Raw genomic sequence first — 55,691 nt, 5'->3', positions numbered from 1 at the left:
CTCCATCAGAAACGATGAAGGTTTACCACTCGAAATGAGAGGACCTAACTATCCTAACTACGCAATGAACGTAGGTCACCAAGGTGAATACGCTGGTATTGCACAAGCACCTCACTCCGCTCGTGGAGACGCTTGGGCTTTCAACCCATTAGTAAAAATCGCATTTGCTGACAAAAACTTAGTCTTTGACTTCAGTAAAGTACGTGAAGAATTTGCTAAAGGTGCATTAAGAGAATTCGAACCTGCTGGTGAAAGAACTGCTATTACCCCAGCAAAATAGATAGAAAAACACATGATAGGTGATTAATTTCACCTATCTACCACTTTATAAAAATCAAGTTTACTTGAAAAATTCCAAAACATTTATATTTGAAGCATATAAAATATAATAATTAGTAATATTGGAAGGTATTTTTTGAGGTTTTTGATTTTGTATGGAACAAAAATCAAGTTTACTTGAAAAATTCTGAAACATCGTATTATTATAATATGGTGGATATTACGATTTCAATGATTTTTGTATGGAACAAAAATCAATTTCACGTTTATTAAATGATCAATTTAATAAAAAATATGGAGGAAAAAAATTATGGACCCTGTAACATTAGGTGTAGTTGCATTAATGGGTGCAGTTGCTACTATCGGAGGGGCTGCAGAGGACTTAGAATCTGATATTGGTTCTCAAAGTAACCCTAACTCCCAAGTTCAACTTGCTCCACAAATGGGACATTTACACCGTATGATAAACAAGGCGGCTTCTGGTGAACCAGTCGCTTATGGTGTTTGGTGTGGTGTCGCTGGTGCTATTGCAGGATTAGTTATGTCTTTAGGTATGATGCCTCTCGTAGCTATTGCAATGGGTGCTTGTGTCGCTGCTTTTGTTCACGCTATTTATACTGTTACATCCCACATGGGAAGGATTGTTGGACAATCCCAATTTGAACAACCATTATTTATGGATGTATTAACTCAATCTTTAGGACCTATTGTAGGTCACGGATTTATAACTAGTTTTTGTATTGTTGGAATTTCTTACTTGATGACCATTCCTATTAATGGTACCCCATTACACGTATTCCCATTACCACTTTTAGCAATGCTTTGGGGTATTGCTCTCGGTGCTATTGGATCTTCAACTGGGGACGTTCATTATGGTGCTGAAAGTGAGTATCAAAAATTCGAATTTGGTGGAGGAACCCCTGTAGCTATTCAAGGGGATATTGTTACTAAAGCTCCATTAGGTGCTAAAAACTCAATGGATGTAGTAAACTTCTGTGCTAAATTTGGTGGACCATTAACTGGTTTCTGTTTCGGTCTCGTTGTATTCTTTAGTTTCTGGAATACAGTAGTATTTGGAGTATATGGTGGTATTATTGTTGGTATTATAATCATTATCTTATTAATTATAATAGATGATAGATTAGAAGTATTTGCAAGAAACCAATATGGACCATATGAGGAAGAATAAGGAGGTTTCGATTATGGATCCAATTACATTAATTTTATTCATCGCTATAGGCGGTATTATGATTGGTGCAGGTGTGCACTTTATTCCTGTAGGAGGAGCTCCTGCGGCTATGGCAACAGCTACTGGTGTAGGTACTGGTACTGCTATGTTAGCTGCTGGTGCTGGTTTAACAGGACTTATTACTGCTGCAACTATGACAGGTGAACCATTCTATATAGTGGGTATAGGTGGTGCAATAGGTGCTATGATTATGATGGGTATTACTATGCTCATTGCAAACTTAATCTACATCTTCGGTGTAGGTATTGTTCCTGCTGCATCTAAAGTACCTGTAGACTGGATTACTAAACGTAATCAAGAAGCTTACAAAACCCCTGGTACTGAAGGTCACGGTGTACCTTTAACCTCATTCATAAGTGGTCTCATTGGAGGTCTCTTCGGTGGTTTTGGTGGTGGATTAGTCTACTACGGAATTTATCAAGCTGTTCAAGACAGTACTTTTGTAACTGACCCTGCTGTAAGTATTGGTTTAGCTGCTATTTTAGGTGTAGGTGTGTTCTTTATTAACTCAGTAATTGCTTCTTATAACATTGGTGGTACCATTGAAGGTATGCACGATCCAAAATTCAAAAGAATTGGAACTGGAGCAATTGCATGTGCTATCGCATCTATTGTTGTCGGAATCTTTTGTATTATTTTAACTGGAGGTATCTAAATGTCTGCTGGTGGAAGTGCTGATGGTGCAGCTGCAGGTGCAGTTAGCTCAACTCATTTATTAATTTTAGGTATTGTCGGTGGATTAATCGGTATTTACTTATCCGGTATGTTAAATGAAACTATTGGTTCATTATTCGGTGCTCTTGGTGCTGTATGCGCTATTGTTTGGGGTGCTGACGCTATTCGTAGAGTAGCAAGTTACGGTTTAGGTACTGGTGTTCCATCTATCGGTTACATGTCTTTATCTGTAGGTGTAATCTCATCTTTAGCAGGTATTAGTTTAGCAACTCTTATCAAAATGCCTTTAATAGGACCTGTTGCAGGTTTAGTTATTGCTATTATCATTGGTGCAATCATTGCTCTTGTCGCAACTAAAATTGTAGGTATGAAAATCCCTATTATGCTCCAATGTACTATTGAAATTGCAGGTGCTGCTTGTTTATCTATTTTAGGATTCTCCGCAGCTATTGCTGGTACTTTTGATATGACTGCAATTTATGAAAATGTTGTTGCAACTGGTTTTATTGCTGTATTATTTATTATGTGTACTATGGCAATCCAACACCCATTCAACGCATGTTTAGGACCTAACGAAGATCAAGTAAGAACCCTCAAATGTGCAGCATCTACTGCATTTTTATCCATGGCTATTACTGGTCTCATGTCTGTCACTACTGGTGGACTCGGTTGGTTCATTGTATTCATCGTTGGTTTAATCGGTTGGATTATCTCATTCAGAGCATTCGTACAAGCTTCATGTAATGATGCAGCTTCAACCAAATGGGCTGGATTATGGCCTAAAGTGGAAAATTAGATTAGGAGGAATTAAATATGGCTCAAATGTTACCTATGGTACAAATTGTACCTGAAATGAATTATGCATATGACCCAGTATCCGGGCTCATAAGTTCATCTTTAGGTTCAGGAATCGTACTCCTATCTATGGATGATGTAAATGAACAAGTAGCAAAAGTGGAATTAGCTGCTGATGAATTGATGGCTTCATTAGATCCATACACAAGTCCTGTTGGTTCTTTCCCTGGAAGGGAAGGTTCTTATGTTACCGCAGGATTATTAACTAACATGGTATATGGATTCTTATTAGCTTCATTTATCATATTTGCTGCATTACCTATATTACAAATATTGGGGGTTTTATAGATGGCTGATAAAAAAGCTCCTGCAGACGGCTGGCCGGTTATCAGTGGAGACTACATTGTCGGTGATCCAGAAAGCCCAGTTGCAGTAACAACTTTAGCTTCTCACATTGAAGCTGAACTTTCTGGTGCAGCTATTGCAGGTCCATGTAAAACAGAAAACTTAGGAATAGAAAAAGTAGTTGCAAACATTATTTCAAACCCTAATATTCGTTTCTTAATATTAGCTGGTGCTGAAGTACAAGGTCACATCACAGGTCAAAGTTTTAAAGCTTTACATGAAAACGGTGCAGATGCTGACAAAAAGAAAATCATCGGTGCAACTGGTGCTATTCCTTTCGTAGAAAATGTTCCTCTCGATGGTGTTGAAAGATTCCAACAACAATTAGAAATTGTTGATTTAATCGACACAGAAGATGTCGGAGCAATTCAATCAAAAATCAATGAATGTGTAGAAAAAGATCCAGGTGCTTTTGAAGAAGAAGCTATGGTTATTTCCGTTGACGATGATGGCGATGACGAAGAAGAAGGAGAAGCAATCAAAGTTGTTTCTGCTGAAACTGCTCTTGTTGAAGCAAGAATTAGGGATATAAACACTAAAATCGACATGGTCGGTGCAGTTCAAAGGAATATGGCTGGTAATTATGCAGGTAAAGTCCAAGGTATAATGATCGGATTAGCTTTTACTTTAATAATTGGAATTTTATTCTTGATTTAAGGAGGAGATGAATATGGTACAAATTTCAAATAAACCAAATATACACGGGATGAAAAACGCAGCAGATGATGCTGAATATAGTTCTAAACTCCTTGCAAGAGAAGGTAAACTATTCGCAGGTTTACTTGCAACTAGATTTAAAGGATTTGCTATTGGTGCTTGCATAGCATTACTTTTTATCGTAATTATTCCTGCACTTGCAAAAGCAATGGGATTATAAGGGGTGTTATTTATGAGTGAAGAAGATAATTCAATACCTCAAGTCATGGTTTCCTCAGATGATTTCAACCAAATTGTTGCAAAATTAGATGACGCAGAAGAAAAAGTTGATTTCACTGTAGGTGAATACTATCAACGTTTAGGCCAACAAAATGGTAGGGATGTTGGTATATTATATGGTATTATAATTGGCTTAATTATTTTAATTGTAGCCATAAAATTTGGTATAACTTCAATGTTATCTGCCTTATTATAGGAGGTTTATATTTATGTTAAGATTTGATAAAGAACAACTCGTCATTGATGTTGCTGGTATGAAAATGGGAGGGCAACCTGGTGAATACCCTACTGTTTTAGCAGGAACAATCTTTTACGGTGGACACAATATTATTAGTGATGAAAAAGAAGGTATCTTTGATAAAGATGCTGCTGAAGAAAGAATTAAAACTATGGAAGAAATGTCCGATGTAACCGGAAACCCTTGTGTTGTACAAACTTTCGGTGCTACTGCAGAAGCTATGGTAAAATACTTAGAATTTGTAGGAGACGTCTGTGACAAACCTTTCCTTATAGATTCAACTGCAGCTGCTGCTAAAATTGCAGGTGTAGAATACGTTCAAGAAGTAGGATTATGCGAAAGAGCTGTTTACAACTCTTTAAGTATGGCTGCTGAACCTGGTGAAATCGAAGCTGTTAAAAACTCAGACATCGACGCATCCATTCTCTTAGGTTTCAACCCAATGAAAGCTGGTGTAGAAGGAAAAATCGAAATCTGGGAAACTGGTGGAGATGTAATTGATCAAGGTATCCTTGAAATGGCTGATGAATGTGGAATTACTAAACCATTCATGGATGTAGCAGTTACTCCATTAGGTCAAGGTGCAGGACCTGCTGTAAGAACTTCCTACGCTGTAAAAGCTAAATGGGGATACCCAGTAGGATCTGGTATTCACAACGTACCATCCGCATGGGATTGGTTAAGAGGATACAAAAAAGAACACAAAGAAGCATGGCCTGTTTGTGATATTGGTTCTAACATTGTTCAACAAATGGCTGGAGGAGACTTCGTTCTCTTTGGACCAATCGAAAACGCAAGACTTGCATTCCCTGCTTGTGGTATGGCAGATATCATGATTGCTGAAGCAGCAAAAGATATCGGTACCGAACCTGTAGAAGAACACCCAATTAACAAATTATTATAAACAATAAGGGTCCCGATTAGATGATTCATTTCATCTAATCCTTTTTTTAATTTTTTTTAACTATTTTTCGTGATTTTTTTAAAGATTTTTTTAATAAAATTTATATTATCTTAAAAAGAGATTATTAATTAACTTTATATTTTGGTGAGGTTGAATAATGTCTTTTTTAAGTAAAATTTTTAATAAAGGTCCTAAACCTATAATTGCCCATTCCAAAGATGGCAATTTGGCTACATTAAAGGCTCAGAGGGCAGGTCCTGCAAGTCCTGGTGCTGTTAAAAAGCCTGATACTTTTTATGTAACTGCTTCTGTTGAATTAGGTAACACCACTACAAAATCTATTGTAATGGCTACTAATTTAAATACTAGTGAATCTTATCTTTTGAATAAAACAGTTAAAATGACTCGTGATATTAGGCCACCTAAACCTTCAGAAGAGGTTTTTGGTAAAACTGTGTGGGGAATTGAACTTTCCAAGGAAGCTGTAACTGACTTAATTAGAGATACTGTTTTGGAATCTCTTAAAAAATGTCAAGTAGATAAGGATGAAGATTTGGATTTTGTTGTTAGATCTACTGGGGTAACTGCAGGTTTTGCAACTGCAGAAGAAGCGGGTCAACTCATTATTGCACTTGCAGATGGTTGTCTTGCAGCAGATATACCTCCTCGTAAGATGTCTCCAGCAATGAGTATTTCTCAACTTCCGGAAAGATTACAGAAACATTCTCTTTTGGAAAATATCATGTTTGATGGGGCTGTTGTAAGTGTTGTTCCTCCTAAAGGTAAAGAAACAGTTGCTAATGAAATGGAAGGTGAACTTGTTACTGCTGGAATTAAATTAGGTGCTAAATGGACTGAAGTTGATTATAGAAACCCTTGTGTTTCTTTAGATTTCGGATCAACATTGGCAGGACGTATTGTTAATGATAATGAACCTTATGCAAATACTGTTGGTAACTTTTTAGGGCTTGCGGGTGTTGTAAGCGATTCTCTTGCTAGAGGATCTGGTCAAATTGATAAGAAAAATGGAGCGGCTTTAGATTTATATGATGAAAAAGCAATGAAAAAAGCTAATCATAAAAAGGCTGAAGCTAATGCGCTTGAGGCTCATAAATTAATTGATATTCGTAAAGTTCCAATGGATGTTCAAAGGTTTGGTACTGTTCCAGTTAATCCGGTTGCTGCAGATAATGCGGGCACTACTTTAATTGGTTGTGATGTTGGTGTTAATGGGGATAAATTACCTGAATTGATGGAATTGGGTGCTCAATTCTATGATGCTGATGGTCTTCCAACCTTACTTTCAACTTTGGATTATGTTAGTACAAACATAGTTAAAAGGGTTTTGGATGTTGCATTTGAAGAAAATGTCATCGTTCCGGGCTCTGCTTTAGGTATTACAGGAAGGGCAGGAATTACTGGTAGAAAACCTGAACTTATTTTACAGGCAGTGCAAGATAAGTTTGAAAATGTAGTGTTTGTTGAAGATGGTCTTGCTCTTGGTTCAGCAATCATGGCTCGTTGTATGAATTCAATGGGTACTCCTAAATTCCCTATTGGAGGAAAACAAGGGGGAAGATGCATTCTTAAAGATCGTATGAAAATGGCTGGCGGTAAATTCGCTTAAATTAATGTGGTTTATCATGATTTATGCAATTTTGATGGCCGGAGGTAGGGGAACTAGACTGAAAGTTCCTTGTGAAAAACCTCTTTTCAAATTACATGATAAACCTTTAATTAAATATGTAATTGATAATGTTAATCAATCTAAATTAATTGATAAATTAATTATTGCAGTCAGTCCCAATACTCTTGAAACAATCGATTACTTGAATTCCCTTGATGATGATTTTCAAATTTTGGATACGTCAGGGGATGATTATTTGACTGACTTGTCATTTATCTTGGATTATTTTGAAAATCAATCCAGTGAAGATATTTTACTTTTTATTAATGCAGATTTGCCATTTATTTCAACAGAAACTATAGACTATGTTTTAAAATATTATTTGAAGTCTGATAAAGATGCTTTGTCAGTTCTTGTTCCTGTTGAGATTTTTGAAGATTTGGGACTTGAATTTACTTATGAATTTAATGGCAATGTGCCTTCAGGCTTAAATGTTTTAAGAAGTATTAATATAGTTCAGGATGAAGACCAGTTAATTATTCCAAAAGCCGAACTGGCTTTAAATATCAATACTATTCCCGATAGCAAAGTTGCTGAAAAATTATACAATCAATATTATGTTTAAATATAATGAAGTTAAATATTTATATAACTAAATTTAATTTTTACTAGGTGAGTTCATGGAAAATAAACAAATTCCAAAAAGAGAAGAAAAATTATGGAGTGAAATTAAAAATTATCAGGTTGCTACCAATAATGCTCGCATCCTTGGTGTTTTGGATGAATTAATTATCAACGAAAAAACCGGTAAAATTGTTGATATTGCTATTAGAGTTGAAAGCGACCGTAATATTCATGTGAAAGGTGCTAAAAGAAATGGTGACTTATTGTTAGTTCCTTTTGCTAAAGTCGAAAAAGTTGGCGAATTTATTATTGTAACTGAATAATTCAGTTATCTCTTTTTTTATTTATTATTATCTTATTTTTAATCTCTTTTTATATATTGTGTTAACTATTTATATTTAGTAGATTAAATTTATATTAGTATAACAAATTCATATTTATTTTTAAGGTGATTATATGTTGCTTGAAATAGAAAATTTAGGCGTTGAGGTGGCTGGTAAAAGAGTTTTAAAAGATATCAACCTTTCAATTGAAGAAGGTGAAACTCATGTTCTTTTAGGACCGAATGGTGCTGGTAAAAGTACTTTATTTTTAACTATTTTAGGTTTTCCACAATATAATGTGGTTCAAGGATCTATTAAATTTAAAGGTCAGGATATTACTAGTTTGACAACTGCTGAAAGAGTAGAATTAGGTATTGGTGTAAGTTTTCAAACTCCTCCATCCATTAGGGGAGTATCAGTAAGAGATTTATTAAAAATAGTTTCTAATCAGGATATGGATGAAGAATTGAATCCTAGGATGCAAGAATTAGCTAAACAACTTAAATTCAGCGATGAATTTTTGGATAGGGATGTTAATTTAGGATTTTCCGGTGGTGAAGTAAAACGTTCTGAAATTTTACAGTTATTGGCTCAAATGCCTGATTTCACTATGTTTGATGAACCGGATTCCGGTGTGGATATAGAAAATGTAGAATTGTTGGCTTCTGAAATAGGAACTTTATTGGATAAAGATAAACCACAACGTTCAAGAAAAAGAAGTGGTCTTTTAATTACTCATTTAGGTTATATTTTAAATTTTGTCAGTGCAGATAAAGCACATGTTTTAATAGATGGGGTAATTTCTTGTTCTGGAAATCCTTCTGAAATTTTAGAAGATATTAGAAAAAATGGTTTTAATGGATGTGTTGAGTGTGCGCAATGTTTATAGTGATGCAGAAAGAGCAAAAGATAAAAAGGCAGCTTTAGGTGCTGATATTACCATTGAAAATTTCACTGATGAAACTGTCAATGCTTTGGATATGATTGATGATTTGGATGATTTGAATAAACAAACCAAAAAAGACCTTTTAAAAGTCGGTGTTGACACTGAAGAAAACAACAGGTCTGGATCATTTTTACAAGTTGACCAAAGTAATATTTTTACCAATAACTCCATGTCTGACTCAATTGAGGTAATGAATATTGGTGTTGCATTGGATAAATACAGTTGGGTTGAAGATTATCTTTGGAATGTTGTCAAACCGGATGCAGATAAGTATACTGCAAAAACTGCACTTCGTGAAGAAAAAGATGGCGTAAAAAGCGGATACTTTGTAAGGTCCCTTCCTGGAACTAAGGAAGTAATGCCGGTTCAGGCTTGCATGTTCATTAGCGATACTGACATTATGCAAACTGCACACAATGTTATTATTGCCGAAGAAAACTCTGAACTACATTTGATTACAGGATGTGCGACAGGCAGTGACATTTCATCTGCAATGCATGTCGGTGTTTCTGAAATGTACTTAAAACCAGGTTCTAAAATAACATTTACTATGGTTCATAATTGGGCTGAAGAAGTGGAAGTACGTCCAAGAACAGGTGTTAAATTAATGGATGATTCAACTTATATTAACAATTATATCTTAACCAGTCCTGTAAGCACTATCCAGTCATTTCCTACTGCATATTGTGATGGTAAAAACTCTAGAGCTATTTTCCAAAGTATACAAGGCGGTAAAAAAGATTCCATTATTGATGTAGGTTCAAGAGTCTTATTGAATGCTGAAGGTGCTAGAGGAGAAGTTATATCAAGAGCTGTTGCTCAGGATGAATCCAAAATATATGCTAGAGGTCATTTGGCTGGAACTGTACCTGATGTTAAAGGTCATTTGGAATGTCACGGATTGGTTTTATCTGATGATAGTTTCATTTATGCGGTTCCTGAATTGGAAGCAAGCTCTGCAAATCTTGAAATGTCTCACGAAGCTGCTGTAGGTAAGATTTCTGAAGATGAAATCAATTATTTAACTTCCAGAGGTATTAAGGAAGAAGATGCTGAATCCATGATTGTTAGAGGATTTTTGAACATGGATATTACAGGGCTTCCTGATGAATTGGCTGAGCAAACTCAGAATATGATTGATATGAGTCTCGATGGAATGTAATTCCATCTAATTTTTCTTTTTTTGTCTTTATTTTTCTTATTTTCGAAAATTTGTTTTATAGTATATAAACTTTTTGGCTTATTTTTCTAAGTAACCTTTATATTAATTATTAATGAAATATATTAATCAGTACATAATGTTATGCTGAGCTAGCTCATTACGTACATAAAATTGTGATTTTAAGGCGTACCTAAACATGTATTCCTTAAAAAAAGATTTTAAAATTTTTTAAAAAACTTTAAAATTGGTTTTGAGAAACAAAAGTTTTTCAAAATTGTAAAAAATATTTTATAGAGGAGGAGAAACTCTATGGCTGATGATGTAAAAATTGTAATGTTTTGTTGCAACTGGTGTTCCTATGGAGGAGCAGACACAGCAGGTACTGCAAGGATGCAATACCCACCGAATATTAGAGTTATTCGTGTAATGTGTTCTGGAAGAATTGACCCACAATTTGTTTTAAAAGCATTCCAAGAAGGTGCTGATGGGGTATTTGTAGCTGGATGTCACATGGGTGACTGCCACTATGATGCTGGTAACTACAAATTAGATCGTAGAATGAGATTAATTTATAGATTAGTCGAAGATATGGGAATTGGAAAAGAAAGAGTTCACCACGATTGGATTTCTGCATCCGAAGGTGAAAAATTCTCTGAATCTGTTAAAATGATGGTTAACAGAATCAAAGAATTAGGTCCAGCTCCATTAAAAGAACAATTAGATGCTGAAAGATAAATTGGAGGAGTTTAATATGGCAGATAAAGTTAAAATAGGAACTATGTGGTTAGGCGGATGTTCCGGTTGCCACTTATCCATTGCGGATTTCCACGAATCCTTAATTGATGTAATGGAATTTGCAGATTTTGAATTTTCCCCTGTGCTCATGGATACTAAATATGATGAAGTACCAGATTTAGATATCATTATTGTCGAAGGTGGAATCAGAAACGATGAAAACAGAGAATTAGCTGAAATGTTAAATGAAAAAGCTAACATGGTAATTTGTTACGGAACTTGTTCATGTTACGGTGGTATTCCAGGTCTTGGAAACTTATGGACTGTTGAAGAATTAGAACAAGAAGCATACATTAACTCAGTATCTACTGTAAACCCTGATGGAATTATTCCTAACGAAGATGTACCTCATCTCGAAAGCAGAGTAAGACCATTAAGTGAATGTATGGACATTGATTTAATGATTCCAGGTTGCCCACCTCGTTCAGATGTTGTAGCAGAAGCTATTTTAACATTATTAAGAGGAGAAACTATCGAATTACCTTCAACTAACCTTTGTGAAGTATGTCCTAGAGAAAAACCACCTGCTGGTTTAGCTATGGACTTCATTAAAAGACAATTTGAATTAGGAGCTCCTGAACCAGATTTATGTTTAATTACCCAAGGTTTAGTATGTATGGGTCCTGCAACTGTATCCTTATGTGGTGCAGAATGTCCTTCCATTGGTATCCAATGTAGAGGATGTTACGGTCCTACTGCTAAAGTATTAGATCAAGGAGCAAAAATGATCAGTGCGATTGCATCTGACTACGGTGTAAACGAAGATAAAACTGTAGATCCTGAAACTGTCGCAGATCAATTAGATGATATTGTAGGTACATTCTATACTTACACATTAGCTGCAGCTTTAGTACCTATGAAAATGCAGAAAGGAGGAGAATAAAATGGTTAAACTTACTATGGAGCCTGTTACTCGTATTGAAGGACACGCTAAAATTACCGTACATCTTGACGATGCAGGAAATGTAGAAGAAACAAGATTACACGTTATGGAATTCAGAGGATTCGAAAAATTCTTAACTGGTCGTCCTGTTGAAGAATTAGCAAGAATCGTACCAAGAATCTGTGGTATTTGTGATGTACAACACCACTTAGCAGCTGCTAAAGCAGTTGACCAAATCTTTGGTTTTGATGATTACGAAATCTTACCTGCTGCTTACAGAATGAGAGAAATTATGAACTGGGGTTCATACATGCACTCCCACGCACTTCATTTCTACTTCTTAGCTGCACCAGATTTAATCATTCCTAACGGAACCAGAAAAACTAGAAATGTTTTCCAAGTAATTAAAGACATGCCTGAAGTTGCACTTCAAGCTATTAACATCAGAAGAAACGGATTAGAAATGGTTAGAAAAATAGGTGGTCGTCCTATTCACCCTACTTCATCCACTCCTGGTGGTATCTCTACTGAATTAGATGCTGATACTCAAAAAGATTTACTCGAAAGAGCTAAACAAAATGTAGAATTAGCACAAGCTACTTTAGACTTAGCTATTCCAGTATTTGAAGAAAACATTGACTTAATCTCTTCATTAGGTAACTTCGGTGACACTAGACACTGTGGTACTGTAAAACCTGACGGAACTTGGGATGTATATAATGGTAACATTAGATTCAAAGACAAAGATGGAAGCGACATGTTCGAATACAGAAACGAAGAGTACACTGACTATGTTGCAGAACACGTAAAACCTTACTCCTGGTTAAAATTCCCTTACATTAAAGAAATGGGATACCCAGAAGGTATTTACAGAGTTGCACCATTATCCAGGATTAATGTTTGTGACCAAATGCCTAAAGAAGCACCTCTCGCACAAGAAGCTCTTAAAGCTTTCCGTGATGCTTTCGGATATGCTCAAGCACCATTATTATTCAACTATGCAAGACTCATTGAGTTATTAGCATCTGCTGAATGTGCTGCTGCAGCATTAGAAGAAGATTTATCTGGTCAAAAATTCCCAGATGAATTAGAAAGAACTGAAGGTAAAGGTGTAGGTATTGTAGAAGCACCTCGTGGTACTTTAATCCACCATTACGAATCTGATGATAATGGATTATGTAATTACGCTAACATTGTTGTAGCTACAATCCAAAACAACCCAGCTATGGAAATGGGTATTCACCAAGTTGCTAAAGATTACATCAAACCTGGTGTAGAAGTAGATGACAGTATTTTCAACTTAATGGAAATGGTTATCAGAGCTTACGATCCATGTTTATCTTGTGCTACCCACTCAATGGATAGTCAAATGAGATTAGCTGAAGTAGATATTGTAGACAGTGAAGGAAACCTCATTAAAAAATTCTAAATTTAAGGGGGTTTTTATAAATGATAGTATTTAATGAAGATGGCTGTATAAAATGTGGTGCTTGTGAAGGTACTTGCCCTACATCAGCTATTGAGGTAACACCTAGCTCTATTATTCACTGTGATACTTGTGGTGAAGAACCAAAATGTGCTGACGTTTGTCCACAAGGTGCATTAAAAGTTGAAGATTATGAAGTTACTGAAGGAGTAACTCAAAAAAGATTAGTATTCAACTCTGTATTATGTGACTCCTGTGGTAAATGTGAAGAAGTTTGCCCACAAGAAACAATTAAAGTTACTGGTGAAAAATTAAAAGAAGTTGAAGGATTCTGTGTAATGTGTCAAAAATGTGTTGACATTTGTCCTGTTGATGTAATTGGAATTCCTGGTGTAAAAGAACCTGTAGAATGTGATTTAGATCTCAATGGAAAAGGTCCTGTTTACATCAAAGATTGTGTTGGATGTGGAACTTGTGTAGAACCTTGTCCTGTAAGTGCAATCACTCTTGAAGAAGTTGGAAGTCCTGTTACTGTAAACGATGACTGTATTAGATGTGGTTTATGTTCACAAACCTGTCCTTGGAATGCAATATTCATTGCTGAAAAAATACCAGTCAAACGTTCCAAAGAAATCAAATCTTTCACTTTCGATTCCGCTAAATGTATCGGTTGTAACACCTGTGTAGAAGCATGTCCTGGTGATTTCATTGCTGCTAACAGTGCTAGCTTAACAGTAGCAATTCCTAGCGTATGTGCTGCATGTGGTTTATGTGTAAAACTTTGTCCTGTTGATGCATTAGAAATTGATGTAGAATGGGGTGAAGGTGCACCTGTTGATGCAGAAGGTATCGGAAGAGATGTAGAAAAATGTGATTTCATTGGTGCATGTGCTAACAAATGTCCTACTGAAGCTATCCGTGTAGTTACCAAAACTGGTATGTCCTGCCCAGCTTTAGTAGAAACTGATGCTGAACCATCTTTCACTAGTTGTATTAGATGTGGAGCTTGTGCTTCAGTTTGTTCTAACGATGCATTAAAAGTTGAACAATACGAAGTAACTATTGATGGTGAACCTGTAACCAGAGATAGGATTTCATTCAACCCATCTAAATGTGACCAATGTGGTGACTGTATCGACGCATGTCCATACGATATGCTTCATAAAACAGATAATCCTAAATTACCAATTGCAGGATTCTGTACTTTATGTGGTCAATGTATGGAAGCATGTCCAGAAGACGCATTATGTTATAAATAGGTGTGAAAACACACCTTTTTTATTTTCTTTTTTTTAAAAATTAGTTAAATTTTATTCATTACTGTTTTTCCTTTGACAATTGTCATTATTGGCATTCCAATGTAATCTAAACCGTCAAATGGGGAGTATTCTGCTTTTGTTTCAAATTCTTCAATATTGAATGTGCCTTCTCTTTTCAAATCAATTACTGTAAAATCGGCATCTTTTCCAATATCTATTTTGCCTTTATTTTCAAGGCCGTATATTTTTGATGCATTCTCGGAAAAGATTTTTGGTATTATTTTTAAATCTATATTTCCTTTATTCACTTCGGTTAAAAGCAGTGGCACTACGGTTTCTAAGTTTGGTATTCCTGGTGATGAATTCCAAACACCTTTTTGCTTGTCTTCCATTGTGTGAGGTGCGTGGTCTGTTCCAATAATTGAAGTTTCATCTAAATCGCCGATGTTTATACTGTCTTCTTTTTCTCTAAGTGGTGGATTAGTTTTAATGAATGTACCATATATATTGTATGCTGAATTATCTAGTAATAAATGGTGTGGTGTAAATTCCCAACTTACTGCTTGCTTTTTACTTGCATTTTTTGCAAGACTTAGGGATTTCCTTGAGCTTAAATGGCATATATGTAAAGATAAATTATTCGCCCTTGCAAGTTCAATAGCTTGCTTTACAGATTCGTCTTCTGACATGGCCGGTCTTGCATAACTGTAGTCAATTGCTTCATTTTCGTCTTTTTCTTTTAACCTTGAAGTTTCTTTTTCAACAATGGATTTTTTTTCACAATGGGTCGCTACAATCCCATTATAATTGGTTTTTTCTTTTAATATTGACAAATTATGGAAATTTTCTTCTAAACTTTCATCACTTTCCAAGTCCATAAATATCTTAAATGCAATCGGATTAAGTTTCATCATTTTTTCCATTTCTTCAAGGGTATTTGTTCCAACTAGAAGTTCAAAATTTACAACGGATTTAGATTCAGCGATTTTAATTTTTTCTTTAAGTGCCTTGTAAGTGTTTGTTTTAGGCAGTGTATTTGGCATGTCAAATACTGTTGTAAATCCTCCATTTGCAGCACTTAAGCTGCCTGTTTTAAAATTTTCTTTTTGAGTCAGGCCAGGATCTCTGAAATGTATGTGGGGGTCAATAAAACCTGGAAGAATATAATTGTTTTTAATGTCTATGATTTCATCTGCTTTAATAGGTGTTTTTGAAATATCAACTATTTTTCCTTCATCAACTTTAATGTAAAATTCTCCTGGCTTATCTACAAATCTGCAATTCTTTATAACTAAATCCATATTTTGACTCCTGATATATTATAATTAATATTATATTATTAATTGAACATAAATTTTTTTTAATTTAAAGTAAATATTTTAATATATGACTCAAGTTTCATCAATTCTTAAAAGAGATATGGAATTGTTTTTCAATGATTTGGAAAGCGAATATGAGGTTTCCAGTACTTCTTCAGATATTAATTTAGTAGCTGATTTTACAGAATATAATCCGTTGCATAACGGTCATTTTCATTGCATGAAAACTGCAAAGCAACATTTTCCCGATTCATTATTTGTTGCTATTGTGCCGGGATTATTTGAAAGAAGTGGTAGGGGCATTCCATACATACTTCCAAGAGAACTCAGATCTGAAATTGCAATCTCTGTAGGTGCAGATATTGTTGTTGAAGGACCTCCTATGGGAATTATGGGTTCAGGTCAGTATTCGTTATGTCTTTGTAAAATGTTTAAGGCATTAAACACATCTCATATTCCAAGAGGTTATAAGAAAGTTGATGGCTTTGATGAAATTTTAAAAAGAATCAATATGGGACATCATATTGCTCCAAAACCTTATAAAATCGTTGATAAAACAACTGGTGAAATTCTTTTAAAGGATAAACTTGAAGAAGATAATTATGTAATCGCTTCTTTTGCGAATTCCCTGTCAAAAATAGGTTTTGATTTTAAAGATAAATTTTTATTTGTAGAAAGAATCGGAGGCGTAAGCGGCACATTAATAAGGCAAAGTATTTTGGAAGATAATTTTACTGATGTCTTGGATATGATGCCTCAAAAGACTATTGATGTATTAAGGGATGCCATTGAAAATGATTCGATTATTTATGGGATTCGTGATGAGGATTCAATTTTAAATACTGCAAATAATTTTGATTATGATGAATTGGTTAACTTAAATCTATTTAATGAAAAATTAGCAAAAAACATTGTCGATAATAGGTTTTATGACAATGTCGATGAATTAAAAAACTCAATCCTTCAGGGATTTTCAACTCATTTTAAAGAGCGTGTTTTAAGTATTATGGAAAATCCAATAAAAAAAAGTGATATTTCCGAATATATTGACAGGTACCCATCAAATATCCGGATTTTAGGATATAAAAATGAAGAGTGTTTGGAAAGTTTTAAACAAAAAGTAAATAATGAAAATATTTCATTATTTGCTTAGAGCACTGTTAATAACATTCTGTGGATTTTTAAGTCCATAAAGTGCATCCATAAATGTTGGATATGTAGAATGTAATACGAACAGGTAAACGAGATAGTAAATAACAATTAAAATCACAATGACTAAAACAATGGTTAGTAATATGTCAACAGCACCCATTGATTCTTTTTCTTCTTGGTAATTTAGGTTGTGAATATTCTCATTGGATTCTCTAATTTTTTTATCTTTTTTACCTTTTTCAGGTTCAATACCTTGTTCTTTTAGTATTTCTGCTCTAATTCTTGCTTCCATTTCTTCAGGAGTTTCGGATCTTGCTCTTTTTTGCTCTTGAGCAGGTGTCTCACTAGGTTTATATGGTCTTCTGGTTAATGATCCAAATTGTTCTTCGTCCTTTGCAAGCTGTTCTTCTAGAGGAACTTCTTTTTCATCAAAGTACAAATCATCCAAATATTTTTCGTATTTGTCTTCTAAGTCCATTCTTGCGCTAGTTGTTTGCGGTTCAAAAGAATGGTCTGGGTAAATGTATTCTTCTTGTGCAACTTGTTGGGTTTGTGCTGGTTCTTGTGCATAGTATTCAGCTTCATTTTCAACGACTTGTTGGATTTGTGTTGGTTCTTGTGCATAATATTCTTCTTGTGCAACTTGTTGGGTTTGTGCTGGTTCTTGCACATATTCTACTTCATTTTGAACAACTTGTTGAGGTTCTTCAGTTTCATATAAATAAGATGATTCCAAACCTCCTGAATACTCGATATTGTCTCTTATGTTGTATGGGGAATCATCAGCGATTCCGTATTCTTGGGTAATAGATTCTTCAGAATCATATATGACTTCTTCTTGAGTATTGTAAACATTTTCAACTTGTGGTTCTTCAACAGGTTCAGCGTTGTTTTCTATTCCGACTCCTACAATTTTCTGTAAGCAGTCTTTACAATAAATTTTTCCTGCAATTTCTAAACCACATTCTTTACAGATTGGCTTTCCACAAATTGCACATATATCTGTACTTTCTCTTTCTGGATGATAATGACATGCCATATTAAAACACTCTCTCAATTTAATTTAATAATAATTTAATATATTTTTTTTTATTTATATAAAACTTGCTATTTTAAACTTTTTTTTATAAATTTTTCTTTACAATTGTTTTTATTTTTATAAAATTAGTATATGAATATTCATATTTTTATTTGAAAATTATTAAAATCAATTATATATGTTTTATAAGTTAAAATAATTTTAAAAATTAATTTTTTGTATTTTCAATTATTTTTTCAGATACAATTTCAGATGCTATTAAATCGTCTGCAGTTGTTAAAAAACTTCCTAGACTTTTTGAAGTAATTTTATAGTTGATTTCATTGCCTTCTATTTCAGATTCGAGATAATTTTCATTGTCTACTTCTAAAGAATCATATATGAGTTTTGCATCTTTTTCATTTTTAAAATTAAATGTAATATTTCCTGATATTTTCATAATGTCACTATAAATAAATATGTTATTTGCCATTATATAATTTTATCATTAAACTTCGAAAATATGGTAACCTTTATTAATAACTAAATTAATATATTTAAGTATTCTATTATATTACGATATATAATTTTTATATAGCTATTTCAAAAATTCGTTATTCATAGCTATTCTTTTAATAAAACATGTTTAACATGTTATTTTTATTTCGGAGGAATAATAATGGTTCGTGCTTATACTAGAAGAGATTATATTAGAAAAACCCCAAATTCAAGAATTGTACAATATGATATGGGAAACTTAAAAGATGAATTCCCAGTGTCATTAAGTTTAGCTGTTAAAAAACCAGCTCAAATTAGACATAATTCTTTAGAAGCTGCAAGGATTGCTTCTAACAGATTAATGCAAAGAGCTGCTGGTAGAATGGGTTACCACTTAAAATTAAGAGTCTACCCTCACCAAATTGTAAGGGAAAACCCAATGGCAACTGGTGCAGGTGCAGATAGGGTACAAAGTGGTATGAGAAACGCTTTCGGTAAACCTATTAGTGTTGAAGCTATCGTTAAAAAAGATCAAAGAATCATCACTATCGACTGTCAAGAAAAGAACTTTGAAGACGCTAAACTTGCATTAAAAAGAGCAGGTATGAAATTACCAGTTCCATGTAAAATTGTTGTCGACAAAGGTCAAGATTTAGTTAAATAGATTTTTTAACTAACTTTTTTTCTACTTTTTTTTATTATCATTTTTTCTAATTTTCATTAAATATTTAAACATTAAAAATTAAATATAGATATAATGTTGGCTATTTAACTATTGTCAATGTAATATATTTTTAATCCAAGAGGTTATATTTCATGTATGTTGTAAAATTTGAGGATTTAAATAAATCTGATATTGGGATTGCAGGTGGAAAAGGTGCTAATTTGGGTGAATTAACTCAAGCGGGTATTCCAGTACCGCCTGGTTTTGTAGTAACTGCTCAAGCTTATGAAAAATTTATGGAAGACTCTGGAATTAATGGTCAAGTCATGAGTATTCTTGAAAAAATTGACATTAATGATACAAAAGCACTTCAGGCAGCTGCTGAAGAAATCAAAACAATCATTAATGAAACCCCTATTCCAGAAGATATGATTGTATTAATTCTTGAAGCATACAATCAATTATGTCAAAGAGTTGGAGAAGATGACACTGATGTAGCTATTCGTTCTTCCGCTACTGCAGAAGATTTACCTGAAGCTTCATTTGCAGGTCAACAAGATACCTTCTTACATGTTTCCGGAAATGATGAAGTAATTGACTACATCAGAAAATGTTGGGCTTCTTTATTTGAAGCAAGAGCAATTTTCTACAGAGAAGAAAATAATTTTGAACACTCCAAAGTATTTATTGCAGTAGTTGTTCAAAAAATGGCAAATGCAGATAAAGCAGGAGTAATGTTTACTGTAAACCCATCCACTGGTGAAGAAATTGCTTTAATTGAAGGATCATGGGGACTCGGTGAAGCAGTAGTTTCCGGTGATGTAACTCCTGACAATTATCAAGTTGACAAAAAGAACAATGAAATTATCAATGTAACAATCAGTGATAAAAAAGTAATGTACACTAATGATGAGGACGGTACTAGTGTAAAAGTAGATGTTCCTGAAGAAAAAAGAAACGAAAGAGTATTATCTGATTCAGAACTCATTCAATTAACTGAAATGGGTAAAAGAGTTCAAGCTCATTACGGTGAGCCAATGGATACTGAATGGGCATTTGAAAGAGGCAGTTTATTCCTATTGCAAGCTAGACCAATCACTACTTTGGGAGATGCTGAAGTAGATCAAGACAGTGATGAATCTTCTGATTTAGGTGATGTTCTTGTTAGAGGTCTCGGTGCAAGCCCAGGTATGGCTTCCGGTAAAGTAAAAATTGTTTTAGACATTGATGAATTAGATAAAATTAAAGATGGGGACATAATGGTTACAACCATGACTACTCCGGACATGGTTCCTGCTATGAGAAGAGCTAGTGGTATTGTAACTGATGAAGGTGGAGTAACCTGCCATGCATCAATTATTTCCCGTGAACTTGGAATTCCTTGTGTTGTAGGTACTGGTAGTGCTACAACTACTTTAGAAGAAAACTCTGGTGTAACATTAGATGGTAAAAAAGGTTTAGTATTTGAAGGAATTTCAGAAACTAAAGAAGAAGCTGCTCCGGTAGCATCCAATGTAGAAGCAGCTCCAATTATTACTGTTACTGAAGTAAAAGCTAATGTAAGTATGCCTGAAGCTGCAGAAAAAGCAGCTGCTACTGGTGCGGATGGTGTCGGACTCTTAAGAACCGAACACTTGATGTTAACATCAGGTATTCACCCTGGTAAATTCATCGCTGATGATAATGAAGATGAATTAATAGACACTATTGCAGAAAATGTTCAAATTGTAGCAGATGCATTCTATCCAAAACCAGTATGGTACAGAACTTTAGATGCTCCAACTGATGAATTCATTACTTTGGAAGGTGGAGAAAACGAACCTAGAGAACACAACCCAATGCTTGGTTGGAGAGGAATTAGAAGAGAATTAGATCAACCTGAAATTCTTAAATGTGAATTCAAAGCTATTAAAAAGTTACATGAGAAAGGTTATACTAATATTGGAATTATGATTCCATTATCTCAAAGTCCTGCAGAATTAGTGCAAGCTAAGGCTTTATGTTCTGAAGTAGGTCTTGAACCTCATAAAGATGTTGAGTTTGGAATGATGGTTGAAATTCCAGCAGCAGCAATAATGATTGATGAGTATATTAAAGTTGGAATTGACTTTGTAAGTTTAGGAACTAATGATTTAACTCAATACACTCTTGCAGTTGACAGAAACAATGAATTCGTTGCTAAACACTACTCTGAAGAACACCCTGCAGTAATGAAACTAATTGAAAGAACAATTAGAAAATGTGCTGAAGCTGGTGTTAAATGTAGTATCTGTGGTCAAGCAGGTAGTGTACCTCACATTGTTGAAAAACTTGTTGGATTTGGAATTACAAGTGTATCATCCAATACTGACGCTATTGCTGATGTGAGAAAAACTGTTGCTAGAGCTGAACAAAAAATTATTCTCGACGCTGCCCGTAAACGTTTAGAATAATTTTATTCTTTCTTTTTTTATTTTTATTTTTATTAATTATTTTTAAATTAGGGTATTTTATGCAAGATGAACCAATAGATGAAAAAATTATTTTAGACGAATTGTCTGAAATCCATAAATTAGACTATAATTATTCTGATGGCAGAATTTTAGGTTCCATGTGCACTGAAGCACATCCTTTTGCAAAAGAGGTTTACTGCAAATTTTTAGATACTAATCTTGGAGATCCAGGTTTATTTAAAGGAACTAAACTTATTGAAGAGAAAGTAATAGCATCTATTGGGGACTTATTGTCTCTTGACAATGCTTACGGTAATATTGTTACTGGAGGTACTGAAGCTAATCTGATGGCAATTCGTGCTGCCAGGAATCATGCACGGAAGTATAAAGGCATTGTTGATGGTGAAATTATCATTCCAAGTTCTGCTCATTTTTCTTTTAAAAAAGCTGCCGATATGCTTAATTTAAAAATTGTTGAAGCTGAACTAGATGATGATTATAAAATTGATGTTGAATCAGTTAAAAATTCTATTTCTGATAAAACTGTGGCTATTGTTGCTATTGCAGGAACAACTGAATTGGGTTTAATTGATCCTATTGGTGAGATTTCCAAAATTGCTCATGAAAATAATATTTATTTTCATGTTGATGCAGCATTTGGAGGATTTTCAATTCCCTTTTTAAAAGAAGCGGGTTATGATTTGCCAGTTTTTGACTTTTCCCTTGAGGGAGTTTGTTCTATCACTGTTGACCCTCATAAGATGGGTCTTGCACCTATTCCTGCTGGTGGAATTATCTTTAGAAAAGAGGAATATTTGCAGGTTATGGCAGTAGATTCTCCATATTTAACTGTAAAAACTCAATCTACAATTGTTGGAACACGTTTGGGTGCATCTTCTGCAGCAACTTATGCAATTATGAAGTATTTCGGTAAAAAAGGATATTCTAAAATAGCTCAAAATTTAATGGATAATACTCACTTTTTTAAAAATGGTTTGGAAAAAATCGGTTATGATGTGGTATGCGAGCCGGAATTAAATATTGTCGCATTCAATCATCCTCAAATTGAAGCCCATCAATTTGCAGAAAAATTGGATAAATTGGGATGGAAAGTTTCTGTTGCAAAATGTCCTATTGCAATTCGTGTTGTATTGATGAATCATATTAAAAAAAGTCATTTAAAAAAATTGTTAGAAGATTTGGAGAAAATCTACTAACTTATTCTTCAATATTTTCTACATACATCAATGGGTAATTTAGCTCTTCAATGAATTCAATTCTTATGGTTGCTTTAACATTATCCACTTTTGTAAATATTTTAACATCCAACATATCTCCGGTAAGTGAAGTATAATCGAATTCAGTCATTGATTCTTCTAATTTATCAAATCTAATTTTAACTTGCACATCTTCGATTGCAGGCTGTAGCTTTAGTGATTCTTCCATACTTCTTTCTAAACTACCTTTTGACTGTTGATTGACGGGAGTTCCCACAAATTGGTGGAATAGCGCTCCCATACTTATTGCACCTTCAAATATTGCTCTTTCCCTTTTTGTTATATTGGAAAAATATTTTTCATCCACGTCCATCATAATCCTCCATTTAGGAATATTATTTTATCATATATTAGCTCCGAAGGTATCGGATGAATACAACAAAATGCTAATATGGCCGTGATAATCAGGACTGTAGCTAAAATATATGCTCTATTGTCTTTAGGATAGAAAAAGCTAAATATAAGACCAACAACTAAGAATATTGCTGTTATAAATAGTGCATTTGATTCTTGAGGATTACTATTTATAATTGCTGTATTGATTGGTTGTGTATCAACTAATTCTCCTTTGACAATTAATCTATTCTCGGTTGAACCAATTGGATCGCATGTAATTAGATAAACATTCTTTCCACCTTCCTGTGCATTAAGCTCGTATGATGCTGGAACGATGGTTGTATCAATTACATTATATTTCAATTCTCCAATTCCAGGCCATTCAAGTAAAAATGAATCTCCGTTATGTATTTCATTAAGTCTTAAAAACGGCGAACCTTGGAGCGTTCTATGTCCGAATATCAGAACATCTCCAACATCGGGGTTATAAGAGTCTAATTCATGAAAAACACCTTGGTTAAGGGATACATTATTGATTTTTTCCTGAACTCCGATTGAAGGTATGACAACGGTTGGGGATTCAACATTCCTTTCAACAACTATTTTGGATGCAAAATAATTCACTTCTCCCATTGCATACATTCCAATTATTATTATACAAATAATAACAACTATTGTCATGATACTTGGTCGTTTCATAATATCACTTTTGTTATATCTGATTAATAATATTTTTTAATTTTCATATGTTGAACTTATTTCATTCACCATCCAATCAGGTGCGTTTGTTGTAGGAATAGTTAATACGATGTTGTCCATATTGTTTAGCATGAAGTTCACTTTGTCTTGAGGTGTTTCAATTAAAAGCATATATTGTGCATCTAAATCGCCCAAGTTTATTTGCCTTTCATAGTTTGATAGTTTTACTCCATAATTTTTTAACATTTCAAATGTTTCTTTTTCGTCATATCCGTTCATTATGCTGCCTTTTATCATTTCCAATACATTTGAAGAAAATTTTTTGGAATTTTCCTGTGGATTTGTGACATTTCCGTGGACATTCATTTTTGATTTTGAATATTCGGAATCCACTTCTCCGTTTTCTTCGTATCTCATTATCGATAAAACAGTACATCCGCTGATGTCTGGATTTGTATTGTTTGAGCTAAAATTTTCGCCACTTTCGTTCAAGTTTGAATATATATCTACAATGCTTCCAACATTCACCAGTCCTGCTCCTGCTTGAAGCCTTGAAACCAATACTGGAACAGATACGGTATTTGGCTTTTCAAATTTGATTTTTGATAAAATTCTTGCATCATTATCATTGACGATTTTTATTGCTTCATTTTGTGACATTATCACGTTTTTACTTTCATTTGAATAAACTGCCATTGTTCGATTATATTTATCTATGTTGGATTTTATAGATTTTTGATGATACGATTTCCAATCTTTTGTGGCTGGATTAATAATATCTATCATCTCAACTTCTGAATTGCTTTTTCCATTTTCAATCTTATTTTCTAGAGCCATTTCATTGGGTGATGCTGCTAGCGCTCCTGTATATAATTCATGAAGTTCATTCAGTTTAGTTGTTTTTTCTAATGATAATTCTTTCTGTCCAGGTTCGTATATTAAAAAATAGTATGATGAAATTATCAAAGTTAAAAATATTAAAATTGTTATTATAACTCCTATTTTTCTTCGTTTTTCATTTTCAGTTATATCTGTATCACTGGGGTTTAAATAAACTCCAAGTTTGTGATTAAACTTTTTTAATAGTGATAATTCATCATCTTCTTTCGGCTTTGGTTTTGGTAAAAGTTCATCTAGTTTTGTTTTTTCAAAACCGTCTGAATTAAATGGATCTCTTGGTTTTTTATTATTCATTTTAAATACTCCTTTTTAATTTTGATGGTTAATTTAATTAATAGGAGTAAATGGGTCTCATTTTTTAATTAAATTAATAATGAGGTAGTATAAGCAGAATAATAATAGGATTAACGCAGGTATGTTAACGCCATATGCTGTTGTTGGAATTGGAAGTATGATTAATACGATTAGTATGCAAGATATTATAATTGCTGGCATGTTTGAGAATTTGGGATATTTGACATTACTAATCATTAGAATTGACACGATTGTAGCTAACAATAATGCCAAATAATTGTTATATAATCCACTTAAATACAATGTGGCAATTATAAAGGATATTCCTGGAATTGGAAAACCAATAAATCCGCTTGTTTTAATGTGGTCTGCTATTACATTGTATCTAGTTAATCTCAAAACTCCACAAATAACGATTAATAAGCTAACAAGTATTGCTATTAATTGTAATGGTATTGAGGCGGTGTTTAGGGAAGTATAGAGAAATACTGCAGGTGCAACACCAAATGATATGATATCAGATAAGGAATCAATATTTTTTCCAAAACCTAAACTGTCATCTCTATTCGCTTTTCTGGCTACCCAACCATCTATGGAGTCAAATATAATTGCAATAATCATCAGAATTGCTGATAGTTCAAAATTATGATTTATTGAGCATATTATGGATAAAAACCCCGAACTCATATTTAATAATGAAATAATGTCGGATATTGCAATAAAATTTTGAATATTGGTTCTTTCAATTTCCATGTTTTGACTCCAGTAATACTTTTCATCTCATATCTTATTAATTTTATCTTGTAAATCGTTTTATTATTATCTATATTTATTTTTAGTTATTAATAAGTATTATTTTTTATTGTTTTACATAGTTTACCTATTGTTTTTAAATTTAATTAAAAATAAATTATTTTTTTCTATTTTAAATATTGATTTCACTTAGAAAACTTTTAAAAATTGAAATTTATTTATTATTTTATAAAATAACCTTAAACAACAAAATATATATAATAATAATATAAAAAAATATTAATTGTTAGACTTTAAAGAGAGTGATATTGCTAATATTTTAAATGATTAATTTTAATTGTTTTTGAATATTACCAATTATTTTTAAAGTTAATGAAATTAAATTAATGTAATGTGAGTAGTTAAATGATTGAAGATAATATACGTGTTCTTAGACAAGCTGCAAGAATAACCAATGATAGTTCTTATAAAATAGAAAAAAGTTGGTGTATTATTGCAGGCAGTGCTGAGTTAATCGATGCAATGGCTTATAAGGCTATCGCTTCAAATCACAATGTTAAAATATTGTTCAGAGAACATGTTATTTTAAAAGAAGGTAAATTAGATAAAAAATTTGATTTTATCATGGTTTATGGCAATTCAATCATTATAAATGATTTTAAAAATGAAACTAAAAACAAAGGGGGAGCAGTTATTGCCATCCCTCGTAAATATTTAGTTGAAGAACCTAATTTGATGGTTTTTATAGCTCCTGATGATGTAATTAGGAATGCAGTATCAATCATTGAAAAATCAAAGGTTTCCTTCGCCATATTGCAAGAATCACAGACTACTAATTTCATTAATATAGACATAAGTAATGAAGTTAAATTACCAAACTTCATCAAATCTGCTTTGAAACCATTTTACAATGCTAATGAAGTTGTTTTATCAACAATTTTAATTTCAGTAGATGAAGAAATCTTTGTAAAAAAGGTTCAAAGTATCGCTACATCAAATAAGATTTTCGTTATAGATTTTAAAGATATTGTAACGGAGGATTAATCATGAATATTTTTGGAAAGGATGAGGAAGAACCACAAGTTACTAATACTAAAGTTATTAGCAATAGTTTAGGAATAGATTTAGGAACTTTAAACACTGTTATTGCAAAACCTTCTGGGGATAAATTTGATTTATATCAAATACCTTCTGTTGTTGCAGTAAAAAAAGATGATCCATCTGAAGTGTTAGCTGTAGGGGAAGAAGCTAAAAGAATGCTTGGTAGAACTCCTGAAGATATACTTGCAGTAAGACCTTTGAAAAAAGGTGTTATTGAAAATGTTGTTCAAGCACAAGCATTACTCATTAAAGCAATGCAGATTGGTATTAATGAGGGTGAAAGTGTTGGAAGAATTGTTATTGGAATTCCGGGGGATGCATCTGAAGTGGAAAAGAATGCTGCTGAAGAAATTGGTAGAAAAGCTGGAGCTCAAAATATTTTAGTTATTAGTGAAGGATTGGCAGCAGCTATTGGTGCAGGTTTACCTATTGCTGAGCCAAATGGTACTATGGTTATTGATATTGGTGCTGGATCAACTGATATAGTAATCATATCTCTTGGTGGTATTAATGACATCGAAACCGTTAGATGTGGTGGGGATGACATTGATAATAAAATCGTGGAACTTGTCGCAGAAAAATATGATGTAGCTATTGGTATTCATGATGCAGAATCTGCAAAAATGGAAGTTGGTATGGTTCACTGTTCCGAACAACTAGAAAACTTAAGTGTTGAAGTAATTGGTAAATCTTTAGAAACTAACAGACCTAAAAAAGTTGTTATTGATTCAATGTTGGTAGCCGATGCTGTTGAGCCTTATATGCAACAAATCGTTGATGGTTTAAATGTGGTCTTAGAAAGATTATCTCCAGAATTAATGATGGGCGTTTACAACAATGCTGTTGCAGTTGGTGGAAGTTCCAGACTCCGTGGATTAAAAGAAAGAATTTATGATGAAATTTCTATCCCTGTTGAAATTTCTGAAGATCCAATGACAGTTGTTGCTAAAGGTACTGCTATTGTTGCTGCAGAACCTCTTGCATTAGAACCTGAAGTTCGTCTCAGGGCTATGAAATAAATATTATTATTTATTTCTTTTTTTTACTTTTTTTTGATGATTTTTATGGATATTTTAGGCATTGATGAAGCTGGTCGTGGCTCTGTTTTGGGACCTATGGTTATTGCAGGTGTAATTATTCCCGAAAAAATGGAAAAAGTTCTTGAAAGGATGGGAGTAAAAGATTCAAAAAGATTGACCCCTAATAGGAGAACAATTTTATCAAGAAAACTAAAAAAGATGTTTGATTATGAAATTGTGGTCATTTCAGCATTAGAAATTGATAAAATGAGAGCCGATGGAATTAATCTTAATGATATTGAAAAGAATGCAATGAGAGATTTAATTATTCGTTTAAATCCTGAAAAAGCTATTGTCGATGCTGTGGATGTTAAGGCTGAAAGATTTCAGAATTATCTTTGCGAATCCACTGGTGTGAATGTAATTGCTGAGCATAAAGCAGATGATAAATATATTGAAGTAAGTGCTGCATCTATTATTGCAAAAGCTGAAAGAGATGCTCAAATTGCAGAAATTAATAAAGAATATATCAAAACCGGTGGAATAGGTTCTGGATATCCATCAGACCCAACCACTAAAAAATTTTTAAATAATTATACTTATGATGAAATGCCCGAATTTGTTAGAAAATCATGGGCAACAGTTTCAAAAATGAAATAGAATCTTATTTTTTTAAATAATATTTAAGTACATGTATTAATATATTTATTTTTATAAAATTCAATATGATATAATTAGAGGATGGATATGATTATAGAATATGTTTCGCCATTTTTTGATGGTATGATGGATATTTTTACTCAAGGGGGAATTATCACTTATATAATTCTTTTCATTGGTATTTATGGTCTCATTATTGCTATTAGAAAAATTGCATATCTTAGGAAAATTAGTAAAGTTGATACAACTGAAATTTTCGGTGTTGTAACTGCTTCTATGGAAAGGGGCGGTGCTGTTGAAGCTTTAAAGCAAATAAATGGTTTTAAAAATCCTATTTCCAGAATTATTTCTGAAACTTTAAAAATTGGATATAAAAATAAAACTGAAGTTGAAGAGAGTATGGAACAGATTTTTATTGTTGAAGTAGCTAAAATGACTAAAGGTTTAAATACTCTAAAGACTCTTATCGAATTGGCTCCATTTTTAGGATTAATTGGTACTGTTATAGGTATTTGGATGACTTTCAAATCATTAGGTGTTCATCCTGACTCTGCAGCTATGGCTGAAGGTATTTATGTGGCATTAACCACCACAATTATGGGATTGCTTGTAGCAATCATATTGCTTCCACTTCACACATATATTCAAGGTTTAATTGAAGCTGAAATGGATAAAATTGAACTGGCTACCAAAATGACTAATTGGGGTTATGCTGTAGTTAAAGTTAGAGTTGATTCAAATGTGGAATGTGCTTTAGAAGCTCTTCAAGAAGCTGAAGGTGTTGTTAACACTAGATTAATTTCAGACCCTTATGCTAATATTAAGGTTTCTTTTAAACCGAGTATGTTGGATAAAAGTATTTCAAATATTATTTTAGAAAAATGTAATGTTAATGCTGAAATTACTGAAAGTAAATTAAGACAATAGGTGTTTAAATGGCAATTGATGTAAGAAAACATAAAAAGAAAGTTATTGATCAAAAACCAAGTATTAATTTGGTTCCATTTATTGATATATTGTTTACTATAATGATTTTTTTAGTGGTTACTAGTAATTTTTCAGCTGATGTTCAAACTGATGCTACTGATGCTGCTGAAGAGGCATCAGGAAAACCAAATGTAACTGATGTTTCCGGTGATCAGGAATATTATGTTGTGCCTGTGGCAGGATTAAATAAAGTTACAGTTAATGGTCAAGACAGATCGGATGCCATTGCAGGCGGAGCCGTGGGAGTGCAAGCAAAAGTTATTGATCAAGGTGAAATAAAAATCAAACCTGGTCTAATTGAGATTACTACACCTCCAGGTGTGCCTCCAGAAGTGGCTGTTAAACGTCCAGAACTTTAAATTGAGGGATGAAAATGTATACTGGAAGAATTTTATCAATTGGGATGAATAGTGATGGAAAACCTTTTGTAGCATATCGTGTATCAAGTAGGTCATTTCCTAATAGGCAATGCTTGAAATTTGATAATCGTGCAGCTATCGTACCGAAAGAAGGTTTTGAAAAGGATATTTATGAAAATACATACATTACATATAATTGTATTCGTATTGTAAGAGATATGGCTATCGTATCAAATGGTGCCCATACTGATGTTATAGCTGATAAAATATCCTTGGGAATGAACATAAAAGATGCTATTGCATATTCTTTACTTACTATGGACTATGAAAAAGATGATTACCATACTCCAAGGATTGCTGGAGTTGTTACATCAACAAATAAGAAGGATGAATACGGCTGTTATATAGGAATTGCCAACGATAAAAAATTATTGGTTGAAGCGGTTCCTTATGGGGAAGCAGTATTTATTTCCACTTATGGTAGTCAAGTGCATGATGTAGTTGAATTTGATGCAAAAACAGCTGCTGAATCTGCTAAATTTATTTTTGATGAAGGTACTTTTGCAAATTATAAAAAGCCTGTAACTTCTGGAGCGGCTGTTTTTAATGGAGAATGGACTATTGATGTCTATAATCCATAATTTTTTTTATTTTTTTTAATTTTTAGATGATATTATGACAATTGAATTGATAGGGTTAGAAAATATTCCAATTGTTGATAGTACAAGCAATATTTCACAGATTATTAAGGATGCTATTGTTGAACAAGGCTGTTCTATCCATCATGGGGATATTATTTTGATTGCCGAAACTTTAATTTCCAAATCCGAAGGTACTTTTATAAATATTGAAGAATTGAATCCCTCTAAAGAAGCTATCGACTTAGCTGAAAAATCTAAAAAAGATCCTAAACTTGTTCAAGCAATTTTAAATGAATCAAATGAGGTTGTCGAAGTTGGCCCTAACTTCATAATTACCGAAACCAAACATGGTTTTGTCTGTGCAAATGCAGGTATTGATGAATCAAATGTGGGGGAAGGTTTAGCCACTCCAATGCCTATCAATCCTGACAAATCCGCTTTGGAAATTAGGGAATTTTTGGAAAAAGAGTTTGAAGAAGAAATTGCAGTTATAATTACTGATACTCAGGGAAGAGCATTTAGATTTGGCGCTATTGGAACTGCAATTGGATGTTCTGGAATTTCTCCATTATGGAGAAGAGTGGGTGAAAAAGATTTATACGGCCGTGAGTTGGAAACTACTGAAATTGCTACTGGTGATGAGTTGGCTGCTGCCGCATCACTTATTATGGGACAAGCTGATGAGGGTCTTCCAGTCGTTTTGATTCGTGGTTTTTCTGGTTTTGATACATTAAGAGATGTGAATTCAAATATGAAATCCATTATCATGCCAAAAGAGTTTGACGTATTTAGAAAATAGGTGGATATTATGATTACTGTTTTTTCTGGAGGTACAGGTACTCCAAAATTATTGCAAGGGTTAAAAGAAATTGTCAATCCTAAGGATTTAACAATCATTGTAAATACTTTGGAAAATGATTATTTTTCTGGAGTTTATGTTTCTGCTGATGTTGATACGGTTTTATACACTATGTCTGACATGATTAATGATGAATTTTGGTATGGTGTTAAAGGAGACACATTTATTACTCATGAAAGACTTTGCGAGTTAGGATGTCAGGAACTACTTAGAATTGGTGATATCGATAGAGCAACTAAAATTCAAAAGACCCAGCTGATGAAGAAATATGGTCTTGCAAAGGCTGTTGAAATTCAAGCGGAGAATATGGGCATTGAATCAAAAATAATACCTATGAGCAATGAAGAATCTGATATTAAACTAATTACTGACATGGGTGAATTGGAATTCCATGATTTTTTAATTAAACATCAATCCCAGCCTGAAGTGCTGGACATTAAATTTTCCAGTGTTGCACCTGCGGATGGTGTTGTTGATGCTATTAAAAATTCTGAAGCAGTCATTATTGGACCGTCTAATCCAATTACTTCAATTTCTCCGATACTATCATTAGAAGGTGTTAGAGAAGCTTTAAAAGATACTTATGTTGTTGCAGTTTCTCCAATAATTGGGTCTGATTCTGTTTCTGGCCCTGCCAGTAAATTCATGAAGGCTTTGGATATTGAAGTCTCATCAGTTGGTGTGGCATCATTATATGAAGATTTTCTAGATAATTTTATTATTGATGATAAAGATGTTGATAAAAAACAACAATTAAATCAAATAGTTAATAAGGTAACAGTTACAAATACTATAATGAATAATTTAGGTGCTAAAAAAAATTTAGCACAAATTATTATGGATAGTATTCTTTAATTAAAAGAGGCGAATATTAAATGATACAAATGACATTAATACAAATTGATAATTACGGGCCATGGACTGTAACTCCAAGACCACGTACAGAATCTGATTTACAAATGCTTCAAGCTAGTTTATTTGCTGACTTAAATAATCATTTTGGTAATAAGAAAGGTTTGGTATTCTTTACTAGATTTGATAATTTGCTAGCAATTTCAAATGGTCTTGATGAAGAGGACCATTTAAGAATTCAAAGATCAATCAGAAATAGGTATCCTATTACTGTAAGTATGGGTGTAGGGGCTGCTGAGACTCCTCATGAAGCTCAAAAATTAGCAACAATTGCTCTTCAAAAAGCGGGTAGTGCACAATCAGGTGAAAGAAAAGAAATTTTGGCTATTGATAGTTTGGTTAGTGAAGAGGATAGCTATGTTCAGGCTGCACACATTGATATAAATAGTGTAACTGAAACTTTGACTGATATTGAATCTGCTTTTGATACAAGTTTCATGGTTAATAAAGCTCAACATTATTTGATGACTAAATTAATTAAAAAAGGAGCATTATTGTTCTTCATTGGTGGGGACAATTTCATGTCACCATGTAATGGATTGTCTGAAAAAGAAATTGAGGAAATCATGGTTGAAATCGATGAAGAAATAGGTATTAAGCTTAAAGCAGGTATTGGCAGGGGCAAAAATGCTGAAGATGCGGCTTATATGGCTGATATTGGTCTTGAAGAAATCAGAGCTAATAATAATGAAATGTGGACTTGGGTAATTGAAAAAGAATACTAAGTGATTTTATGATGAAAGTAGTTGCCCCTATGGCGGGAATATCTGATTCAGAATTTTTAAATCGTGTTATTCCGTTAGGTTTTGATGTAGCTACTTTAGGCGGATATAGTTTGGATGCACCTACTATTGAAGCAAGTAAAAGAATTATTGAACGGGGAAGAAAAGAATTTGACTTTCCTTTAAATGAAATTTTTTCACATATTGAAAATGAAGTTGATTCTATTAAAAAGGTTCATAGTGATGTAAAAGTATCTGCAAATGTTAGATCAACAACTCCACAACCGATAATTGAAGCTGGTAAAATTAGAAAGTTGGATATTGTTGAAATTAATTGTCATTGTCGCCAAGATGAAATCAGGTCTATTGGTTGTGGACAGGAAATGTTGAAAAATCCTAACCTTGGAAATTTCATATCTGAAGTTGTTGAAAATGTCAATTGTGAAGTTTCAGTTAAGATCAGGGCTAATGTTGATGGAATTGATACAGTAAATGTTGCTAAAATAATTGATGATGCAGGTGCAGATTACTTGCATATTGATGCTATGAAAAATGATGTTTTTGATGCTGATTATAATCTCGTAAAAGAGATTTGTGATAATACCGATATTAAAGTAATTGGAAATAATTCCATGAATTGTGAAAAGAATATTGAAAAAATGATTAATTCTGGTGTTTATGGATTTTCAATAGCAAGAGCAGTTATTTCGGGCAATCTAGATTTTAATATTTCTCAATTTTAATATTTTTAAAACAATTGTTATTAGAAAGTATTATTAATAGTTTATAATATAAATTATGTCAATAGGTGATTTCATGGATTTTATTACACTTAAGAATATTACAAAAAATTTTGATGGTGTTGATGTTCTTAAAGATATTAATTTGAAGATTAATGAAGGGGAAACTTTAGGTATTTTAGGACGTAGTGGAAGTGGAAAATCTGTTTTAATTAACATGCTTAGGGGTACATTAGATTATAAACCTGATGCAGGTAATATTATAATGAATCTTGCTGTTTGTCCTGATTGTTTGGCTGTAGACTCTCCATCTCATGCTGGTGAAAGATGTAGTTGTGGAGGAACTCTTGAAGCTAAGGAAGTTGATTTTTTCAATGCTGAAAGAAAGTTATTTTCAAGTATTAAAAGAAGAATAGCTATTATGCTACAACGTAACTTTGCATTATACGATGAAGAAACCGTAATCGAAAATGTAATGAGGGCAATGCCTGAAGATATGGAGTATGAGGAAGGATTATATTTTGCTTTAGAGTTACTTGAAATGGTTCAAATGAACCATAGGATTACACATATTGCCCGTGATTTAAGTGGTGGAGAAAAGCAAAGAGTAGTACTTGCAAGGCAATTGGCTAAAAAACCAATGACATTTTTGGCTGATGAACCAACTGGTACATTGGATCCTCAAACTGCAGTAAAATTACATAATACTCTAAAAGAAGGAGTAAAAGATGAAGGAATCACCATGTTAATCACTTCTCATTGGCCAGAAGTAATGACAGAACTTGCAGACAATGTTATTTGGTTAGATGATGGTCAAATCAAAGAAGAGGGCGAACCTCAAACTGTTGTTGATCATTTTATGGAAACTGTACCAATTCCTGAAAAGCCGGAAATCCCTGAATTCGGTGAAAAACAAGTTGTTCTTGAAGATGTTAAAAAACATTACTACTCAATTGAAAGAGGAGTAGTAAAAGCGGTTGATGGAATCAGTTTGGACATTAATAAAGAAGAAATTTTCGGTATTGTTGGTTTAAGTGGTTCAGGTAAAACTACTACAACTAGGATGTTAATGGGTTTGACTGAACCAAGTAGTGGTGACATTCAAATAAAGCTTGGTGATGAATGGATTGACATGACTAAAGTAGGTCCACTTAATCGTGGTCGTATCATGCCGTACATTGGTTTATTGCACCAGGAATATTCATTATACCCTCACAGAACAATTTTAGGTAATTTAACTGATGCAATTAGTTTAAATTTGCCTGCTGAATTTGGTAAAATCAAGGCTACTCATGCATTGACTACCGTCGGATTTTCTGATGCAACTGCTGCTGCAATTCTTGACAAATATCCTGATCAATTAAGTGTTGGAGAAAAACATAGGGTTGCACTTGCACAAGTTTTAATTAAAGAGCCTAATCTTATTGTTTTGGATGAGCCTACTGGTACTATGGATCCAGTTACTCGTGTTGTTGTAACTGACTCTATATTAAAAGCTCGTACAGAATTGGAACAAACATTCATTATCATTTCCCACGATATGGACTTTGTTTTAGATGTTTGTGACCGTGCTGCTTTAATGAGGGGAGGAAAAATATTAGATATTGGAACTCCTGAAGAAATTGTTCAGCAATTAACTCCAGATGAAAAAGAAGACATGTTAAAAGATAATAGATAGTTTTCTTATTCATTTAACATTTTTTTTATTTTTTTCCAATTTGGACAATAAGTGTCCATTAATTTTTTAAATTTTTTTCCATGATTGAATTCTATTAAATGACATAGTTCATGAATTATGACATATTCTAGGCATATTGGATCTTTTTTTGCAAGTTTTAAATTTAATGTGATTCGTTTATCATGATATCTGCAATTTCCCCAGTTTTTCATGTTTCTTATTTTAACTTCTGAAGGTTTTTTTCCAACAATTTGTGAACATTTGTCTAAAACAGGGGGTATTGCTTTTTTCATTTCAGCCCTGTAAAATTCATTCATTATTTTTTCTCTTTTTTCGATTGTGCTTCGTTTTGGGATTGGCAAATACATTACTGATTTTTTATCATCTATTAAAACATTTTTTATAGTGTCATTGGAAATTAGCTGTAATGTGTATTCCTTGCCCCATAAATAATGTTTTTCTCCATTGCTGTATTTCAATGGGGCTTTTATGTCATTTTCGATAATGAATTTTTGTTTTTTCAATATCCAATCTTTTTTCGATTTTACGAATTTGGTGATGTCTTCATCAGATAAAAATAATGGTGCAGATACTTTTACCTCTCCATATGGCGGTAAAATTCGCAAATACATGTTTTTAATGTTTTTTCTTTCTAATGTGATGGTAATGTCTTCAATAATTTTTGTTTCCTTTTTCATATCAATATTAAATATGGTTAAATAATGTTTTTAAACCTTACTAATACGTTTTTGCAATTCTGAATCCAATTGGGTAGATGTCATACTTATCATTAAACTTATGAGAATGTGATGGGGTTTCATAGTGTTATATTTGGCTATCATTTTTTTCTTTTAATACTTAAACGAATCTAATGTTTAAATTATTTTTTATAAAAAAGATTATATATTTAAAGTTTTAATACATTATATTATTATTTTATATTTATCAAACTAATAATGAAAATTATTTTTGGAGGATTATCATGACTTGGGAAGATGCACCGTCTCATATTTGTAGGGGAGGAGATATAAGAGGACTCGCTTTTTGCTGCCCTCCAGTAAAACCTTGCCCAGTATTAAATGCATTGCAAGAAGTTAATTTAACTCCTCAAGAGTTCGTTGACATTAAAATTCAATTTGGAAAAGAAACTAGATTAGGTGAAGGAGCAGGAACTTGTTTTGGATCACTTGTGTGGTGTTGTAAACCATCAAAACCTTGTCCTTTAAGAGATATGACTTTAAAAAATATGGGAATGAGTCATGATGAGTATTTAGATTTAAAAAAGCAATTGTCCGAAAGATTGGTTGGAGTAAAAAAACCTGACCCGGATGAAAGAGCTGAAGCGTTGGCTGAAACATTTCATATTAGCAAACTTGAAGCAATGAAGGTTTTAACTGATTGTAATAACGATTTGAGAGCTGCAGTTAAAGTATTGCATGCAAAATCAATAGAAAAATCTGATTAAAATGGATTGGACTTCTCTTTATTTTAAAACATCTAATTTAAACGTGTTTATTTTAGGTACTGGGGAAGTCGCATCCAGACGTGCCAATAAATTTTTAGACCATGGGGCTAATGTAAGATTGGCTGGAAATAATTTATCTGATGATTTGAACGATAAGGGCGCCGATTTATATTCCATTGATGATGTTGATGAACTGGTTGAATGGTCTGATTTGGTAGTTGTTGCAAGCGGTGATGAGGAATTGTCGGAACATGTTTCAGAAATTGCTCAGGATAAATTGGTCAATAGGGCTGATTTTCCTCTAAAAGGGGATATAATTGTTCCTACAAGTTTTGAAATTGGTGATGTTGAAATATCTATTTTTACTAATGGCAAAAGCCCTTTAATGGCTAGACAGCTTAGAAAGAAAATCCAATCTATAATCACTGAAGAGGATATTCTTGAAATTGAACTTCAGGATTATGCTCGTCTGGAATTAAAGAAGGTTCTTAAAAATCAAAAAGAACGCAGACAGGTTCTCTATGAAATTTTTGAAGATGAAAAAATTAGGGGATATGTTGAAAATAGGCAAATGGATGATGCTAAAGATTACATTGATAATTTAATAAGGGGATTATAGTGATATTAAATTTAAGAGTTGACCATAAAATTGCTGATATTCAATCTATGGAAAATATTTCAAAGGATATTGATGATTTATTTTGGAAATTGCAGGAAAAATATTCCGTAAATGAATATGTTGAGATTTCTACATGTAACCGGAAAGAGTATTATATTAAAAATGATTATATTTCTGAAGATGATGAGTTATTGTCACATGAAAATCAGAGTATCATTATTGAATATGGCAATTCTGCAGTTATGCATCTCCTGCGTATGACTTCAGGTCTGGAATCCATGATTGTTGGTGAAGACCAAATTTTAGGTCAGGTTAAAGATGCTAAGCATAAGGCTATTAAGGATCATCATTGCGGTAAATCTTTAGATACTATTTTTACTAAAGCCATTCATGTAGGTCAAGTTGTTAGGAATAAAACCAATATCAATAAGGGTTCTGTTTCAATTGGGTCTGCCGCCATTGATTTGGCTGAAAAACATATGGGCAGTTTAGATGATAAGTCTGTTTTGGTTATTGGTGCTGGAAAAATGGGTAGATTGGTTGCTAAGGCACTTGCTGAAAAGGATTTAAATGCTATTTTTGTGGCGAATAGAACTTATTATGTTGCAGTTGAATTGGCTCAGGATTTGGGCGGTGAAGCTATTTTATTCAATGACCTTGAGAAGTATTTGGCAACTGCGGATTTGGTTATCAGTGCCACTAGTGCTCCCCATGCAATTATCACTAAAGAACGATTATTAGGCATTGAAAGGGATCATAGTAGTTTAATGATGGTTGATATTGCCAATCCAAGGGATATCTCTGAAGATGTTTGTGAAATCGGTGTAAAATTATTCAATATCGATGATTTGAGAGAAATTGCAGACGAAAATACTAATCTCAGAATTAAAGAATTTGGTCAGGCAGAAAGTATCATTGATGAAGAGTTCATTTTACTTAAAGAGACCTTTAAAATAATGGAAGTTGAGCAAATACTTGCAAGTTTAAGAGCATCAATGGAAGAGATAAGACAACGTGAAACTAAAAAAGCATTAGTTAAATTGGCTGATGTAGATGGTAGTGCTAAAATTTTAAATAATTTAACAAATTCTATTGTAAATAAGATATTTTTTGATATTTCCAAAAATGTAAAGGATGCTGCAAAAGATGAAAATAAGGAAGTTATTGCAGCTGCGGAATATTTATTCAATACAAAATAATTATTCAAACATTCCTTTAACTTCGTTATTTTTTACTTTAGTAGATTTAAGTGCATAATCTATATGTTTCATTGTGATTATGTCTTCATCATTGGCAATGGCATTGTGGAGAGCTGTTTTGAGTATTTTTTCTTTTAAATCTCTTCCGGATAATCCTTTGGTAAGTTTAACTATTTTTCCTAAATTCAAATCATAATCCAAAGGCATTGTTTTTAAATTATTTTCCAAGATGGTTAATCTTTCATTGTCATTCGGTAATTTGAATTCAATTTCTTCTTCAAATCTGCTTCTCACAGCATAATCAAGGCTTGTAGGATTATTTGTTGCACCTATTGTTATGACAGATTCATTTTCATTAATTCCATCCATCTCAGTTAAAAGTGAGTTGACAATCTCGGATACGTCTCCCCTTAATGATTGAAAAGACCTGTCAAGTGCAATGGCATCCATCTCATCAATGAATATTATTGATGGTGATTTTTCTGAAGCTTTTTTAAATAAATCATGAATTTTAGATGCACTGTCTCCAACATGTTCTCCAATTAATGATGTGGCTTTAATTAAATGAAGTGGAACTTCAAGCTCATTGGCTAGAGCTTTAACAAGCATGGTTTTACCAGTTCCTGGAAGTCCATAAAATAAAATATTCTTTGGAGCCCAAGGCCCAAATTTTTCTGGATTTTCTAAATATTTAATTAAAACTTTAATTTTATTTTTTGCATTTTGCTGGCCAACGATATCTGACAGTTTTATTTTATTGTCAACTTTAATTTCATCTGATAACTTATTGTTTTCTTCGTGGATAAGTTTGATTTCAGTTTTTTCAGAAATTATTGACCCGTTTGGTTTTGCAGTTACAATTTCAAATCCATAATCCGGTATGATTTTTTGATCAAAAAGATAAGAGTTTTCATTTACTTCTAATCCTAACCATTGTTCTCGAGCATATTCTTCGAATAATTTTAAGTTAGTAATTTCAAAGTCGTTTTCCATTAGACTGAAATCAAATGGATAACCAACGGCTTTAAGAACAACATATTCGGCATATTCTTTATTTTCCTTTTCAATTTTTGCCGATTTTTGTGTGGTTGATTTGATTTCTTGCTTTTTATTGTCAGTTTTCAATAAATCACCTCCATGGAATTTGTACAAATTTTTAACATTTCTTTTTTTGTATGTCTTGTTATTAAATAGTTGTTGTTATATATTAAGATGTGGGGATAATAACATGAGTTTTAGAACAAAAAGAGTATTATTCAGCGTTCCATTTTACATTATTTTTCAATTTTTCCTTTTAAAATATATCTTTTTGCTATTTGGTGGAGTTGATGATGTAATTTTAATCGTAATAAGTATTCTGATTGGTTTGATGCGTTGTATTCCAATGTTTTTTGAAGAAAGAAAATCCACAACCGTTGGAAGATTTTTTCAAACGGTCGATGGTATTTGGATGTGGGCATCACTGATGTTTTTAATTGATGTTGTACTCATTTATGTGCTTAATAGTTTTATTACTCTTCCTAAGTTCATTGTTTATATACTGTTGGCTATTGTTCCTGTTTTGGGAGTTTATAACTATTATAAGGCCACTAAATTGGTTGTTAATTCTAAAATATTGGAATTTGATAATTTAAATAGGAATATAAATATTGTTCATATGTCTGATGTTCATTTTGGTTCCGTAAGGCACAAACAAATAATTTCACAAATTGCGGAAAAATTAAAAGAATTGGAAGATTCTTGTCAAATAGCCATCATCTCTGGAGATTTGGCTGACGGTTCTTCAGTTGTGGAGCCTCATGATTTTGATGGATTGAAGGAAGTAAAAATGCCTATAGTGTTCACACCTGGAAATCATGATTTTTATATGGGTATTGAAAATGTTATTGAAGCATGTCAAAATGCAGGAATCATTGTTTTGGATAATGATAATTTTGAATTTGAAAATCTGAACATATATGGTTTGACATATAGTTTTGATGATATTCCAACACCAACTCCTGATGAAATAAAGAATAGTTTAAATCCTAATTTGATAAATATTATTAACTATCATGTTCCTTATAATTGGGAAGAATTTTCATCATTAGGCTTTGATATCCAATTATCTGGTCATACTCATGGTGGACAGTTTTATCCAGTAGTGAATTTTGCAAATATCTTGTTTAAATATAATAAGGGACTTTTCAAAAATAAATCAGGCAATTATATCCATGTCACAACAGGTGTAGGGTCAATGGATACTCCAATGAGGTGGGGAACTGATTCTGAATTGGTGATTTTGAAATTAGGAAAAAAATGATTGTATTGGTGTAAATATGATTGGATTTAACTATTGCATAAACTGTGGATTTAAATTGAACGTCGATGACAATTTTTGCCCAAATTGTGGCGTTAAAGTTGGAGAGGACAATTCGGAAGTTATTATGGATGATGATTTCTTTTTAAAATATAAAATTAAAATTGAAAATTTAAAAGAAGAATATGATTTGAAAGTAAGTAAAGCCATAGAATTGATTAAAAAAGAGTTTGATCCATCAGAAATTAGTTATAATGACTTCATTTCAACATTAAATAATAGTAATAATATTTTTTATAACAATGTGGAAGTTGCATTGGATATTATTGAGTTGTCAAGCAATCCTTCTGTAAAAATTAAAAATGAACTTGATAATAAAATCAATACATTAAATGAAATTATCGACAAGCTGGAAGATTTTATTGATGAATTGATTATTCATATTGCTGAGGGAAGTGAAAAAGAAGTTAAAAATTTAACTAAGGAATTGGATGATTTAATAGATTCCGTAAAAGATTATTAAATCATATTTTCATATATCTCTTTCATTTTTAAGGCATCCAAATCTCTTTGTGGGGTTTCACAAATTATATTTGCCTTCCAGCCATTATCAATTAGATTTGCCAGTAAATCCTTGATGTTCGGACCATATTCATCACTTTCATCCATTGTGTGATGTTTCACTTCTCCTCCACGACCATACTCAATGGTTGTGAAGTGGCAATGTAGGATATCAATGTCCAAATTATCTTCAATGATTGAAAATATGCAGTTGTAATCTTCTTTTTTGTTTAAAAATCCTCGTCCACGTGCATGAACATGGGCAAAATCAATTGTAGGTTCAAAATGATCGAATGTGGCACATAGTTCAACTACCTCTGAAACATTTCCAAGTTGTGTTCTTTTACCTGTAGTTTCAGGTGCAAAGGTAAATTCTTCAATTCCTTCTGCTTCGAGTTCTTCAAATAATCTGTTGACTGTATTTTTTGATATTTCCATTGCTTTTTCAGGTTTTCTGTTTAAATAAGCTCCTGGGTGAAATACCAATCGATATGCTCCCATCCATTCGCCGGCACGAGCTGCTGATATTAAATGACCAATACTTTTATCAAGTTTTTCTTCCTCTTTTGCACACAGATTAATATAGTATGGAGCATGCATTGAAACTAAAATATCATGTTTTTCAGATTCCTCCTTAAGTGTGGTTGCAGCCTTTTGGCCAATTCTTACACCATAAGGGGATTGATATTCATAGGAGTTAAGTCCTTCTTCAGAAATATATTTTGGCGCTTTATATGCCGCACCTTTATAGTTGATAGGACTTCCAGCAGGTCCAAAAAGTACTTTATTTTTCATTTAAATCAGTTAAAAAATAGTAAAAATAGGGAATTAGAATATTCCCATAGCTTTATTAGTTTTTGCGATTGATTTTTCGTTGTCGCTTTCCATTTCTAGAAGTGCGCGAATTGCATCAATGTTTTCAGGTATTACGTCAGATTCTTGATGAACTGCTTGCATGTAGAATAATTCATTATCCACGACATTGATGGATTCTTTCCAGACTGGAATTTCATACAAATCATTCCTGTTTCTTCCAAGTTCTTTAGCGTATTCCATTAACTCAGCAGTGGAGCCTAAACCTTCTTCTGCAGAAACGACAAGCACTCTAGAACGTTTTTCCAAAGCTTCAATGATTTCTTCTGTTTCAACATCGTTGTTGATTTCAACCATGATGTTGTGCTGGTGCATTAATGTAGTAGGCACGAGCAATGCCATGGTGGTTACGTCAATTCCTTTCATTACGGTTTTCACGTCAGGTCCATGGTGGGATGGTACCTTTGGAGGATTTGGAACAATTGCGTTGATTGGTCCTTTTTTGATTTCGGAAGGATCTGATCCTCTTCTTACCATTACTGCCCTGACTTTCTTAATGTCTGCAATAGGGTCAATTGTAGATAATGTACGGGTTAATCCTGTGGTGTTACAGGACACTACTCTTGTGTAGTCTGCACCATAGGAGTCATCATAATTACCAAAAGCATTAAATGAAAGACCTGTTAATTCATGGTCTTCACCACCTTGATAAATTGCTTTTACTCCTGCTTTTTTATACATTTCAAGGTTTTGCGGTCCAATACTTCCTGGAGTACAGTCCACAACAACATCTGCTTCTTGAATCATATCTTCAACAGTACCGGCTATTTCAATTCCAGCATCTTTAAATAATTGTTCCCTTTCAGGAATGCCGATGTATAATGGGTAGCCTTTTTCTTCAACAGCAGTTCTTGCCTCATAATTTGGTCTAGTTTTACTTACACCAATAACTTTCATATCATCTTGAGCAGCTACAGCATCTGCCACTCTTTTACCGATGGTTCCATAACCATTAATTGCAACAGTTTTCATTTTAATCCCTTTTTTAGTATAATATATTTTTAAAAATTTATTATATGAATAAAAATTTATTGTTTAAGTTATTTATAATTTGATATTTTTGGTTTATGTTAATAAAATCGATTTTTTTAAATTTTTCTTAATTGTTTTATAGTTTCAATTAATTTTTCAGTTCAATTAAAAAAATTTTAATATTAATATTAATATAAATGTAATTAGTTATATTTGGCTGTTGATGAGGAGAATCATGTTGGATAAACTTTTTAAAAATAAAAAATTTATTTTCATTTTCACATTTGCGATTGAATTTGTAATGTATTATTCATTCAACCATATGAATTTTGGAGGTAGGTTTTTTATTCCGGATATGGGTTTGGCTCCTGTTTTTGGTTTGATATTCGGTCCTTTCGGAGGCCTTGGTTTTGCCTGTGCAACTTTCGCCGGCGAATTTTATTGGGGAGGAAATTTTTTTGCCAGCTTACTTGATTCATCAATTTTATTCTTCGTATCTGTTTTAGCATATAAATTATGGTATCTGATACCTTTCAAGGAATTGTCCCCTCCCAAGTTTAGTTCATTGTCAACTATTCTTAAATTTGTAAGTGTAATGTTTATTTCTTCACTCGTTTATTTGATATTGCTACAAATTTCATTTGCTGCCTTTCCGAGCATAATTGGGGATTTATATAGTTTAACAAGTTTTTTAAACCAATTTTCATATGCTTTTAATCTTTTTGATTTTTCAATAATTTATGGTTTGATATTTATCAGTGCTTTTAATATTTTAAAGATTCCTATAAAAATACCTAAAAAGTTTAAAACCAAATTAAATATTCCCTATAAATTTTTCTTAATTCCTTTAGTCTTGTTAAGCGTATTTATTGTATTTGCCCATACCCACAACGATATTTTCACAGAATCTGTATGGAGTTATTTATTTTTCATTATAGCATTTGGTTCAGCAATTCTTTTTAGTTTAAATACGTTTGATGTTGGAGATATTCAAAGTTCTCAATATTATTCCATTATTGAAAAGATTATTGTTTTATTTTTCATTATTATGATCTTTTTTTCAATAGGTATTTTTGATGAGCTGCATGATGTGATAGTAGGATTTTCTTTTGTAAATGTTTTAAACATAAGATTTATTTTAATGATTACTATAGGTTTGATAATTCTTCTGAGTATGACTTTAACTTTGATTCATATCTATTTTGTTGAAAAACTGTTAACTAATCCTCTTAAGGGATTGACTGAAGCTACAAATAATTATGTGGTTGAAGGAAAGCTTGAATATCACAAACACACTACATTCAGGATAAAAAATTTCATGAATGATGAAGATGATATGTCTGTATTGATTAATTCATTTAACTCTTTAAGTGATATCATCAAATCTAACCTGAATAATCTTAGAAAATCCACTATCGAAAAAGAAAGATTCAAAACTGAATTTAATATTGCACATGATATCCAAAGAGGTATGTTATCCACAGATTTTGAAAAATTTTCATCTAATGGTCCTTTTGAAATTTGTGCATTTATGAATCCTGCAAAAGAAGTTGGAGGAGATTTTTATGATTATTTTAAGGTGGATGACGAAAACATAATCTTTGTAGTTGGGGATGTCAGTGGAAAAGGTGTCCCTGCTTCATTATTTATGGTTAGAACAATGCATCTAATAAAAAATCATTCTAAATTCGAAAATAATTTGTCGGAAGTATATGAACAGGTAAACAATCTGTCCTGTGAGCGGAATACTGACAACCTGTTTGTAACATCTTGGATTGGAAAATTAAATATTAAATCTGGCGAACTGTCTTTTGTTAATGCAGGTCATAATCATCCATTAATAAGACGTAATGGTGGGGATTTCGAATATTTGGAAACTTCTCCTGATTTGGTGCTGGGGGTTATGGAGGATATGCCTTATACTGAAAATAAAATTAATTTAAAACCTGGTGATATGGTATTTTTATATACTGATGGTGTTACTGAAGCAAATAATAATTATGATGGGTTTTATGGTGATGATAGGCTGAAGAATACTCTTAATAGGTATAAAGACCAAAAATTAAATATAATAATCTCGGAATTAACTGAGGATATCTACCAATATTGCGGTACTAGGGAACAATTCGACGATTTAACAATGCTTATAATGAAGTTTGAGGGTGATTAGATAATGAAAGGTATTCGCAATTTATTCAAATCTAACTTATTTATTTTATTGTTTGCATTGCTATTGGATTTGACAATATTTGGATTATCATTTGTTTTTTTAGGAAAAGTGGAATTTGGTGCAGAAGTTTTCATAATTCCAATTATATGTCTTTTATTCGGTCCATATGCTGCTTTAGGATGTGCAATATCTCAAATAATTATTGGAGTTATTTTTGACTTGAATAACATTTTTTATCATTTATGTACATTTTTTATAGTGTTGCTTGCAGGTATTTTGGTTTGGAAATTGTGGTATGCTAGTTTAGATAGATTTGGCTTAGAAATTCCTAATTTGGGAAATTATTCCAGTTTTATAAAAATGTTTGTTTCCTATTTTGGATTTTATGCAGTTATAGCATTTTCATTTGCATTACCTTATGACTATCGTTGGATTTTTGATTTTGAAGCATCTCTTTCAATTTCTTTGCTGTTGTTGTTATTTTCAATTTATTTTGTCAATTATGTAAAAATTCCAGTTTATGTTCCAAGAAAACAACTTAAATCAATATTGCCCGAAAAAGTATACTCTATAATATTCTTGTTAATAATGTTTGGTGCATTAGTCTTTGCAGTATATGCAGATTATTTTGTAATTTTATTCATGTTGGCTTTGGTTGTTATTTATTTATCCAGACCATATAATCCTCAAGTCTTTAAGCTTGAAAGAACTATAAATATTAATTTAGTTCAAAAAATGACTTTTTCAGTATTGCTAATAGCTATTTTTCTTGAATGTTTGTTTTTAATCGCACACATTCTTGGTGATTATAATGATATTTTAGCTACAGTGGACAACTTCGGATTATATTATCTGATTCATTTATTCTCAAGGAATGCAACAATTTTCATACTTTTGTTTTTAATTCCTTTTTTATTCTATTTGTACTATTTGGAAAAAAATGTTACCAACCCTATAAATTCGATATCCACTTCTTTAAATGTGGATTTGATTAGTAAAAATTCAAATTTGATGTTAAAAGAGAATTTAAAATCCATCTCTAACGATAATGAAATAAAAAAATTAACTAATTCTCTGATTCAAATGGAAAGTGATGTGGATAAATATCGTAATGAATTGCTTAAGGTCACAGCTGAAAATGAAAGATATGAAACAGAATTGTATTTGGCAGAGTCTATCCAATCTTCATTGATTCCAACGGATTTCGATAAATTTTGTGAAAACAAGAATTTTGACATATATGGTATCGTCCATTCTTCACGTGAGACTAGGGGTGATTTTTATGATTATTTCCAAATTGATGATGAGAATATTGGATTTGTAATAGGGGATGTCGATAATAAAGGTATTCATGCTGCTTTAATTGTGGTTGAAGTAATGACATTGATTCAGGACTATGCAAAACATTATGATGATCTTTCTAAGTGTTTTGTTGAAGTGAATGACTTGCTTTGCAATACTGATGTTAAAAATAGTTTTGTAACATCAATAATTGGAAAATTAAATTTGAATACTGGAGATTTGTTTTTAGTTAATGCAGGTCACAATTATCCGTTGTTTAAATATAATGGCCAGGAATTCGAGTATTTAAATGTCAATAAAGGATTGGCTTTAGCTATTCAAAAAAATGTTGATTATGAGATTCTACAGATGAAAATGAGTCCTGGCGATACATTGTTTTTATACACTAATGGTGTAACTGATGCTGAAAGTGATTCTGAAGGAATTTATGGTGAGGACCGTTTGAGAAATATTTTGAATGAGCATTCATCAGATGATTTGGAATCTATTATTTCATCACTGGAAAAAGATATTGACGTTTTCTGTGATTATCAAGAACAAGTTGACGATAGGGCAATGTTTGTATTAAAATTCAAGTAAAAAAAAGAAAATTAGTAGGTTTATTCTATTGTAAAACCTGCTTCTTCAACTGCTTCGTTAATGTCTGCATCACTAACATCATCAGACATTGTAATTTTTGTTATTCCAGAATCTAAATCTGCTTTGGCATCTTCAATTCCATCAACATCTTTTAAACAAAGTTCAACAGCATTTACACATGATGGGCAGTGCATACCCACAACTTTAATTTCTTTTTCAGCCATAATAATTCACCTTTGTATTGATATGTAATGTTTGGTCATTGGAATATATAAACATTTAGTCATGCCTAATTTTCAAAATTATCATTTTTAATCTGGAATATGTATATTCTTAAATTATTTTCAATGATGACAAATCATTAATCCAATTTAATTGGAGATTGCTTCATTTATTTAATAAGTATTTATTCCAACTATGTTCTTGCTTAACTGTATTTTTGATAATTTTGACAGTACATTTTTAGCTGTAAGTTGATTTCAGAAAGTCATATTCTTGAATAATATTCCAATATTGAATTAATATCTCCTAAAGCATCATCCAAATCCCCATTTTCCATAGTTTGTTTCACGCAATGTTCCAAATGACCTTCAACGATAATATGTCCAACTTTATGCAATGCAGATTTGGATGCATTTACTTGCATTAATATCTGTTCACAGGGTATATCCTCATCAATCATTCGATCAATTGCATTTACTTGGCCTATGATTTTTTTGAGACGTCTATGTAAATTTTCACTGTCCATACATTCTTTCAAAATAACACATCCTATACCTACTAGGGTATATTAATTAATTTTATATTTAAATATTTTTATTAATTTTGAATTGCCTTATCAAAAACTTTAAATTAACTAAAAAACTTATAATTATTTAGAGTCGATGGTTGGAGATATCATGGAAATTGAAAAAAAATATAATGATAAAGAATTAACAATCGAAGTTGGAAATCGTATTGATACTGTTACTGCTCCTGATTTTGAAAATGAGATAATGGATGAAATGGGTAAATTTGACTCATTGATTCTTGATTTAGAAAAGTTAGAATATATTTCAAGTGCAGGATTAAGAGTTTTAGTTTTAGTTCAGAAAAAATTACAACCTGAAGGCATTCCATTTGTTATCATTAATGTAAATGATACTATTAAAGAAATATTTTCCATGTCTGGGTTCGATAAGATTTTAACCATTAAATAATTTTTTCAATCGTTAAAAATAGTTTAATAACTCATTAAGCTATTTTAATTTTTCTATTTTTTTTTAATTTTTTAAAAGAAGCTTTTTTTATTTAAAAAATAAAAATTAAAAGCTAAACGTAATATTTAGCTTTTGTCAATTACATATTCTGTATTGTTGAATCCTAAAACTTCAGTAAATTTGATACTTTTATTGTCTAAAAGATCTTTACTAATATTTTCCCAAATGTTCTTTTTACCTTCGTCTTTTATGTTGATTGTAATGTTATCGTCATAATCAACAATCAGAACTTCCATAGCAACATCATTGTTATTGAACTTGAATATTTCATCTATTAATTTAACAATGGTTTCTGTTGATGAATCATCTAAATCCAAAGTTTTCAAGTGTTCCATCATTTCAGTTCTTGTTGCATCATTAACTGATTCTATGGTATAGTTTCTGGTTTTTTGAATCAAATCTTTTTTAATAAAGAACGGCCCACTATATTCTTTTTCTTTTCTTTCAATAATTTTAACATAAATCCATGCAACAGTGATTGCTAAAACAGTTCCTAATGGGAATGATAACCAAATACCATCTACTCCTATTATTGGGTAAAGTGCAAAGGTCAATACTAATGGACCCAAAAATGTTGAAATTAATGAAATAATTGTTGAAACAACAGTTCTCTCAATCGCTTCATAATAGAAGATTAGTAGTGTGGACAATACAAATGGCAAGAATGATAATGAGAATATTTTAAGTGCATTTCTTATTTGATCTGCAGCTGCATTATCTGTAAGGCTAAAGAACATTAAAATTGTATCCGGGGATATCCATATCAATGCAATAAATACAATTGCACATATAGTTGTTGCTAGAAGAGACCTTTTTATTAAATGATTCAGATTCAGATAATCATTGTGGGTATAGTAAACAGGCACTATTGAAGATAATGTCTCTGAAATTCCAACAACTAATATACTTATAATTAGTAATGCATTAGTACAAACGTTATATGCATTTAAACCAGGTTTACCCATAACTGCTTCAAGAACAACGTTCATTATTTCAATTAAAAGCAAATCGAATATTCCGATACTTGCACCCGGAAAACCAATTTTTAACATTTCTGCAAAGGATTTAAACCATTTTTTGATTGGTACATTACCAAATGAGAATCTGAAGGTTCTTTTTGGACTGATGAAGTATAATATTGAACAAATTAGTCCTACTGAATACCCGATTAATAATCCAAGGGATGATCCTTCAATGCCCATATGCATTAAATCCAAAAATACAAAGTTCAATATGATATTTATCAGATTTGCAACAACAATCAATGCAGATGATAAATTTGGCTGGCCATCAACACGAATATATTGGCTGAGCACTGCTAAAGTAACTGAAATTGGCATACTTATAAAAAAGTAAAATCCATATGATTTGGCGAGCGGTGCTAAATCAGCACGACAATGCAATATTGCCATTACATAATCTGGAAACATTAGGCAGAGTATTGCCAAAATTAAAGATATTGCAATTGTTGCTATAATTGATAATGTGAAATAATGGTTACTTCCTTCAGTATCAAATTCTGCTTTTCTATTTAAAGCTAAAATTTGCCCTCCAAGACCAAAGAACCATTCAAAAACTGTAACCAACAATACTAATGGCTCTAAAACTTGTAATGCTGCTTGTGCATCTGCACTAACATATGTTGCTACGAAACTCGCATCAACAATAGCAGTTATATTTAAAGCCATAGCTATTAATATTGTTGGAATTAATAGTTCTCTAAATTTTTTTTCTGCTATTATGACTTTCATGATTTTCATCTCTTACTTAATCGAAATATTTAACGCTATTTAAATAATCTATTAATTTTTTAAGATATTCATCATCAGGTTGTGGCCAATCGAAGCCTAATTCGTGAAGAATTTCTGTAGTCTGTTCGATTTCAATTTTTGCATCGAAGTCATCTACTTCATCAAGGTCATCAATACCAATTTCAGCGGTAATCAATCCTTGGATGTTTTCATCCATATTTTTCTCATATATTTCTTTAAATTCTTCATTGCTTACTTCTTTGATGTCATAACCATAGGTATTTAGCACATTAATTATATCACTATTAAGGATATACTTATTGTTCATACAATGGAATACCCTACATTTATTAGGTGTTTTTGATAATTCAAGAACTCCTCTTGCAACACAATCAATTGGACTCATTTCTACGACTTCTTGAGACATATTAGGTGTTAATGCTTTAAGGTTTTTAATAGCTTTTATGTTGTTTAGGAAAGCATTGGTGTCATAGTTTTTCTGGAATACTCCATCACTATAACGGCTCATGAGGTTTCCAACTCGAATTATTTTTACAGGCAATCCTTTTGTTGCCGCTTCTAAAACCATTCTTTCAGCTAAGAATTTACTGCCTAAGTATTTGTTGGTTAAGTCTTGTTCGTAGTATAAAGTTCTTTCGTTAAACCTTACATCTGGATATGCTTCTTCATTTTCTGAATAACCTGAAAGAACACTCACTGTAGATATTTGCACATATTTGATGTTGTCTCTTGATTGTGCAAATTTGAGTCCGTTAATTACTCCATCAACATTTACCTTAAAGATGTAGTCATCAGCTGTGTAGTGTTTTACTATAGCTGCACAGTTTATTATTGTGTCGATAGGATAGTCTTCAAGTTTTTTGAAGTCATCGAGTGATGTTATGTCACCTTCACTCAATATGATTCTTGAACCTATGAGGTCAGTTAGGTCTTCATCGAAGTAATAGTCCATTAAGTCGATTAGACGATCTTCACAGGAATCAAAGCTGCCTTTTCTTAACATACAATAGATGGTTCCTGTTTCATTTTTAATGTATTCGTATAATACATGAATTCCAAGGAACCCTGTGACTCCAGTTAATAATACATTGCCGATTTCTTCAGTTTCCCCATCTAAGAAGTTATCCAAAGTATTTTCTTCAAGAAGTTTGTTGATATTGCTGTAGTCATAATTTTTGATTGCATTTGCTTCCATATTTTCTTCATCAACTTCTCCGGATAAGAACTTGGCTAACTTTCTTGGAGTTTGATTATGGAATACATCATCATATTTGACTGTGTAATCCTGTTTTAGTAATTCAATAATGAGTTTGGATGCAATAAGTGATGTTCCACCTATTTCAAAGAAATTGTCTTCAGCACCAACAGTTTCAATATTTAATATATTTGAAAAGATGGTACAAAGTTCTTGTTCCAATTTAGTTTCAGGTGCAACATACTTGATTTCCATTTTTGGTTCTGGTAAACGTTTTGTATCAGTTTTACCATTTGGCAATTGAGGCATTTCATCTAATTGCATGAATACTGTTGGAACCATATATTTGGTTAATCTTTCTTTTAAATATTCTTTTAACTCATCAGTGTCGATTTCATCTTCTGCTGTGAAGTAGGCACATAAATGTTCGGTATTGTTAATCTTTTTAATGACTACAATGTTCTGTTTGATATCTGGGAAGTTTCCGATATTGGATTCGATTTCTCCGATTTCTATTCTTAGTCCTCTGAGTTTGATTTGGTTGTCAATTCTTCCTTTGATATCAATTTCTCCATTTGGTAGTTCGATTGCGTAGTCTCCGCTTCTGTAGTATGGGATGTCGTTGATTGTGAGGTATACTTCTTTGGTTTTGTCTTCCATGTTGTAGTATCCTTTACCTACACCGATTCCTCCGATGTATAGTTCTCCCATGACTCCTTGTGGTAGTAGTTTGCCGTCAATGTCTCTTACTTCAGTTGCATAGTTTCTCAATGCTTTTCCGGGGTCGGTTATTTCTTTGTAGTTGGATGCTATTGTTGCTTCTGTTGGTCCGTAACTGTTGTATACTTTTGCATTGGTGTATTGTTTGACTCCGTTGAATGCTTTGGCTGAGAATTGTTCTCCTCCCATTACGATACATTTTGCGCATTCTATTACTTCGCAGAATTCATCGATTTCAAGGTATGAAAGCAGTCTTGATGGTGTGAATTCCATTACTTCCGGTTTGTTTTCTTTAATAAGTTTTATCAAATCAACAAGGTTTTTGATTTCCACATCGTTTGCGAAGATGATTTTGATTCCGTTGGTAAGTCCGGTCAGGATATCTTCAAGGGATGTGTCGAATGCGATTGTTGCAATACTTAACAGGTTGTTATATTCAGCTTTTGGATTTTCAGCTACCTCGTTACATGCATTTTCGTGACTGATCATTACTCCTTTTGGATTTCCTGTAGACCCTGAGGTGTAAATCATGTATGCTAAATCATCACGGGTAATTTCAACATCAGGATTGGAAGCATCATCCTCTTTAATTAAATCATGGATATTTAATGAATTTTCTGCTTCTCCACTGGTATTTATGATATAGTCTGCTTGACTGTTTTCATAGATGTAGTCAATTCTTTCTTGAGGATATTCTAAATCCAGTGGTACGAATGTACAACCTGCTTTGAATATACCTAATATGGTTGATATTAAATTGCTGTCTCTTGGAAGCATTGCAAGTACATTGCTTTTTGGTTTTACTCCTTTTTTGATTAGTGCGTTTGCGATTCTGTTTGCTTTTTCGTTTAGTTCTTTGTATGTTAGTGTTGCATCTGTTGCAACCAGTGCTATTTCATCTGGTTTTGTTTCCACTTGTTTTTCGAAACGTTTGTGTAAGAATGGTGTATCTAACTCATCAAATACTGGCATTTCATATTCATTATTTAATTCAATGTCTTTGATGCTGATTTTATCCATATCATTTATGAAGAACTGGAATAATGTGTACTTTATTGCTTGTAGGAATTTTTTAACATAATCTTTGGAATATATTTGGTCATTATATTCAATGTATATTCCAATTATTTCTCCATCATCAAACACATCTAAGTTTATTTTATAATCTGTTGCTACAGTACCGTCGAGTGGAATCATATCATAACTTTTATCACCGATTTTAATCATGTCTTTTTCAAAGTCTTCGTGGAATGCATAAAAGAATTCAGGCTTTAGCTGGTAGTCTTCTGCAAGTTTAGTGTATGGGTAATTGCTGTGAACCAATGCATCCTTCCATGATTTGTCAACCAATTTGATGTAGTCTTCAATCATCATGTCACGTTTTTCACTGTTGACAATAATTGGCAATGTTTTAACTAACATTCCTTGAGTGTCAAAGTAATCTGAATTTGCCCTACCGTTGAAAATGGTTGTTATTAATGATTTATCGTTGAATGTAAATTTATCAAGACTAATCATTGTTGCAGTCATGAATAAAACGTTTGGACTTATGGAATGGTCTTTACAGAAATGTCTGACAAATGTGGAGTTTACAGTATCCTTAATAAGTTTTATGTTTCCTTTATCAGGATTTCCATTTAGGTTAGGTGTTAAAACTGTAGATTCTAAACCTTCACTGAATTTATTTTTGAAGAATTTTTCTGAAACTTCATTTAGTCCCATTTCTTCTTCAATTAAACTGTAAATGTATCCATTAATCTTTTCTGTTTTAAGTTCTTCATTTCTGTATGCTTTTGTCACATCAGCGAAGAAATTATCTTGGGATACTCCATCTGTTATGATGTGATGGAAATCAGAGAACAATATTGTTTCAGATGGTGTATTGTAGATTTTGAATCTGAATAATTGATTGTCATCTAATGGGATTAATTTTATGTCATTTTCCATTATTTCCTCATTGGTTATTGAATCAATTTCGACAATTTCAATTTCATCAATTTCTGCATCATCGCATCTTTTCTGTTTTATTTCTCCATCATCAGTGTTTATTATTCTTGTTTTAAGATATGGGTGTGCTTCAACTGTTTTGATAAGGGCATCTCTTAGTTTATTTGGATCAACATTGTTGTCAAACCTTATTGCATATGGCATTGTGTATTTTATTTTGTCGGTTTGTATACATTCATAGTAGATACCCAATTGGTTTGAAGTCAATGGGAATAACTCCATATCCTTTGAAGATTCAATTATTTCTTCAATATCAATTTGTGATTCTATATTATTGTCAACTTTATCTGCAAGACTTTTAACAGTAGGATTTGTAAATAATGAAGTAATATCGATGTTAACATTAGTTTCATTATAAATCATTGAATTTAATTTCATTAAGGTTAATGAAGAGAATCCTAATGCATACAAATCATCTGTTGTACCGAATTCATCAGTATTGATGAGTTCAGATGTGAGTTTGAATATTTTTTCTTCAGTTTCATTTTCAGGTTTTACATTTTCTAAGTTTAGTACTGGAGCAGGCAATTCCTTGAGATCAGTTTTTCCATTTGGTGTTTGAGGTATTTCATCTATTTGCATAAACACTGATGGAATCATGTACTTGGTTAATTTATTTCCTAAGTAACGTTTTAACAGGTGAGTATCTATTTTTTCTTCAGCTGTAAAGTAAGCACATAAGTGCTCAGACTTATTGATCTCTTTAATTACTACTACAGTTTGTTTTATTTGCGGGAATCTATTAATATTGGATTCGATTTCTCCGATTTCTATTCTTAGTCCTCTGAGTTTGATTTGGTTATCGATTCTTCCTTTGATGTCTATGTCACCATTTGGTAGTTCGATTGCGTAGTCTCCGCTTCTGTAGTATGGGATGTCGTTGATTGTGAGGTATACTTCTTCGGTTTTGTCCGGCATATTGTAGTATCCTTTACCTACACCTACACCTCCGATGTATAGTTCTCCCATGACTCCTTGTGGTAGTAGTTTGCCGTCAATGTCTCTAACTTCTGTCACATAGTTTTTGAGTGCAGGTCCAACTGTGATGTTTTCCGGGTCGGTTATTTCTTTGTAGTTGGATGCTATTGTTGCTTCTGTTGGTCCGTAACTGTTGTATACTTTTGCATTGGTGTATTGTTTGACTCCGTTGAAT

Annotated in this window: 55 protein-coding genes and 1 pseudogene; 41 read left to right on the top strand and 15 right to left on the bottom strand. The window is 32.4% G+C overall.

The annotated features are described in order from the left end of the window. From QZ143_RS02925 to QZ143_RS02840, 18 genes and pseudogenes are all read left to right on the top strand, one after another. Positions 1–280, top strand: a pseudogene (locus QZ143_RS02925) (methyl-coenzyme M reductase subunit alpha); the annotation flags it as partial. Positions 281–589: 309 nt separating this feature from the next. Continuing rightward, positions 590–1,468, top strand: a complete 879-nt coding sequence (gene mtrE, locus QZ143_RS02920; RefSeq protein WP_292606069.1) for a tetrahydromethanopterin S-methyltransferase subunit E — start codon at positions 590–592, stop codon at positions 1,466–1,468. 13 nt (positions 1,469–1,481) lie between these two features. Then, positions 1,482–2,183 carry a tetrahydromethanopterin S-methyltransferase subunit D gene (mtrD, locus tag QZ143_RS02915; RefSeq protein ID WP_292606071.1) on the top strand — a complete coding sequence of 234 codons (702 nt, stop codon included), beginning with the start codon at positions 1,482–1,484 and terminating at the stop codon, positions 2,181–2,183. Then, positions 2,184–2,999, top strand: coding sequence for a tetrahydromethanopterin S-methyltransferase subunit C (gene mtrC / locus QZ143_RS02910; protein ID WP_292606073.1), 816 nt, complete (start codon positions 2,184–2,186; stop codon positions 2,997–2,999). Positions 3,000–3,016: 17 nt separating this feature from the next. After that, entirely contained in the window at positions 3,017–3,346 is a 330-nt protein-coding gene (locus tag QZ143_RS02905) for a tetrahydromethanopterin S-methyltransferase subunit B (protein WP_292606075.1), read from the top strand. Beyond that, positions 3,347–4,060: a tetrahydromethanopterin S-methyltransferase subunit A gene (gene mtrA / locus QZ143_RS02900; protein WP_292606078.1), complete on the top strand. Its 714-nt coding sequence runs from the start codon at positions 3,347–3,349 to the stop codon at positions 4,058–4,060. A gap of 13 nt (positions 4,061–4,073) precedes the next feature. Next, positions 4,074–4,280: a tetrahydromethanopterin S-methyltransferase subunit F gene (locus tag QZ143_RS02895; protein ID WP_296851901.1), complete on the top strand. Its 207-nt coding sequence runs from the start codon at positions 4,074–4,076 to the stop codon at positions 4,278–4,280. A 12-nt stretch (positions 4,281–4,292) separates the two neighbouring features. Beyond that, entirely contained in the window at positions 4,293–4,535 is a 243-nt protein-coding gene (mtrG, locus tag QZ143_RS02890) for a tetrahydromethanopterin S-methyltransferase subunit G (RefSeq protein WP_292606082.1), read from the top strand. A gap of 13 nt (positions 4,536–4,548) precedes the next feature. Continuing rightward, positions 4,549–5,481, top strand: coding sequence for a tetrahydromethanopterin S-methyltransferase subunit H (mtrH, locus tag QZ143_RS02885; RefSeq protein WP_292881032.1), 933 nt, complete (start codon positions 4,549–4,551; stop codon positions 5,479–5,481). Between the two features lie 157 nt (positions 5,482–5,638). Further along, the gene (locus QZ143_RS02880; RefSeq protein WP_292606086.1) at positions 5,639–7,108 is read left to right on the top strand and encodes a methanogenesis marker 14 protein; all 1,470 of its coding nucleotides are present in this window, start codon (positions 5,639–5,641) and stop codon (positions 7,106–7,108) included. 16 nt (positions 7,109–7,124) lie between these two features. After that, positions 7,125–7,733 (top strand): NTP transferase domain-containing protein, encoded by a 609-nt coding sequence (locus tag QZ143_RS02875; protein ID WP_292606088.1) that lies wholly within the window; start codon positions 7,125–7,127, stop codon positions 7,731–7,733. 55 nt (positions 7,734–7,788) lie between these two features. After that, complete coding sequence (locus QZ143_RS02870; protein WP_292606090.1) at positions 7,789–8,055, top strand: PRC-barrel domain-containing protein; 267 nt, start codon at positions 7,789–7,791, stop codon at positions 8,053–8,055. 133 nt (positions 8,056–8,188) lie between these two features. Then, positions 8,189–8,944: an ABC transporter ATP-binding protein gene (locus QZ143_RS02865; RefSeq protein ID WP_292606092.1), complete on the top strand. Its 756-nt coding sequence runs from the start codon at positions 8,189–8,191 to the stop codon at positions 8,942–8,944. Further along, positions 8,913–10,163, top strand: a complete 1,251-nt coding sequence (locus tag QZ143_RS02860) for a SufD family Fe-S cluster assembly protein (RefSeq protein WP_292881038.1) — start codon at positions 8,913–8,915, stop codon at positions 10,161–10,163. Before QZ143_RS02865 ends, QZ143_RS02860 begins: the two co-directional genes overlap by 32 nt. Positions 10,164–10,472: 309 nt before the next feature. After that, positions 10,473–10,898 (top strand): hydrogenase iron-sulfur subunit, encoded by a 426-nt coding sequence (locus QZ143_RS02855; RefSeq protein WP_292881029.1) that lies wholly within the window; start codon positions 10,473–10,475, stop codon positions 10,896–10,898. 16 nt (positions 10,899–10,914) lie between these two features. Beyond that, complete coding sequence (locus QZ143_RS02850) at positions 10,915–11,841, top strand: F420-nonreducing hydrogenase (protein ID WP_292606098.1); 927 nt, start codon at positions 10,915–10,917, stop codon at positions 11,839–11,841. A 1-nt stretch (position 11,842) separates the two neighbouring features. Next, positions 11,843–13,270 (top strand): Ni/Fe hydrogenase subunit alpha, encoded by a 1,428-nt coding sequence (locus QZ143_RS02845; protein WP_292881026.1) that lies wholly within the window; start codon positions 11,843–11,845, stop codon positions 13,268–13,270. Positions 13,271–13,290: 20 nt separating this feature from the next. Further along, positions 13,291–14,526, top strand: coding sequence for a 4Fe-4S binding protein (locus tag QZ143_RS02840; protein ID WP_292881024.1), 1,236 nt, complete (start codon positions 13,291–13,293; stop codon positions 14,524–14,526). A 44-nt stretch (positions 14,527–14,570) separates the two neighbouring features. Here the strand turns inward: QZ143_RS02840 and QZ143_RS02835 are convergent, their stop codons facing one another. After that, complete coding sequence (locus QZ143_RS02835; protein ID WP_292881022.1) at positions 14,571–15,827, bottom strand: dihydroorotase family protein; 1,257 nt, start codon at positions 15,825–15,827, stop codon at positions 14,571–14,573. 85 nt (positions 15,828–15,912) lie between these two features. Here QZ143_RS02835 and QZ143_RS02830 point away from each other — a divergent pair, with 85 nt between their 5' ends. Next, positions 15,913–16,998: a nucleotidyltransferase family protein gene (locus QZ143_RS02830; protein ID WP_292606104.1), complete on the top strand. Its 1,086-nt coding sequence runs from the start codon at positions 15,913–15,915 to the stop codon at positions 16,996–16,998. On the opposite strand, the gene QZ143_RS02825 is transcribed toward QZ143_RS02830, so the two are convergent. Both QZ143_RS02825 and QZ143_RS02820 read right to left on the bottom strand, forming a co-directional pair. After that, positions 16,987–18,036, bottom strand: coding sequence for a hypothetical protein (locus QZ143_RS02825; protein WP_292881020.1), 1,050 nt, complete (start codon positions 18,034–18,036; stop codon positions 16,987–16,989). The genes QZ143_RS02830 and QZ143_RS02825 overlap by 12 nt on opposite strands. A 208-nt stretch (positions 18,037–18,244) precedes the next feature. Next, positions 18,245–18,475, bottom strand: coding sequence for a KEOPS complex subunit Pcc1 (locus tag QZ143_RS02820; RefSeq protein WP_292606108.1), 231 nt, complete (start codon positions 18,473–18,475; stop codon positions 18,245–18,247). Between the two features lie 219 nt (positions 18,476–18,694). On the opposite strand from QZ143_RS02820, the gene rplJ reads away from it, so the two are divergent. From rplJ to mfnA, 3 genes are all read left to right on the top strand, one after another. Further along, positions 18,695–19,177 carry a 50S ribosomal protein L16 gene (rplJ, locus tag QZ143_RS02815; RefSeq protein WP_292606110.1) on the top strand — a complete coding sequence of 161 codons (483 nt, stop codon included), beginning with the start codon at positions 18,695–18,697 and terminating at the stop codon, positions 19,175–19,177. 152 nt (positions 19,178–19,329) lie between these two features. Beyond that, positions 19,330–21,609: a phosphoenolpyruvate synthase gene (gene ppsA, locus QZ143_RS02810; RefSeq protein WP_292606112.1), complete on the top strand. Its 2,280-nt coding sequence runs from the start codon at positions 19,330–19,332 to the stop codon at positions 21,607–21,609. Between the two features lie 59 nt (positions 21,610–21,668). After that, entirely contained in the window at positions 21,669–22,826 is a 1,158-nt protein-coding gene (gene mfnA / locus QZ143_RS02805) for a tyrosine decarboxylase MfnA (protein ID WP_292881017.1), read from the top strand. Between the two features lies 1 nt (position 22,827). On the opposite strand, the gene QZ143_RS02800 is transcribed toward mfnA, so the two are convergent. From QZ143_RS02800 to QZ143_RS02785, 4 genes are read right to left on the bottom strand one after another with little or no spacing between them, the layout of a single operon-like run. Then, on the bottom strand, positions 22,828–23,199 hold the full coding sequence (locus QZ143_RS02800) for a dihydroneopterin aldolase family protein (protein ID WP_292606116.1): 372 nt from the start codon (positions 23,197–23,199) through the stop codon (positions 22,828–22,830). Then, entirely contained in the window at positions 23,199–23,921 is a 723-nt protein-coding gene (locus QZ143_RS02795; protein WP_292606119.1) for a sortase, read from the bottom strand. The genes QZ143_RS02800 and QZ143_RS02795 overlap by 1 nt, the downstream gene beginning before the upstream one ends. 36 nt (positions 23,922–23,957) lie before the next feature. Beyond that, a complete protein-coding gene (locus QZ143_RS02790) occupies positions 23,958–25,115 on the bottom strand; it encodes a DUF515 domain-containing protein (RefSeq protein WP_292881014.1) in 1,158 nt (385 codons plus the stop codon). A 57-nt stretch (positions 25,116–25,172) separates the two neighbouring features. After that, positions 25,173–25,868: an archaetidylserine synthase gene (locus QZ143_RS02785; RefSeq protein ID WP_292606123.1), complete on the bottom strand. Its 696-nt coding sequence runs from the start codon at positions 25,866–25,868 to the stop codon at positions 25,173–25,175. Positions 25,869–26,273: 405 nt separating this feature from the next. On the opposite strand from QZ143_RS02785, the gene QZ143_RS02780 reads away from it, so the two are divergent. The 11 genes from QZ143_RS02780 (at position 26,274) to atwA (ending at position 35,546) form a co-directional block, all read left to right on the top strand. Further along, complete coding sequence (locus tag QZ143_RS02780) at positions 26,274–26,912, top strand: hypothetical protein (RefSeq protein ID WP_292606125.1); 639 nt, start codon at positions 26,274–26,276, stop codon at positions 26,910–26,912. Between the two features lie 2 nt (positions 26,913–26,914). After that, a complete protein-coding gene (locus QZ143_RS02775; protein WP_292606127.1) occupies positions 26,915–27,988 on the top strand; it encodes a rod shape-determining protein in 1,074 nt (357 codons plus the stop codon). 45 nt (positions 27,989–28,033) lie between these two features. Continuing rightward, on the top strand, positions 28,034–28,648 hold the full coding sequence (gene rnhB / locus QZ143_RS02770) for a ribonuclease HII (protein ID WP_292881035.1): 615 nt from the start codon (positions 28,034–28,036) through the stop codon (positions 28,646–28,648). An 87-nt stretch (positions 28,649–28,735) separates the two neighbouring features. Beyond that, positions 28,736–29,575, top strand: a complete 840-nt coding sequence (locus QZ143_RS02765; protein ID WP_292606129.1) for a MotA/TolQ/ExbB proton channel family protein — start codon at positions 28,736–28,738, stop codon at positions 29,573–29,575. Positions 29,576–29,583: 8 nt separating this feature from the next. After that, complete coding sequence (locus QZ143_RS02760; RefSeq protein ID WP_292606131.1) at positions 29,584–29,994, top strand: biopolymer transporter ExbD; 411 nt, start codon at positions 29,584–29,586, stop codon at positions 29,992–29,994. 14 nt (positions 29,995–30,008) lie between these two features. Next, positions 30,009–30,635, top strand: coding sequence for an IMP cyclohydrolase (locus QZ143_RS02755; RefSeq protein WP_292606190.1), 627 nt, complete (start codon positions 30,009–30,011; stop codon positions 30,633–30,635). 34 nt (positions 30,636–30,669) lie between these two features. After that, positions 30,670–31,434, top strand: a complete 765-nt coding sequence (locus QZ143_RS02750; protein WP_292881010.1) for a coenzyme F420-0:L-glutamate ligase — start codon at positions 30,670–30,672, stop codon at positions 31,432–31,434. 9 nt (positions 31,435–31,443) lie between these two features. Continuing rightward, positions 31,444–32,349 carry a 2-phospho-L-lactate transferase gene (cofD, locus tag QZ143_RS02745; protein ID WP_292881007.1) on the top strand — a complete coding sequence of 302 codons (906 nt, stop codon included), beginning with the start codon at positions 31,444–31,446 and terminating at the stop codon, positions 32,347–32,349. A gap of 20 nt (positions 32,350–32,369) precedes the next feature. Further along, complete coding sequence (locus QZ143_RS02740; protein WP_292606136.1) at positions 32,370–33,131, top strand: GTP cyclohydrolase III; 762 nt, start codon at positions 32,370–32,372, stop codon at positions 33,129–33,131. Between the two features lie 29 nt (positions 33,132–33,160). Further along, positions 33,161–33,871 carry a tRNA-dihydrouridine synthase gene (locus tag QZ143_RS02735; RefSeq protein WP_330047788.1) on the top strand — a complete coding sequence of 237 codons (711 nt, stop codon included), beginning with the start codon at positions 33,161–33,163 and terminating at the stop codon, positions 33,869–33,871. Positions 33,872–33,944: 73 nt separating this feature from the next. Further along, positions 33,945–35,546: a methyl coenzyme M reductase system, component A2 gene (atwA, locus tag QZ143_RS02730; protein ID WP_292881001.1), complete on the top strand. Its 1,602-nt coding sequence runs from the start codon at positions 33,945–33,947 to the stop codon at positions 35,544–35,546. A gap of 5 nt (positions 35,547–35,551) precedes the next feature. Here atwA and QZ143_RS02725 read toward each other — a convergent pair whose 3' ends face one another. After that, positions 35,552–36,244 carry a SprT family zinc-dependent metalloprotease gene (locus QZ143_RS02725; RefSeq protein WP_292880998.1) on the bottom strand — a complete coding sequence of 231 codons (693 nt, stop codon included), beginning with the start codon at positions 36,242–36,244 and terminating at the stop codon, positions 35,552–35,554. A 284-nt stretch (positions 36,245–36,528) separates the two neighbouring features. Here QZ143_RS02725 and QZ143_RS02720 point away from each other — a divergent pair, with 284 nt between their 5' ends. From QZ143_RS02720 to hemA, 3 genes are read left to right on the top strand one after another with little or no spacing between them, the layout of a single operon-like run. Then, positions 36,529–37,011: a methanogenesis marker 9 domain-containing protein gene (locus tag QZ143_RS02720; protein WP_292606144.1), complete on the top strand. Its 483-nt coding sequence runs from the start codon at positions 36,529–36,531 to the stop codon at positions 37,009–37,011. Between the two features lies 1 nt (position 37,012). Beyond that, on the top strand, positions 37,013–37,630 hold the full coding sequence (locus tag QZ143_RS02715) for a bifunctional precorrin-2 dehydrogenase/sirohydrochlorin ferrochelatase (RefSeq protein ID WP_292880995.1): 618 nt from the start codon (positions 37,013–37,015) through the stop codon (positions 37,628–37,630). Continuing rightward, positions 37,630–38,829: a glutamyl-tRNA reductase gene (gene hemA / locus QZ143_RS02710; protein ID WP_292606147.1), complete on the top strand. Its 1,200-nt coding sequence runs from the start codon at positions 37,630–37,632 to the stop codon at positions 38,827–38,829. Before QZ143_RS02715 ends, hemA begins: the two co-directional genes overlap by 1 nt. Here the strand turns inward: hemA and QZ143_RS02705 are convergent, their stop codons facing one another. Further along, the gene (locus QZ143_RS02705) at positions 38,830–39,954 is read right to left on the bottom strand and encodes an AAA family ATPase (protein WP_292606150.1); all 1,125 of its coding nucleotides are present in this window, start codon (positions 39,952–39,954) and stop codon (positions 38,830–38,832) included. It abuts the gene before it with no gap. A 103-nt stretch (positions 39,955–40,057) separates the two neighbouring features. On the opposite strand from QZ143_RS02705, the gene QZ143_RS02700 reads away from it, so the two are divergent. After that, complete coding sequence (locus tag QZ143_RS02700) at positions 40,058–41,131, top strand: metallophosphoesterase (RefSeq protein ID WP_292880992.1); 1,074 nt, start codon at positions 40,058–40,060, stop codon at positions 41,129–41,131. A 16-nt stretch (positions 41,132–41,147) separates the two neighbouring features. After that, positions 41,148–41,651, top strand: a complete 504-nt coding sequence (locus tag QZ143_RS02695; RefSeq protein WP_292880985.1) for a hypothetical protein — start codon at positions 41,148–41,150, stop codon at positions 41,649–41,651. On the opposite strand, the gene QZ143_RS02690 is transcribed toward QZ143_RS02695, so the two are convergent. Next, on the bottom strand, positions 41,648–42,484 hold the full coding sequence (locus tag QZ143_RS02690) for a TIM barrel protein (RefSeq protein ID WP_292880982.1): 837 nt from the start codon (positions 42,482–42,484) through the stop codon (positions 41,648–41,650). The two genes, QZ143_RS02695 and QZ143_RS02690, sit on opposite strands and share 4 nt — an antisense overlap. Positions 42,485–42,517: 33 nt before the next feature. Then, the gene (locus QZ143_RS02685) at positions 42,518–43,534 is read right to left on the bottom strand and encodes a phosphorylating glyceraldehyde-3-phosphate dehydrogenase (RefSeq protein WP_292880979.1); all 1,017 of its coding nucleotides are present in this window, start codon (positions 43,532–43,534) and stop codon (positions 42,518–42,520) included. 235 nt (positions 43,535–43,769) lie between these two features. Between QZ143_RS02685 and QZ143_RS02680 the strand changes: the two genes are divergently transcribed. Both QZ143_RS02680 and QZ143_RS02675 read left to right on the top strand, forming a co-directional pair. Continuing rightward, a complete protein-coding gene (locus QZ143_RS02680; RefSeq protein WP_292880976.1) occupies positions 43,770–45,704 on the top strand; it encodes a SpoIIE family protein phosphatase in 1,935 nt (644 codons plus the stop codon). Between the two features lie 3 nt (positions 45,705–45,707). Beyond that, positions 45,708–47,585, top strand: a complete 1,878-nt coding sequence (locus QZ143_RS02675) for a PP2C family protein-serine/threonine phosphatase (protein WP_292880973.1) — start codon at positions 45,708–45,710, stop codon at positions 47,583–47,585. 20 nt (positions 47,586–47,605) lie between these two features. On the opposite strand, the gene QZ143_RS02670 is transcribed toward QZ143_RS02675, so the two are convergent. Both QZ143_RS02670 and QZ143_RS02665 read right to left on the bottom strand, forming a co-directional pair. Continuing rightward, positions 47,606–47,809: a heavy-metal-associated domain-containing protein gene (locus QZ143_RS02670; protein ID WP_292606165.1), complete on the bottom strand. Its 204-nt coding sequence runs from the start codon at positions 47,807–47,809 to the stop codon at positions 47,606–47,608. Between the two features lie 263 nt (positions 47,810–48,072). Beyond that, positions 48,073–48,345 (bottom strand): metal-sensing transcriptional repressor, encoded by a 273-nt coding sequence (locus QZ143_RS02665; protein ID WP_292606168.1) that lies wholly within the window; start codon positions 48,343–48,345, stop codon positions 48,073–48,075. Positions 48,346–48,484: 139 nt separating this feature from the next. On the opposite strand from QZ143_RS02665, the gene QZ143_RS02660 reads away from it, so the two are divergent. Then, positions 48,485–48,784, top strand: coding sequence for an STAS domain-containing protein (locus QZ143_RS02660; protein WP_292606170.1), 300 nt, complete (start codon positions 48,485–48,487; stop codon positions 48,782–48,784). A gap of 125 nt (positions 48,785–48,909) precedes the next feature. On the opposite strand, the gene QZ143_RS02655 is transcribed toward QZ143_RS02660, so the two are convergent. Both QZ143_RS02655 and QZ143_RS02650 read right to left on the bottom strand, forming a co-directional pair. Beyond that, positions 48,910–50,595 carry an MATE family efflux transporter gene (locus QZ143_RS02655; RefSeq protein ID WP_292606172.1) on the bottom strand — a complete coding sequence of 562 codons (1,686 nt, stop codon included), beginning with the start codon at positions 50,593–50,595 and terminating at the stop codon, positions 48,910–48,912. Between the two features lie 16 nt (positions 50,596–50,611). After that, positions 50,612–55,691: AMP-binding protein (locus QZ143_RS02650; RefSeq protein WP_292880970.1), on the bottom strand; the 5,080-nt coding region annotated here is incomplete at its 5' end.

Origin of the sequence: Methanobrevibacter sp. UBA188 (assembly GCF_905234905.1) — an archaeon.
Classification (GTDB): Archaea; Methanobacteriota; Methanobacteria; order Methanobacteriales; family Methanobacteriaceae; genus Methanocatella.
This window is presented reverse-complemented; position numbering and strand designations above follow the sequence as displayed.

Coding starts and splice junctions, on each gene's coding strand:
- mtrE (WP_292606069.1), top strand. CDS start 590: ATGGACCCTGTAACATTAGGTGTAGTTGCATTAATGGGTGCAGTTGCT.
- mtrD (WP_292606071.1), top strand. CDS start 1,482: ATGGATCCAATTACATTAATTTTATTCATCGCTATAGGCGGTATTATG.
- mtrC (WP_292606073.1), top strand. CDS start 2,184: ATGTCTGCTGGTGGAAGTGCTGATGGTGCAGCTGCAGGTGCAGTTAGC.
- QZ143_RS02905 (WP_292606075.1), top strand. CDS start 3,017: ATGGCTCAAATGTTACCTATGGTACAAATTGTACCTGAAATGAATTAT.
- mtrA (WP_292606078.1), top strand. CDS start 3,347: ATGGCTGATAAAAAAGCTCCTGCAGACGGCTGGCCGGTTATCAGTGGA.
- QZ143_RS02895 (WP_296851901.1), top strand. CDS start 4,074: ATGGTACAAATTTCAAATAAACCAAATATACACGGGATGAAAAACGCA.
- mtrG (WP_292606082.1), top strand. CDS start 4,293: ATGAGTGAAGAAGATAATTCAATACCTCAAGTCATGGTTTCCTCAGAT.
- mtrH (WP_292881032.1), top strand. CDS start 4,549: ATGTTAAGATTTGATAAAGAACAACTCGTCATTGATGTTGCTGGTATG.
- QZ143_RS02880 (WP_292606086.1), top strand. CDS start 5,639: ATGTCTTTTTTAAGTAAAATTTTTAATAAAGGTCCTAAACCTATAATT.
- QZ143_RS02875 (WP_292606088.1), top strand. CDS start 7,125: ATGATTTATGCAATTTTGATGGCCGGAGGTAGGGGAACTAGACTGAAA.
- QZ143_RS02870 (WP_292606090.1), top strand. CDS start 7,789: ATGGAAAATAAACAAATTCCAAAAAGAGAAGAAAAATTATGGAGTGAA.
- QZ143_RS02865 (WP_292606092.1), top strand. CDS start 8,189: ATGTTGCTTGAAATAGAAAATTTAGGCGTTGAGGTGGCTGGTAAAAGA.
- QZ143_RS02860 (WP_292881038.1), top strand. CDS start 8,913: ATGGATGTGTTGAGTGTGCGCAATGTTTATAGTGATGCAGAAAGAGCA.
- QZ143_RS02855 (WP_292881029.1), top strand. CDS start 10,473: ATGGCTGATGATGTAAAAATTGTAATGTTTTGTTGCAACTGGTGTTCC.
- QZ143_RS02850 (WP_292606098.1), top strand. CDS start 10,915: ATGGCAGATAAAGTTAAAATAGGAACTATGTGGTTAGGCGGATGTTCC.
- QZ143_RS02845 (WP_292881026.1), top strand. CDS start 11,843: ATGGTTAAACTTACTATGGAGCCTGTTACTCGTATTGAAGGACACGCT.
- QZ143_RS02840 (WP_292881024.1), top strand. CDS start 13,291: ATGATAGTATTTAATGAAGATGGCTGTATAAAATGTGGTGCTTGTGAA.
- QZ143_RS02835 (WP_292881022.1), bottom strand. CDS start 15,827: ATGGATTTAGTTATAAAGAATTGCAGATTTGTAGATAAGCCAGGAGAA.
- QZ143_RS02830 (WP_292606104.1), top strand. CDS start 15,913: ATGACTCAAGTTTCATCAATTCTTAAAAGAGATATGGAATTGTTTTTC.
- QZ143_RS02825 (WP_292881020.1), bottom strand. CDS start 18,036: ATGGCATGTCATTATCATCCAGAAAGAGAAAGTACAGATATATGTGCA.
- QZ143_RS02820 (WP_292606108.1), bottom strand. CDS start 18,475: ATGAAAATATCAGGAAATATTACATTTAATTTTAAAAATGAAAAAGAT.
- rplJ (WP_292606110.1), top strand. CDS start 18,695: ATGGTTCGTGCTTATACTAGAAGAGATTATATTAGAAAAACCCCAAAT.
- ppsA (WP_292606112.1), top strand. CDS start 19,330: ATGTATGTTGTAAAATTTGAGGATTTAAATAAATCTGATATTGGGATT.
- mfnA (WP_292881017.1), top strand. CDS start 21,669: ATGCAAGATGAACCAATAGATGAAAAAATTATTTTAGACGAATTGTCT.
- QZ143_RS02800 (WP_292606116.1), bottom strand. CDS start 23,199: ATGGACGTGGATGAAAAATATTTTTCCAATATAACAAAAAGGGAAAGA.
- QZ143_RS02795 (WP_292606119.1), bottom strand. CDS start 23,921: ATGAAACGACCAAGTATCATGACAATAGTTGTTATTATTTGTATAATA.
- QZ143_RS02790 (WP_292881014.1), bottom strand. CDS start 25,115: ATGAATAATAAAAAACCAAGAGATCCATTTAATTCAGACGGTTTTGAA.
- QZ143_RS02785 (WP_292606123.1), bottom strand. CDS start 25,868: ATGGAAATTGAAAGAACCAATATTCAAAATTTTATTGCAATATCCGAC.
- QZ143_RS02780 (WP_292606125.1), top strand. CDS start 26,274: ATGATTGAAGATAATATACGTGTTCTTAGACAAGCTGCAAGAATAACC.
- QZ143_RS02775 (WP_292606127.1), top strand. CDS start 26,915: ATGAATATTTTTGGAAAGGATGAGGAAGAACCACAAGTTACTAATACT.
- rnhB (WP_292881035.1), top strand. CDS start 28,034: ATGGATATTTTAGGCATTGATGAAGCTGGTCGTGGCTCTGTTTTGGGA.
- QZ143_RS02765 (WP_292606129.1), top strand. CDS start 28,736: ATGATTATAGAATATGTTTCGCCATTTTTTGATGGTATGATGGATATT.
- QZ143_RS02760 (WP_292606131.1), top strand. CDS start 29,584: ATGGCAATTGATGTAAGAAAACATAAAAAGAAAGTTATTGATCAAAAA.
- QZ143_RS02755 (WP_292606190.1), top strand. CDS start 30,009: ATGTATACTGGAAGAATTTTATCAATTGGGATGAATAGTGATGGAAAA.
- QZ143_RS02750 (WP_292881010.1), top strand. CDS start 30,670: ATGACAATTGAATTGATAGGGTTAGAAAATATTCCAATTGTTGATAGT.
- cofD (WP_292881007.1), top strand. CDS start 31,444: ATGATTACTGTTTTTTCTGGAGGTACAGGTACTCCAAAATTATTGCAA.
- QZ143_RS02740 (WP_292606136.1), top strand. CDS start 32,370: ATGATACAAATGACATTAATACAAATTGATAATTACGGGCCATGGACT.
- QZ143_RS02735 (WP_330047788.1), top strand. CDS start 33,161: ATGGCGGGAATATCTGATTCAGAATTTTTAAATCGTGTTATTCCGTTA.
- atwA (WP_292881001.1), top strand. CDS start 33,945: ATGGATTTTATTACACTTAAGAATATTACAAAAAATTTTGATGGTGTT.
- QZ143_RS02725 (WP_292880998.1), bottom strand. CDS start 36,244: ATGAAAAAGGAAACAAAAATTATTGAAGACATTACCATCACATTAGAA.
- QZ143_RS02720 (WP_292606144.1), top strand. CDS start 36,529: ATGACTTGGGAAGATGCACCGTCTCATATTTGTAGGGGAGGAGATATA.
- QZ143_RS02715 (WP_292880995.1), top strand. CDS start 37,013: ATGGATTGGACTTCTCTTTATTTTAAAACATCTAATTTAAACGTGTTT.
- QZ143_RS02700 (WP_292880992.1), top strand. CDS start 40,058: ATGAGTTTTAGAACAAAAAGAGTATTATTCAGCGTTCCATTTTACATT.
- QZ143_RS02695 (WP_292880985.1), top strand. CDS start 41,148: ATGATTGGATTTAACTATTGCATAAACTGTGGATTTAAATTGAACGTC.
- QZ143_RS02690 (WP_292880982.1), bottom strand. CDS start 42,484: ATGAAAAATAAAGTACTTTTTGGACCTGCTGGAAGTCCTATCAACTAT.
- QZ143_RS02685 (WP_292880979.1), bottom strand. CDS start 43,534: ATGAAAACTGTTGCAATTAATGGTTATGGAACCATCGGTAAAAGAGTG.
- QZ143_RS02680 (WP_292880976.1), top strand. CDS start 43,770: ATGTTGGATAAACTTTTTAAAAATAAAAAATTTATTTTCATTTTCACA.
- QZ143_RS02675 (WP_292880973.1), top strand. CDS start 45,708: ATGAAAGGTATTCGCAATTTATTCAAATCTAACTTATTTATTTTATTG.
- QZ143_RS02670 (WP_292606165.1), bottom strand. CDS start 47,809: ATGGCTGAAAAAGAAATTAAAGTTGTGGGTATGCACTGCCCATCATGT.
- QZ143_RS02660 (WP_292606170.1), top strand. CDS start 48,485: ATGGAAATTGAAAAAAAATATAATGATAAAGAATTAACAATCGAAGTT.
- QZ143_RS02655 (WP_292606172.1), bottom strand. CDS start 50,595: ATGAAAGTCATAATAGCAGAAAAAAAATTTAGAGAACTATTAATTCCA.